Genomic DNA, 54,183 nt, shown 5'->3' with positions numbered 1-54,183 from the left:
CGAGGTCTGCATGCCGGCCCGGTGCTGGATGGCGCCGGAGATACCCGCCGCGATGTACAGCTGCGGCGAGACGGACTTGCCGGTCTGGCCGACCTGGTGGGTGTGCGGGTACCAGCCCGCGTCCACCGCGGCGCGCGAGGCGCCGACGGCCGCGCCGAGGGCGTCGGCGAGGTTCTCGACGACCGAGAAGTTCTCGGCACCGTTGACGCCGCGGCCGCCGGAGACCACGATCGCGGCCTCGGTCAGCTCCGGGCGGCCGGTCGACTCGCGCGGGGTGCGGGAGACGACCTTCGTGCCGGTGGCCTTCTCGCCGAAGGTCACCGGGAGCTGCTCGACCGTGCCCGCGGCCGGGGCGGCCTCGGGGGCGGCGGAGTTGGGCTTGACGGTGATGACCGGGGTGCCCTTGGTGACGCGGGACTTGGTGGTGAAGGCCGCGGCGAAGACCGACTGGGTCGCCACCGGGCCGGAGTCGCCGGCCTCCAGGTCGACGGCGTCGGTGATGAGGCCCGAGCCGATGCGCAGCGCCAGGCGGGCCGCGATCTCCTTGCCCTCCGCGGAGGAGGGGACCAGCACGGCGGCCGGGGAGACGGCCTCGTAGGCGGCCTGGAGCGCGTCCACCTTCGGCACGACGAGGTAGTCGGTGAACTCGGGGGCGTCGGCGGCGAGCACTTTCACCGCGCCGTACTCGGCCAGCGTGGCGGCGGCACCGTCGGCGCCGGCGCCCAGGTGCACGGCGACCGGGTCGCCGATGCGGCGGGCCAGGGTCAGCAGTTCGAGGGCGGGCTTGCGGACGGCGCCGTCCACGTGGTCGACGTAGACAAGGACTTCAGCCATGGGAGTTGCTCTCCTGCGAGGATTGCGGGGGCGGGAAGGAGTGAGGGGCGCGACGGGCCTTCGGGCTCAGATGAACTTCTGGCCCGCGAGGAACTCGGCGAGCTGCTTGGCGCCCTCGCCCTCGTCCTTGACGATCGTCCCCGCGGTGCGGGTCGGGCGCTCGGCGGCGTCGTCGACCTTCGTCCAGGAGCCCCCGAGGCCGACCTCGTCGGCCTCGATGTCCAGGTCGTCCAGGTCCAGGGACTGAACCGGCTTCTTCTTGGCGGCCATGATGCCCTTGAAGGAGGGGTAGCGCGCCTCGCCGGACTGGTCGGTCACGGAGACGACGGCCGGGAGCGCGGCCTGAAGCCGCTCGGTCGCGGCGTCGCCGTCGCGGCGGCCGGTGACCTCGCCGTCCTCAACGGAGACCTCGGAGAGCAGCGTGACCTGCGGCACGCCCAGGCGCTCGGACAGCAGCGCGGGCAGCACGCCCATCGTGCCGTCGGTGGAGGCCATGCCACAGACGACCAGGTCGTAGCCGGTCTTCTCGACGGCCTTGGCCAGCACCAGGGAGGTGCCGATCGCGTCGGTGCCGTGCAGGTCGTCGTCCTCCACGTGCACGGCCTTGTCGGCGCCCATGGACAGCGCCTTGCGCAGCGCGTCCTTGGCGTCCTCGGGACCGACGGTCAGCACGGTGACCTCGGCGTCGTCGGCGTTCCCGGCGATCTGCAGGGCCTGCTCGACGGCGTACTCGTCGAGCTCCGACAGCAGACCGTCCACGTCCTCGCGGTCAACGGTCAGGTCGTCGGCGAAGTGCCGGTCGCCGGTGGCGTCGGGCACGTACTTCACACAGACAACGATCCTCAAGCTCACGCCGGCTCTCCTACTTGCGTCGTCATTACTGGCTGCCTTGTCTCACAGGCAGCATAGGCGCCTGATCGGGCGGAATCCGGTCCGGTGGGGCCGGCTCTCCAGCCAGGATATTACTCGTCAGTACACTCAGGCCCTTACCCGGTGGCAAGGCCGGTGAACTGTGACCTTTCCAACGGCTCAGGAGGGCACCGTGCCCTCTCCCAGCGCGTTGTAACGCCCCGCGTGGTACAGCAGCGGGCGGCCCGTGCCGGAGGAGTCCCCGGCCACCGCCTCCGCCAGGACCACCCGGTGGTCGCCGGTCGGCACCCGGGCCACCACCGCGCACACCGTCCAGGCGAGCACGCCCTCCAGCACCGGCGCCCCGTACGGTCCGCGGCGCCAGCGGGTGGGCGGCGCGAAGCGGTCCGCACCGGGACGGGCGAAGGTGGCGGCCAGCTCGCGCTGGTGCTCGCCCAGGATGTGCACCCCCACGTGCTCCGCCTCGGCGACCACCGGCCACACCGAGGAGGCCGTGGCGATGTTGAAGGAGATCAGCGGTGGTTCGGCGGCGACGGAGGCCAGGGACGTCGCGGTGAAGCCGGCGGGGCGGCCGTGCCCGTGGGCGGTGATCACGGCGACCCCTGCCGCGTGCCGCCGGAAGACGGCGCGCAGCAGGTCGGGACCGGCCTCGGCCGCCTCCGCCGTCCGCCGGATGCCGTTCGGTGCGCTCATCCGAGATCCCCTGCCCACGGCAGGCCAGGCTGTCCACCGCGGGCGGCCCGCGTCAAGTTCGTCCCCCCGGATGGGACCAGGGTCACGCGGCCGGGGATCCTCACACCGCCTCCCCGAGCGCGGCGATGACGTCGGCCTTGCGAGGCTGCCCGCTCGCCCGCCGCGCGATCCGGCCCCGCGCGTCCAGCACCAGGACGGTGGGGGTGCGCATGATCCCCAGCCGCCGCACCAGATCCAGCCGGGACTCGGCGTCCACCTCCACATGGACGACGCCCTCCACCAGTTCCGTCACCTCCGCCAGCACCCGCCGGGTGGCCCGGCAGGGCTGGCAGAAGGCACTGGAGAACTGCACCAGCGTGGCCCGCTCCCCCAGCTCCGCGACGCCCACTTCCCGGGCGGTCAGCCTCTCCTCCGCGTCCCGTCCGCGCACCGTCATCCTTCCGTTCCGTCTGCTGTGCGCCATCCCGAAGGCGCCGGCCAGCGCCAGCACCGTCAGACACACGATCAGTCCTGTCATCCCCGCCGTCCCCGTCATACCTGTCATACCCGTCATACCCGCCGTCCCGCCCCCGCATCGTCTCCCACAGCACCGGTGACCATGCCGCCGATTCCCCGATCCGGCCGCCACCGCCCCTCGGGATGCGGAATGCTGTCGCCATGAGCGTCGACACACGGGGAACGAGGTTCGCCGCCGCCGTGACCACCGCGGTCCTGGCCGCCGTGCTGGCCGGCGGGAGTTTCCGGCTGCTGGCCGCGCAGACGCTGGTGTTCGCCGCCGGGGCGGTGCTCGGCGTGGCGCGCTCACCGTACGGGCTGCTCTTCCGTCACCTGGTCCGGCCCCGGCTGGGGCCGCCGACCGGAATGGAGCACGCGGCGCCGCCCCGTTTCGCGCAGGGCGTGGGGCTGGCCTTCGCCCTGGTGGGTCTGGTCGGGTACGGTGCCGGGCCCCTGTGGCTGGGCATGGCGGCGACCGCCTGCGCACTCGCCGCGGCCTTCCTCAACGCCGCCTTCGGCTACTGCCTGGGCTGCGAGGTGTACCTGGTGCTGCGCCGGGTCGCGGGGCGGGGGGCCGGGTGACTGCCGAACGTGACGAGGATCTCCCGTCCCCGGAACTGGCCAGGGAAGTTACGGCGGCGTAGGTTCGGGTAGATCCGCCGGGAGAACCCTCCCCAGGCAGCTTCCCAGAAGGGTCCTCCCAGATGGCAGAACTGGTGTATCCGCCCGTGATCGGCGCAGCCCGAACCCTGTTCAGGGCGCTCGACCTGCGTTTCGACATCGACGGCACCGAGCACGTCCCGCGGCGCGGCGGCGCCGTGCTGGTCAGCAACCACATCGGCTACCTCGACTTCGTCTTCGCCGGGCTGGCCGCCCGGCCCGCCAAGCGGCTGGTGCGCTTCATGGCGAAGGAGTCGGTCTTCCGGCACAGGGTCTCGGGGCCGCTGATGCGCGCGATGAAGCACATACCGGTGGACCGCTCGCAGGGCGAGCACGCCTACCACCACGCGCTGAAGGCACTGCGCTCGGGTGAGATCATCGGCGTCTTCCCCGAGGCCACGATCTCGCAGTCGTTCACCCTGAAGAACTTCAAGACCGGTGCGGCCCGGATGGCCCAGGAGGCGGGCGTTCCACTGCTGCCCGTCGCGCTGTGGGGCACGCAGCGGCTGTGGACCAAGGGCCGCAAGAGGGACTTCGGCCGCAACCACTTCCCCATCACCATCCGAGTGGGCGAACCGCTGCGACCCGCCGGGGGCGAGTCGGCGGCCGGGCTCACCGAGCGGCTGCGCGACCGCGTTCAGGAACTGCTGGAGGCTGCCCAGCGGGCGTATCCGGTGCGGCCCAAGGGCCCGGACGACACCTGGTGGATGCCCGCACACCTGGGCGGCACCGCCCCGACCCCGGCCGAGGCCGGTTCTCTGTAGGGCGGGCCTGGGACCGCGCGCGCCCCGAAGGCGGCCCGGCCCGGTCGCGCGCGGTCCCCGGTCCTCTCCCCGGCCGGCCCTCTCTTCCGTCGGCGGGCCGCCCGGCGCGGTCAGCGGGCCATCTCCTCCCGCAGCGCGGCGACGAAGCCGTCGACGTCCTCCTCGGTGGTGTCGAAGGAGCACATCCAGCGCACGTCGCCGGCGGCCTCGTCCCAGAAGTAGAAGCGGTGGCGCTTGCGCAGCCGCTCACTCACGTCGTGGGGCAGCCGGGCGAAGACGGCGTTGGCCTGGACGGGGTGGAGGATATCCACTCCCTCGACGGTGCGCGCGCCGGCGGCGAGCCGCCGGGCCATGGCGTTGGCGTGGGAGGCGCTGCGCAGCCACAGGTCACCGGCGAGCAGCGCCTCGAACTGCACGGAGACGAACCGCATCTTGGACGCCAGCTGCATCGACAGCTTCCGCAGGTGCTTCATCGCCCGCACCGCGCCGGGGTTCAGCACGACGACGGCCTCGCCGAAGAGCATGCCGTTCTTGGTGCCGCCGAAGGAGAGCACGTCCACGCCCGCGTCCGTGGTGAACGCCCGCAGCGGCACGTCCAGCGCGGCCGCCGCGTTGGCGATGCGGGCGCCGTCGAGGTGGACGGCCAGGCCGCGTTCGTGGGCCGTCTCGCAGATCGCCCGGATCTCCCCGGGCGTGTAGACGGTGCCCAGTTCGGTGTTCTGGGTGATCGAGACGGCCTGCGGCATCGCCCGGTGCTCGTCGTCGAAGCCGTACGCCTCGCGCTCGACGAGTTCGGGGGTGAGCTTGCCGTGCTCGGTGGATACGGTCAGCAGCTTCAGTCCGCCGACCCGTTCGGGTGCGCCGCACTCGTCGGTGTTGATGTGGGCACTCTCGGCGGCGACGACCGCGCCCCAGCGGTCGGTGAGGGCCTGGAGGGCCACGACGTTGGCGCCGGTGCCGTTGAACACCGGGAAGACCTCCGCCGCCGGCCCGAGATGGACGCGGAAGACCTCCTGGAGGTGGGCGGTGTAGTCGTCCTCGCCGTAGGCGGTCTGGTGACCGCCGTTGGCGAGGGCGAGCGCCGCCAGGATCTCCGGGTGCGCGCCCGCGTAGTTGTCGCTGGCGAAGCCGCGCACCCGCGGATCGTGGCGGCGCCGGGCATCCGTCGGTGGGGATGCCGGGGGCTCCTCGGTCGGGTGGGCCTCTACGGTTGCGGGGTCAGCCACAGGCGGTGTCCGTTCACTTCCTCGGCGGACTTGTCCCAGACACCGGCGATGGCCTCGGCCAGCTCCCCGACGTCGGTGAAGCCCGCGAACTTGGCGTTCGGGCGCTCGGCGCGCATCGCGTCGTTGACCAGCGCCTTGACCACCAGGATGGCAGCAGCGGCCGGAGGCCCCGCATCCGGCCCCTTGCCCGCCTTGCGGAAGGCGTCGGCCAGGGCCAGCGTCCAGGCCTCGGCCGCGGCCTTGGCCGCGGAGTAGGCGGCGTTGCCGGCGGTGGGGCGGGTGGCGCCGGCGGCGCTGATCAGGACGTAGCGGCCGTTTCCGCTGCGGCGCAGGGCTCCCTCGAAGGCCAGGGAGGTGTGCTGCACGGTGCGTACCAGCAGCTTCTCCAGCAGCTCCCAGTGGGACAGGTCCGTCTCGGCGAAGGCCGCCGAGCCGCGCCAGCCGCCGACCAGGTGCACCAGCCCGTCGAGGCGGCCGTACTCCTTCTCGGTGCGGGTGGCCCACTCGCGGGTGGCCTCCAGGTCGAGCAGGTCGACGGTGTCGCCGGTGACGGCGGCTCCGCCGTGCGCGAAGCGGGCCCTGTCGACGGCCTCGGCCAGCCGCCCGGCGTCCGCGTCGGCGGCGACGACGGTGGCGCCCCGTTCGGCCAGGCTCAGCAGCGCGGCCCGGCCGGCGGGCCCGGCCGCGCCGGCGACGGCGACGACGGCGCCGTCCAGGGGGCCGCCGTTGCCGTTGGGTGTGCTGGTCATGGTGGTGATCGCCTCTCTGTGACGTCCGGTGGTCACGCCGCGGCCGGGACGGAGGACTCGGCGGTGATGCCCTTGGTCGATGCGATCACGTTACGCAGCTTCTTGGCGAGAGCCTCGTAGAACATGCTCAGCGGGAACTCGTCGGGGAGCACGTCGTCCACCAGCTTGCGCGGCGGCAGGCTCAGGTCCAGGGCGTCGGGACCCTTGGCCCAGGTCGAGCCGGGGTGCGGGGCGAGGTAGGCGGAGACCAGTTCGTAGGCCTTGAACCAGTGGACCAGCTTCGGGCGGTCGATGCCCTCCCGGTAGAGGGTCTCGATCTCCTCGCGCAGATGCACGGTCACCTCCCGCGCCCGCTGCCAGTCGATGCCGAGCTTGTTGTCCGTCCAGCGCAGGGCGTCGTGCTTGTGGAGGTAGGCGAACAGCAGCTGGCCGCCCAGCCCGTCGTAGTTGCGGCTGCGCTCACCGGTGACGGGGAAGCGGAACAGGCGCTCCAGCAGCACGGCGTACTGCACGTCGCGGCCCTGCTCGAAACCGTCGGCCTCCAGCTTCACGGCCTCGTGGAAGGCGGTGAGGTCGCAGCGCAGCTCCTCCAGGCCGTACATCCAGAACGGCTGGCGCTGCTTGATCATGAAGGGGTCGAAGGGCAGGTCGCCGTGGCTGTGGGTGCGGTCGTGGACCATGTCCCACAGCACGAAGGTCTGCTGGGCGCGCTTCTGGTCGGCCAGCAGCCCCCGGGCGTCCTCGGGCAGCTCCAGCTTGGTGACCTCGCAGGCGGCATCGACGACGCGGCGGAAACGGGCGGCCTCCCGGTCGCAGAAGATCCCTCCCCAGGAGAACCGCTCGGGCGCCTCGCGCACGGCGACGGTCTCGGGGAAGAGGACCGCGGAGTGGGTGTCGTAGCCGCTGGTGAAGTCCTCGAAGGTGATGCCGAGGAAGAGCGGGTTGTCGTAGCGGGTGCGCTCCAGTTCGGCCAGCCAGTCCGGCCAGACCACGCGCAGGACGACGGCCTCCAGATTGCGGTCGGGATTGCCGTTCTGCGTGTACATGGGGAAGACGACCAGGTGCTGGAGGCCGTCGACGCGGTGGGAGGCGGGCCGGAAGGCCAGCAGGGAGTCCAGGAAGTCGGGGACGCCGAAGCCGCTCCCGGCCCAGCGGCGCAGGTCGGCCACCAGGGCCCGGTGGTACGCCTCGTTGTGCGGGAGCAGCGGCGCGAGTTCCTCCACGCAGGCCACGACCCGCTCGACGAGCCGCTCGACCTCGGCGCGCGCGGGGGCGCCCTCGGCCTCGAAGTCGATGGAGCCGTCCTTCGCCTGGGCGGGGCGGACGGCTTCGACGGCTTCCTTGAGCACTGCCCAGGCGGGGTGCTCCACCACACGGCCGGCGAACGGGCCGTCGGCGGTCGGAGCGCCACCCGTCATCACCGCGGGCGAAAGGATTTCCGTCATTACTACCCCTCCACAGAAGAAACTCTCGTACCAGCACCGTAGCCGCGCAGACTTCACCGATCAACCCGAGAGTGAGGAAATCCTTCTGTCGTCCACGCGCAATGCGGATGTTTTTCCTGTGAACAACCCCTGGAGCGGAAGGGATCGCCGTACGCGCGGCGATCCCACGCCCCCTGCCCGCTCCGCGCCCGGCCTCCCCCGCCACGGGCACCCCGCTCCGCGGGCGGTGATCGTCCGCGGCTACCCTTGCCGCGCGTACGCACCGCCTCCCCGGACACCGCAGGAAAGCGAGAACGCGCCGTGCCACTGCTGACCGTCGGACACCGCGGGGTGATGGGCGTCGAGCCCGAGAACACCCTGCGCTCCTTCGTCCGGGCCGACCGCGAGGGCTTCGACGTCATCGAACTGGATCTCCACCTGAGCCGGGACGGCGCACTGGTGGTGATGCACGACGCCGACGTGGACCGCACCACCGACGGCTCCGGTCCGGTGGCCGGGAAGACCCTGGCCGAGCTGCGCGAGCTGGACGCCGGCCGGGGCGAGCGCGTCCCCGTCTTCGAGGAGGTCGTGGAAGCGGTCTCCGCACCGCTCCAGGCCGAGATCAAGGACCGTGCCGCGGCCCGGGTGCTGGCGAGGACCGTCGAGCGGCTCGGTCTTCACCGGCGGATCACGGTGATCTCGTTCCACGACGAAGCCCTGCGCGAGACACGCGGGCTGCTGCCGGACATCCCCATCGCGCTGGTCACCGGCTCCTCCACGCCCACCGCTCCCGAGCGCGCCGTGGAACTGGGAGCCGCGATGGTCTCCTGCGAACTGCGCCGGCTGGACGCGGAGATCGTCGGACGCTGCCGCGCCGCGGGCCTGAAGGTGATCTCCTGGACGGTCAACACCGACCAGGACCTGGCCCGCGTGCGCGAGCTGGGCCTGGACGGCGTGGTCACCGACCTGCCCGCCGTCAGGAAGGCGGCCGGCGGAGCGGCTTGACCAGCAGCTCGAACCGCAGATCGTCGCGGAGCGGGACCCCGAAACGCTCGTCGCCGTACGGGAAGGGGCTGGTGCGTCCGGTGCGGACGTAACCGCGGCGCTCGTACCAGGCGATCAGGTCCGCCCTGGCGGTGATCACCGTCATGTGCATCTCGCGCGCCTCCCAGCGCTCGCGCGCCACCCGCTCGGCCTCCGCCAGGACCGCCCTGCCCAGCCCGCCGCCCTGGAGGACCGGCCGGACGGCGAACATCCCGAAGTACGCGACGGCCTCCCCCGCCCCGCCCACACGGCGCTCCAGCTGGCAGCAGGCGACCGGCTGCCCGTCCTGCTCGGCGACCAGCACCAGGCTGCCGGGGGCGCGGATGATGCCGGCGACTTCCCCCGGGTCGGTGCGCTGCCCCTCCAGCAGGTCCGCCTCGGTGGTCCAGCCCGCCCGGCTGGCCTCACCCCGGTACGCCGACTCCACCAGGGCGACCAGCGCGGGGACGTCGTCCTCGCCCGCGGTCCTGAAGCCCGGACCGGGAGCGGTCCCGGGAGCGGTCCCGGGGGCGAGGTCGGGGGCCGGGGAGGCGGGGCCGCTCACGGTGTTCAGGGCGTTCGGGGCGTTCATGGGGCCGAGCCTAACCCTCCGTCCGCGCGCCCCGGCCGACCGGCCCGTATGCCGGACAGCGCTCCGGCCACGGCCTAGGCTCGACGGCATGGTTCACGTACTGAGCAGCCGGATCCTGCTGCGCCCCACCGACCCGGACCGTTCGCGGGCCTTCTACGGCGAAGCCCTGGGGCTGGCGGTGCACCGGGAGTTCGGCACCGGGCCCGAGCGCGGGACCGTCTACTTCCTGGGCGGCGGCTTCCTGGAGGTCTCCGGCCGGTCCGAGGACCCGCCCGCGCCCGGCCTGCGGCTGTGGCTCCAGGTCGCCGACGCGGCCGGGGCCCACCGGGAGCTCACCGCCCGCGGCGTGGAGGTGCCGCGCGGGCCCAGGCGCGAGCCGTGGGGACTGGTGGAGATGTGGATCAGTGATCCGGACGGGGTGCCGATCGTCCTCGTCGAGGTTCCCGAGGACCATCCGCTGCGCTACCGCCCCGGAATCTGAAGCCCCCGCACGGGTTCCGGCAACGCTGCCCGCGGCACCGGGGGCATGCGCTCCGGCCGCGCTCCCCCCACTGCCTCCGCGCGCTCCCGTGCGCGCGCCCGGTGCCGGGCATCCTCCCCGCGGAACAGGCCGGAGGAGCCGGCCGGGGGTGTGGCGGGGAGGCGGGGTGCACGGACCGGAGCCGGTCGGCTGGATGCTGGTGGCCCTGTGCGGAACCGTGGGCGTGTACTGCCTGCGGCAGACGCGCGGCGGTGCGCCCGGGCGGCGGCGGGAGGCCGCCGGCGAGGCGGTCATGGGGCTGGGCATGGCCGTGATGGCGCTGCCCGCCTCGGCGGTGGAGCCGATGCCGCCGACGGTCTTCGCGGCGCTCTTCGGCGCCGCCGCGGTGTACGGACTGGCGCTGGCCCTGTTCGACGGGGGGCACCGGCTCCACCATCTGCACCACACCGTCGGCGCCCTGGCCATGCTCCACATGGCGCTGGCCATGGCCGCCGCCCCCGCTCACGGGCACCATGCGGCACCGTCCGCGCGGCCGGCCTCCATGGCGGCGCTGACCGGAGCGCTGCTGGTCTACTTCGCGCTGTACACGCTGCTCGCCGGGGTCAGGCTGGTTCCCGCGCAGGCCTCCCCCCGCCTCCCGTCCGGGGCCGGCACGGGCGGCGGCGCGGACGGCGTCCAAAGCACCGGGACGCCGTGGGGCCCGGAGGTGGCGTCGGCCTGCCGACTGGGGATGGGGATGGGGATGTTCGCGATGCTGCTCAGCTCCTGAGGCCTCCGCCGGGACCGGTGGGACGCCGCGCCGGTGAGGCGTGCGTCACTTCCCGTTTTCCGCCGGCCGCGGGGCGGTCGGCGGCTCATAGGCTGTCCCCATGATGGTCGCGCTCGCACTGATCGTCCTGGGCGCGCTGATCGCGGCGACGGCGCCGCGCGTGCTGGCCCGCGGCTCCTGGCCGGACCGCGAGCCGGTGCTGGCGCTGCTGGTGTGGCAGTGCGTGGTGGTCGCCGTGCTGCTGTGCTGCGTGCTCGCCATGGCCCTGTCCGGCGCGGCGGCCTGGCAGGCCGTGCGCGGCCACGTCTTCGCCCCGGCCCCGAGCCGGGTCGTCGAGGCGTACGGGCTCAGCGCGTTCGGCGGTTCCTGGCCCGCGGTGGTGGCGGTGGTGCTCGCCTGCGGCGGCCTGTGGACCGCCGCGATGCTCACCCGGGAGATCCGCCACGCCCGCGCCCGTCGGCGTGCCCGGCGCGCCGAACTCCTCGCCCGCGCCCCGCTGCTGCCCGGCGAGGAACCGGCCTCCGGGGAGCGGCTGGTGGTGCTGGAGAGCGAGCGCCCGGACGCCTGGTGGCTGCCGGGGAGCACGCCCCGGCTCGTGGTCACCACCGCGGCCCTGCGCCGGCTCGAGGGACGCAGGCTCGACGCCGTCCTCGCCCATGAGCGGGGCCATCTGCGGGCCCGTCACGACTGGCTGCTGAACTGCTCGTCCGCGCTCGCCGCCGGCTTCCCTCAGGTGCCGGTCTTCCGCGCGTTCCGGGACCAGGTGCACCGGCTGGTGGAGCTGGCGGCCGACGACGTGGCCTCGCGGCGCTGCGGGCGGCTGGCGGTGGCCCTGGCTCTGGTCGAACTCAACGAGGAGCGCGGGGTCTTCGACCCGAACGCCTCGCACCCCGGCGCACAGGTGCCGCAGCGGGTCGACCGGCTGCTGAGGGCCGCTCCCCGGCTGACGGTGGTCCGGCGGCTGCGGATGACCGCGCTGGCGGCCCTGGTGCCGCTGGTGCCGCTGCTGGTGGCCTTCGCCCCCGGGCTCAGGGCGCTGAGCTGACGTTCGCGCGCCGCTGCGCGCGCCCCCTCGACCGGCCGACTCGCCGACCGGACGGTTGGAGCGCCTCCCAGCGGCGATTCTCTCCTGCATGACCCCCTCTCCACGGCCCTCCTCCCGGTGTTCCTCCCCCCGGCCTTCCTTCCCGCACCTCGCCGCCCCGCTGTGCACCGCTGCCGCCGCCGTGCTCACCGTGCTCGTCCTGACGGGGTGGGACCCGCTGCTGGACCTCGACGCACGCGTCACGGGCGAGCTGCACCGCACAGCGGTCACCGAGCCCGGCTGGACACGGCTCAACCGGGTGCTGACCGACTGGGTCTGGGATCCGTGGACGATGCGGGCCGTGCTGCTGGTGACGGTGGTGTGGCTGGTGCTGCGCGGCGCACGCCGGCCGGCGCTCTGGCTCTCGGCCGCCGCGATCGCCGGCACCCTCCTCCAGCAGGCCCTGAAGGCCCTGTTCGACCGCGACCGCCCGCGCTGGAGCGATCCGGTGGACTCCGCGGACTTCGCGGCGCTGCCCTCCGGCCACGCCATGACGGCGGCGCTCACCTGCGGCCTGCTGCTGTGGCTGGCGCGTCTGCGCGGAGTGGGCCGCCCCGTGCGCCTGGCCGTCCTGTGGGTGGGCGCGGCGAGTGTCGCCGGGGTGGGGTTCACCCGGGTCTACCTGGGTGTGCACTGGCCCACCGACGTGGTCGTCGGCTGGCTGCTGGGCTTCGCCGTGGCCGCCGTCACGGCGGCGCTGTGGGGCGGACGCGGCGTCCGGCGCCCTCGACCGCGACGGCTCGGACCGGGAGGATCGTCCCCATGGTGATCAGGGGCGTTCTCTTCGACTTCTCAGGGACACTGCTGCGCGTCGAGCCGGCGGCCGACTGGCTGCGCGCCGTGCTCGACGAGGCGGGCATCGATCTGCCCGGTGGCGAGTCCGCCCGGCTGGCGGCGGAGCTGGAGGAGGCCGGTGCGCTGCCCGGCGGCGCCTCCCCGCGCACCGTGCCCGCCGGGCTGCGGGACCTGTGGAAGGAGCGCGACCGCGGCGCCGGGTGTCACCGTGCCGCCTACACCGCGCTGGCCCGCCGGGTCCCGCTGCCCCGGCCGGAGCTGTACGACGCCCTGTACGAGCGGCACATGCGGCCGGATGCCTGGCGCCCCTACCCCGACACCGCCGACGTCCTGGACGCGCTGCGGGACCGGGGGGTGCCGGTGGCGGTGGTGAGCAACATCGGCTGGGACCTGCGGCCGGTGTTCAGGGCTCACGGCCTGGACCACCGGGTGGACGCCTACGTGCTCTCCTTCGAGCACGGTCTCCAGAAGCCGGAACCCGGCATCTTCGAACTGGCCTGCCGTGCTCTGGATGTGGCGCCCGGGGAGGCGCTGATGGTCGGCGACGACCGGCACGCGGACGGCGGGGCCGCCGCGCTGGGCTGCGCCGTGCAGCTGGTGGACCACCTGCCCTGCGACCGGCGCCCCGACGGACTGCGTCCGGTTCTGGACCTGGTGGACCGCGCCGGCTGAGCGGGCCGGGCGGGCAGCCGTACGGATGGGACGGAGAGGGGCCGGTCTCGGGCGATCCCCCGCGTCGCCCGAGACCGGCTTCCGACCGGACACCGCCGTGACTCGCCGGTCGGCGTCCGGAGACCGCTGAGTATATTGGCCCCGAGCCAGTCAACGCAGGAGTTAACAGGATGTCCCCTCGCAGCGCATCGGTCAATGAGGAGTTGCGCAGGCGATCCCGTGAGCGGTTGCTGCAGGCGACGGTGGAACTCGTCGACGAGCGCGGATACGAGGCGACGACTCTGGGGGACATCGCGGACCGGGCCGGTTCCGCACGGGGTCTGGTGTCGTACTACTTCCCGGGCAAGCGGCAACTGCTCCAGTCGGCCGTCCACCGGCTGATGCACCTCACCCTGGCCGAGGCGCTGGACCGGGAACCGCGGCCCGCGGGCCCGGACGCCGGGCGGGAGGGGCTGGCCCGCGCGATCGACGCGATCCTGGGCCTCGCCCGCGACCGGCCGACGCTGATGCGCACGCACATGGCCGGGATCCTGCAGCACGAGGGCTTCGTCCAGTGCAACGAGCAGCAGCGGCTGGCCCGGCTGCTGCGCGACACCGTCGTCGGCTACGGCTCGCACGACCCGGACACCGACTACCCGCTGCTGCGCGCACTGCTCATGGGGGCGGTGGTGGCCGTGCTGCTGCCCGGGGCGCCGATGCCGTCGGCGAGGCTGCGTGCCGAGCTGTTCGCGCGGTACGGGCTGGACTGGGAGCTGGGCTTCCCTCCCGACACCTCCGGAGGGGAGCCGACAGGGGCAGGACTCGCTGCTGCCCCTGTCGGGCCCGCTGTGACGAACCCACACGCCGGTCCGGCCGCGGGGTGAACGGCCGGACCCCGGCGGCACGGCCGCCGGGGTCCGGTGTCCGGGGGCGGTGTCGAGCGGCTCAGGCGGTCACGGGCCGGCTCAGCGGTAGTCGGGCTGGGTCTGGGCGTTGAACTCGTCCAGCCGGACGCGCTCGGCGCCGGCGGTGCGCCGGTCGCGGATCCGCAGGACGTCGAAGCCCATCTGGATGTCGTTGGAGTAGACGTGGCCGTTGTAGTAGTACGCCGACCACGAGCCGCCGATGGAGTCGGGGTCGGAGTACGGGCCGCGCTCGAAGTACCCGATCTCCCGGGGCCTGGTGGAGTCGGTGAATTCCCAGAAGGAGACACCGCCCTGGTACCAGGCCTGCACCATGACGTCCCGGCCCTTGACCGGGATCAGCGAGCCGTTGTGGGCCACGCAGTTCTCGGTCCCGGCCTGGTGCCGGGGGATCTTGAAGTAGCTCTTGAACACCAGCTCGCGCCGATCGCCCTTGCCGGTGATGTGGTAGATGCCGTTGGCGCCCCGCTTGTCCCCGACCTCCGCGTTGCAGGTGGCGCCGACGCCGCCGCCGAGTTCGTCGGTGAAGACGACCTTCCGGCCGTTCTCGTTGAAGGTCGCCGAGTGCCAGAACGCGAAGTTCTCGTTGTCCTGGACCCGGTCGATGACGCGGGGCGCGGCCGGCTCGGAGATGTCCATCAGGATGCCGTCGCCCATGCACGCGCCCGCGGCGATCCTCATCTCGGGGAACGCGGTGATGTCGTGGCAGCCGGTGGTCGGCACCATGGCGACCGGGTTCTCCGGCGGGCCGGGGTTGCCGCCGTCCGGGAAGAGGACGGGGAAGTCGATCACCGATGATTTCTCGGGAGCCTTGCGCGGCACCTTCACGATGGAGATCCCGTCGTGCGGCGGCCGGCAGTCGGGGAAGGTCTCGTCCGGGAAGTAGGAAGAGACGTAGACGTAGACGTCCCCGCGGTCGGGCACCAGCGTGTGGGTGTGCGAGCCGCAGGCGGTCTCGACGGCCGCGACGTACCGCGGGTTCCGCTTGTCGCTGATGTCGAAGACCTTGATGCCCTCCCAGGAGCTCTTCTCCGTCGGCGACTGGGCGGTGCTGTTGCAGGAGTCGTCGCTGCGCGAGGAGTCGGTGGACAGGAAGAGCAGGTCCCCGGAGACGGAGATGTCGTTCTGGCCTCCCGGGCACAGGACCTGGCTGACGACCTTCGGGGACTTCGGGCGGCTGATGTCGTAGACGGTGAAGCCGTCGTAGTTGCCGGCGAAGGCGTAGCGGCCCTGGAAGGCCAGGTCCGTGTTGAGGCTCTTGAGCGCCCCCTTGGGCAGATTGGTCAGGTGGGAGACGTTCCTGCTGTGGACGATCTCGTCCACGCCGGGTATCCCGCCGCCGTCGACGGCGGCTTCGGTCTCCGCGCGGTCCTGCTTCGACACCTTCCCGGGCGTGGCCGGCGAGTCACCGGGGCCGGGAATTGCCGCCGCCGGTCCGGCGGCCAGGAGCGTGGACAGCAGGCCGAGTACGGCCGCCGCCGCGCCGAGGTGTCTGCGCCGCGCACGGGGTCTGGGCAACGACGTCACTGATTCCTCCCTGTCGGTCCGCCTGGCACCGACCCGAGTTGGGCGGCTCACGGACTCGGGCAGTATGACTTCTCGCACCCTTCTTCCGACAGGGGAATACGGACGTGCGACCGGTTCCTCCGTGCCGGGATTCGAACATGCCGGAGCGTTCCGTGCCAGGATCGGGGAACCGGCGCACCCCGTGCCACAGGAGGAATGGTGACAGACCTTCACAGATCCCGGTTCTCCGTCCGCGCGCTTGCCTCCGCCCTGGCGGCACTGGCCGCACTGACGGCGCTGACCGGCTGCGAGGACGGCTCGGACGAGGCGGCCCCCAGCGGCCCTTCCGTGATCGCGCCCGGCAGACCGGGCGAAGCCGCCGAGACGCTCTCCCCGGAGGAGGCGCGGAAGGCGGGCGAGACGCTCAGGGACAAGCCCAACGCAGCGGACTTCTCCTACGTCACGGGGATGATCGAGCACCATCGGCAGGCGCTGGTGATGACCGACCTGGCCGAGAAGCACGCCGGATCGGGCAAGGTACGCCGGCTCGCCGACCGGATCGCGGCGGCTCAGGGCCCGGAGATCTCGGCGATGCGGTCCTGGCTCAAGCGCAACGGCCGTGACGAGGGCGGGGAGGGCGGCCACCAGGACCACGGAGAGCACGGCGGCCACGGCGGCGCGCCGATGCCCGGCATGGCGACCGAGGAGCAGCTCGATGAGTTGCGGCAGGCCCGCGGCGAGGACTTCGACCGGCTCTTCCTGAAGCTGATGATCGCCCACCACCGGGGCGCGGTGACGATGGCCAAGGACGTGGCGGCCGACGGCCGCGACGTCCAGGTCCAGGAGATGGCCGGGGACGTGGCCGTCCAGCAGACGGCCGAGATCAACCGGATGCGCGCGATGTCCTGACGGGCCGTCGCGGACGGAGGTCGCCACGGGGCGCGCGGGCCGGAGCCCGTGCGCCCTGCCCTTCGCCGAGGGCCGTCCGGTACCGCTGGAGATGACGCGGAAGCAGATCGACGACACGGTCGACCGGTTCGCCGAAGCGGCGCGACGGGCGCTGGCGGCCGGGTTCGAGGTCGCCGGGATCCACGGCGCGCACGGCTATCTGCTCCACGAGTTCCTCCCCCCGCTCTCCAACCGGCGCACGGACGCCTACGGCGGGAGCCTCGAGAACCGCACACGCCTGGCCCTGAGGATCGTGGACGCGGTGCGGGAGGTGTGGCCAGGAGAGCTGCCGCTGTTCCTCCGGGTCTCGGCGACCGACTGGGCGGCGGGCGGCTGGAGTCCCGAGGAGACCGTGCGGCTGGCCGCACTGCTGCGCGAGCACGGCGTGGATCTGCTCGACGTCTCCAGCGGAGGCGCCGTGCCGGGGGCGCGCGTCCCCGTCGGCCCCGGTTACCAGGTCCCCTTCGCCGCCCGCGTCAGGGCCGAGACGGGGCTGCCGGTGGCGGCGGTGGGTCTGATCACCGAACCGGAGCAGGCCGGGAAGACGGTCGCGAACGGCGAGGCGGACGCGGTGTTCCGCGGCCGGGAGCCGCTGCGCGACCCGCACTGGGCGCTCCGCGCCGCACGGGCGCTCGGCTCGGAGCGTCCGGTGCGCCTGCCCGACCAGTACGCCTGGGCTGTCTGACGCCGGGGCGCCGCACCGGCCCGCGCGGGCGGCGGCCGGTTGCGTGCGATCGGCTGAGAGGCACCGGACCGACCCAGTAGAGTGACCGCCCGTGGCAGCACGACCGTTGAACGAGATCGTCGAACCGGGCTGGGCCAAGGCGCTGGAGCCGGTGGCCGGACGCATCGCCGCGATGGGCGACTTCCTGCGCGCGGAGATCGCCGCGGGGCGCACCTACCTTCCCGCCGGGCCGAACGTGCTGCGCGCCTTCCAGCAGCCCTTCGACGACGTACGGGTCCTCATCGTGGGCCAGGACCCCTACCCCACACCGGGCCACGCCGTCGGACTGAGCTTCTCCGTCGCACCCGAGGTGCGCCCGCTGCCCGGCAGCCTGGAGAACATCTTCCGCGAACTGCACGGCGACCTCGGGACGCCCCACCCGTCCAGCGGTGACCTCACCCCGTGGACGCGGCAGGGCGTCCTGCTGCTCAACAGGGCGCTGACCACCGCGCCGCGCCGGCCCGCGGCGCACCGGGGCAAGGGCTGGGAGGAGGTCACCGAGCAGGCGATCCGGGCGCTGGCGGCCCGCGGCAAGCCGCTGGTGGCCGTCCTGTGGGGCCGGGACGCCCGGAACCTGCGGCCACTGCTGGAGGCGTACCCGGCGGTGGAGTCGGCCCACCCCTCCCCCATGTCGGCGGACCGCGGGTTCTTCGGGTCGCGCCCGTTCAGCCGGGCCAACGAGCTGCTGGTGCGGCAGGGCGGGGAGCCGGTCGACTGGCGCCTGCCGTGACGGACCGCCCGGCGCCCTGGGTCCTGGGGATCGACTCGGGCGGGTCGGGCCTGCGCCTCGCCCTGGCCCGGGCCGGCGGTGACACCCGCACGGCGCCGCCGGGCCCGGTGGGCACCGCCGCCGCGGACTCCCCGGTGCGCACCGGCCCCGCGGGCATCGACGCGGCCCATCTGCTGGAGCTGGTACTGCCCCGGGCCCGCTCCCTGCTGGCCGCCGCCGATCCGGACACCGCCGGGGCGGGCCCGGCCGGACTCCGGATCGACACCGTGTGCGTGGGGGCGGCGGGCATGGCGACGCTCGGCGGCGAACTGCGCGCCGTGCTGCCGGAGGCGTTCGCCCGGGAGCTGGGCGCCCGGTGCACGGCGCTGGCCGCCGACGCCGTGACCGCGTACGCCGGAGCCCTGGGCGAGCGGCCCGGCGCCGTGGTCGCCGCCGGGACCGGGATGATCGCGACGGGTACGGATCTGCGCTCCTGGCGGCGCGCCGACGGCTGGGGTCATCTGCTGGGCGACTGCGGCGGCGGCGCCTGGATCGGCCGGGCCGGGCTGGAGGCGGCGATGCGCGCCCACGACGGCCGGACGGACAGCTCGGCCGCGCTGCTCACCCGCGCCGAGGCCTTGTTCGGCCCCGCGGCCTCCCTGCCGGGGAAGCTGTATCCGCGCACCGACCGTCCGGCGGTGCTTGCGTCGTTCGCCCCGGAGGTGGCCGGATGCGCCGACCGGGACCCGGTGGCGGCGCGCATCGTCGAGGAGGCGGCCGTTCACATCGCCGACAGCGCCGCCGCCGTCTGCCCGGGGGCCCGGGACAGCCTCGTCGCCCTGACCGGCGGGCTCTTCCGGATCGGCGAGCCGCTGCTCGCCCCCCTGCGGCGGGAGCTGGCCGTACGGCTGCCGCACACCCGGACCGTCCCGGCGGCGGGGGACCCCCTGGCCGGAGCCCTGCTCCTGGCCGCCCGGCTGGCCCGGGGCACACTGCGGCTGCCGCGGGATCCGGTCCTTCTCCACATCAGGTGAGGGGTGGGAGGAGGCGGAAGCGGACACACCGGGCAACACGCTCCGGTAACGCGGTGGAACGGGTCCGTCACCGCGACGCGCGGGACAAAAAGGGGCAGACCAGTACTCCTCCGCCCCGCCCGAACAGCCAAACCCGCCAAGGCATTAGCATGCGGCGCCATGAGCACCCCCACTGGGCCCGCGAACGGCCTGCCCGTACGAATGCCGCGTCCCCGCCAGTCCGGACGGCACCGCCGTCCTCGGCCCGCCATAGCGCCTGACGGTGCGCCCGCTCTGGTGCTGGCCGTCCCCGGGGTGCCCTCCGGCGCCTCCCGGAGCCTTGCCGAGGAGATCCTGAGCATCGCCCGTTCCGAGCTGCCCGGGCTCGACGCCCGGGTCGGTTTCGTGGACGGTGACGACGGCGAGTTCCCCGCCCTCCGGAGTGCGCTGACGCAGGCCGCGGCCGATCGCGCCTCCCGGGCCGCCGCGGCGACGGCCGCCATCGAGTCCGCCGCCGCCGAGGCGGTGGAGGCCGGTGCGGAGGCCGCCGAGGTGGAGGCCGAGGCCGAGGCCGCCCGCCGCCGGATCGAGGAGGCCCCGCTCGCGGTGGTCGTCCCTCTGCTGGCCGGGCCCGACGGCGCGCAGCTGCGCCGGATACGCCAGGCCGTGCTCGAGAGCGGCTCCGGCGCCGAGTTGACCGACGTGCTCGGCCCGCACCCGCTGCTGGCCGAGGCCGTCCACGTCAAGCTCTCGGAGGCGGGGCTGGCCCGGGCCGACCGCGCCCGGCTGTTCACCGTGGCGACCGCCGCCGACGGCATCATCCTGGCCGCCATGGGCGGTGAGGAGGCCGTGCAGGCCGCCGGGATCACCGGGATGCTGCTGGCCGCACGCCTGGCGGTGCCGGTGCTGTCCGCGGGGCTGGACGAGGAGGGCGCCGTCACCCGCGCCGCCGAGCAGTTGCGCGAGGCCGGTTCCCGGCAGCTCGCCCTGGCTCCCTGCCTGATCGGCCCCGAGGTCCCCGAGGGCCTGCTGGAGTCCGCCGCGCGGGAGGCCGACTGCCAGGCCGCCGAACCGCTGGGCTCCTACACGGCGGTGGGCAGGCTGGTGGCCTCCACCTACGCCGCGAAGCTCGGCATCGCCCAGCGGTCGCCGCAGGGGGCGCAGGCCCACTGACCCGGGCCCCTCCCCCGCGGCCCGCCGGGCCGCGGGGCGACCGGGCGGCGGGCCGAGTCCCCGGCCGGTCCCTCAGCAGAGGACGACGCAGGTGGCGGCCGGCGCCTGGATCGAGCCCGCCCGGTGCGGCACCCCGGTTTCCGGCTCGATGTCGAACCAGGTCACGTCACCCGACCGCTCGTTGGCGGCGTAGAGCCTGCGGCCGGCAGGGTCCAGGGCCAGGTCGCGCGGCCAGTGCCCGCCGCAGGGGACGGTGGTGACCAGCTCCATGCCTTCGCCGTTCGGCTCCAGGGCCAGTACGGCGATGCTGTCGTGTCCGCGATTGGCCGCCCAGGCCCAGCGGCCGTCGGCGGAGACCACCAGTTCCGAGGGATGGTTCTTCCCCTCCGCCCCGGAACCCGTCGGCAGCGTGCCGACCTCCCCCGCGGGCTCCAGAACGCCGCTCGTCCGGTCCCAGCGGCAGCAGACCACGGTGGAGACCAGCTCGTTGACGATGTACGCCCGGTCGCCGCGCGGATGGAAGGCCAGGTGCCGGGGCCCACTGCCGGGCCGCAGCGGCGTCCGCCCGTGCGGGCGGAGCGCGGCCGCGGCGTGGTCGAGCCGGTAGACCCACACCGAGTCGGCGCCGAGATCGACCGCCAGCAGCCAGCGCCACGAGGCGTCGGCGACCACGGCGTGGGCGTGCGGTCCCTCCTGCCGCCCGCGTACCGGCCCGCGGCCGCTGTGGGGCAGTACGGCGGCCTGTGCGCCGAGGGTGCCGTCAAGCCGCAGCGGCAGCGAGCTGACGCTTCCCGACGTGTAGTTGGCGGTGATCAACTGCCCGGCCGCGCAGGTCAGATGAGCGGGGCCGGCGCCTTCGACGGCCACCGGCGCGCCGGCGGGGCTCGGCCGGTCGGGGTCGGCCAGGGACAGCGCGGCGGCGCGGCCGTCCTCGGTCTCGCTCACCGCGTAGAGCATCCCTCCGCCCGGCCCCGGCACGAGGTAGGAGGGGTCGGGTACCGCATCCGTGTGGTGCAGCACCGTCAGCGCCCCGGTGTCCGGGTCGACGGCGGCCGTGGTGATGCCGTGTCCGCCCGCCGAGGTGTAGGACCCGATGTACGCCCGCCGTCCGCCGTCCGCACCGTCCACTGTGCCGCCCTCTCCCGTTCGATCCTGTCCGGCTCTGCCCGAATCGCTGCCCCGCTTCCGGGGCCGGGGCGACCGTAGCATTGGCCTGGACCAGACTGGGATGGCTCCCACCCCTCCCCTGGTCCGCCCCTGCCCCGATACGGCGGTGCGGCTAGCCGAGGAAGGACAGCCGCACCCGCCGGTCGGGGTTGTCGCCGTTGGTGTCCACCAGGCAGACCGACTGCCAGGTGCCCAGCTCCAGCCGTCCGCCGATCACCGGCAGGGTGGCGTGCGGCGGGACGAGGGCCGGCAGGACGTGGTCACGGCCGTGGCCGGGACTGCCGTGCCGGTGGCGCCACCTGCCGTCGGCCGGAAGCAGGTAGCGCAGCGCGGCGAGCAGGTCGTCGTCGCTGCCCGCGCCGGTCTCGATGACCGCGATGCCGGCCGTCGCGTGCGGGACGAAGACGTTGAGCAGCCCGTCGCGGCCGTCGGCGACCTCCGCGAGGAAACCCTCGCATTCGCGGGTGAGGTCGGCGACGGTCTCGTCCGAGCCGGTGGTGATGTGAAGGGTACGGGTGCTGAAGCGATCGCTCATGACTCCATCCTGGGGCCTGCCCCCGCTCCGGGAAGCATCCGGCCGCGCCCGTGGTTGGCCGGGACGTGGAGTTCTCGGAGGCGGAGGTCGTGATCGTGGGCGCCGGGCAGGCCGGCCTGTCGAGCGCCTACCACCTGCGGCGCGCCGGATACGAGCCGGGCCGGGAGTTCGTCGTGCTGGACCACTCCCCGCGCCCCGGCGGGGCCTGGCAGTTCCGCTGGCCCACCCTGACGTACGAGCGGGTGCACGGGATGCACTCCCTGCCCGGCATGGAGCTGACCGGCGCCGATCCCCACCGCCCCTCCTCCGAGGTGATCGGCGGGTACTTCGCCGACTACGAGCACTTCTTCGGCCTGCGGGTGCGGCGCCCGGTGCATGTGCGCGCGGTGCGCGAGGCCGGGGACGGACGGCTGCTGGTGGAGACCGACGCCGGCGTGTGGGCCGCCCGGGCGCTGATCAACGCCACCGGGACCTGGGACCGTCCCTTCCGGCCCCGGGTGCGCGGCCAGGAGTCCTTCGCCGGCCGCCAGTTCCACACCTCCCGCTACCCCGGACCGGACGCCTTCGCGGGCGAGCGCGTGGTGGTCGTGGGCGGCGGCACCTCCGCCGTGCAGCATCTGCTGGAGATCTCACCGGTCGCCGCCGCCACGGCCTGGGTGACCCGCCGCGAGCCGGCCTTCACCGAGGGACCGTTCGACGCCGAGCGCGGACGCGCGGCGGTCGCGCTGGTGGAGGAGCGCGTGCGCGACGGGCTGCCGCCGCGCAGCGTGGTCTCCGTGACGGGGCTGCCCATGACCGAGGAGACGCGCCGCGCCCGGGAGAGCGGGGTGCTGCGGCGCCTGCCGATGTTCGACCGGATCAGCCCCGGCGGCGTGGAGTGGGACGACGGGCGCTCCGTCGCGGCGGACAGCATCGTGTGGGCCACCGGTTTCCGTCCCGCGGTCGGCCATCTGGCACCGCTGCGGCTGCGCGAGCCGGGCGGCGGCATCCGCATGGACGGCACCCGCGTGGTGCGCGATCCGCGGATCCATCTGGTCGGCTACGGCCCCTCGGCGAGCACCGTCGGCGCGGGCCGGGCGGGCCGGGCCGCGGTACGCGCGGTGCGGGACCTCCTCGGCCGCCCCTCGGGCGGCGGACAGGTGGCCGGCGGGCCGCCCTCCGCGCACACGGCGGCGCGGGAGGCGTCCGCGCGGTGACCGCCGGACGTGTGAGGCACGCGTCGTGCCGGTGACGCGCGCGGAGCGCCGCCCCCGCGGCCCGGCTTCCGGGACCTGAGGAGCGGGATCAGCGGCCCCGGCTCAGCGGCGCGGAGCGGAGATGCTGGAGTCGCGGACGACCAGTTCGGGCTGGAGCACGATCCGCTGGTGCCGGTGCCCGGCGGCCGCCTCCCCGGTCTCCTCGATGAGCAGATCGGCGGCCGTGCGCCCCATCCGGAAGGCGGGCTGCCGCACCGAGGTCAGGGGCACGGCCGCCGCCGCGGCGAACTCGATGTCGTCGTAACCGACCAGGGCGATGTCACCGGGCACCGGGACCCCGGCGGCGAACAGCGCCTGGAGCACTCCCAGTGCGAGCAGGTCGTTGGCGCAGAACACCGCCGTCGGCCTGGACGTCATCCCCAGCAGTCTGGCGCCGGCGTCCCGGCCCGCCGCGACGTCGAGCCGCTCGCCCTCGATCCGCCGCAGCGCGCTGTGGGGCAACCCCGCCTCGCTCAGGGCCGCCAGCGCGCCGGTGTGCCGGTCGCGGCACTGTGACAGGTGCATCGGACCGCTCACGTAGACCATTTCCCGGTGGCCCTGGGAGAGCAGGTGCCGGGCGGCCAGCGATCCGCCCGTGATGTCGTCGACGGAGACCGAGCAGCCCTCGTCGGCGCTGTCCAGTACCCGGTCCACCACGACGTAGGGGATGTCGTGGCGGCGGAAGTCGGCCAGGTTCCGGCCGGAGGTGTCGGCCGGGGTGACCAGGACGCCGCGCACTCTCTGCTCGGCGAACAGGGAGAGGTAGTCCGCCTCCTCGGCGGGACTCTGCGCGCTGTTGCACAGCATCACGCCGAGTCCCTCCTCCCGTGCCGCCCGCTCGGCCCCGGAGGCGACGTCGGCGAAGAAGGGGTTGGCCATGTCCAGGACGAGCAGGGCGATGATCCGGCTGCGGCCCGCGCGCAGATGCCGCGCGGACTCGCTGCGCACATAGCCGAGTTGGGCTATCACCGTCTGTACCCGGTTCCTGGTCTCCTCGGCGACCATCTCCGGCCGGTTGATGACGTTGGAGACGGTGCCCACCGACACCCCCGCCTGACGTGCCACGTCCTTGATGCCCACCATGCGCGCCACGAGCCCGACCGTCTCCCGTTTCCTGCTGTCCGCGGCGCCCGGCCCGGGACCGCGCGCCCATGCTACGCACCCGCCCCGGGGCCCGGGACACACCGGAGCCCGCGGGTCAGTCGAGGTGGAAGACCTCGGTGAGAGGACGCATGGCCTCGTCCGGCCGCGCGCCGTCCGGGGACTCGAAGAAGCCGGACATCTCCGCCTGCCAGCGGGCGTTGGCGTCCGCGGCCTCCATCGCGGCCCTGGCCGCGGCGAAGTCCTCGGTCTCCAGATAGCCGACGAGGAGCCCGTCCTCGCGAAGGAAGAGCGAGTAGTTGCGCCAGCCGCTCTCCCTCAGGGCGCGGAGCATCTCCGGCCAGACGGCGGCGTGCCGCTCGCGGTACTCCGTCAGCCGGTCGGCGCGGACCTTCAGCAGAAAGCAGACTCGCTGCACGCACTCCTCCTCGTCGGAAACCGTGGGCGACCGTGAACACCGTCATGAAAGGTTTCACGGAGGTCGCACGGACGGTAGGGGCATCCTCCGCTCCGCGTCAACGGGCCGCGGACGGAAAAGTCCTAATGTCCGTGAAGTGCCGGAGCTTCGGCCCGCACCCGCCCTCCACCCCTTGACACCCTGGTCGACCCCCCATAGTTTTCCGGGCGATGAAACGATTCATGAAGCCGTCCGGACCTCGGGAGCTCTGACGCATGACCGCCGTGTCCGCCGTGAAGGCGGCCCTCAGGAAACAGGCCATCGAGACTCCCTCGTGGGCCTACGGCAACTCCGGAACCCGTTTCAAGGTCTTCGCGCAGCCCGGCGTCCCGCGTACCCCGCGGGAGAAGCTCGACGACGCGGCCCGGGTGCACGCGCACACCGGCGTCGCTCCGACCGTGGCCCTGCACATCCCCTGGGACCGGGTCGACGACTACGCCGCGCTGGCCCGGTACGCGAAGGAGCGCGGCCTGTCCCTCGGCACGATCAACTCCAACGTCTTCCAGGACGACGACTACCGGCTCGGCAGCGTCTGCCACCCCGACGCGGCCGTGCGGCGCAAGGCGCTGGACCACCTGCTGGAGTGCGTCGACATCATGGACGCCACCGGCTCGCGCGATCTGAAGCTGTGGTTCGCCGACGGCACCAACTACCCGGGCCAGGACGACATCCGCGCCCGTCAGGACCGGCTGGCCGAGGCGCTCGCAGCGGTGTACGAGCGCCTCGGCGCGGGGCAGCGGATGCTGCTGGAGTACAAGTTCTTCGAGCCCGCCTTCTACACCACCGACGTCCCCGACTGGGGCACCGCCTACGCCCACTGCCTGCGGCTGGGCGAGAAGGCGCAGGTGGTGGTGGACACCGGCCACCACGCACCGGGCACCAACATCGAGTTCATCGTGGCCGTGCTGCTGCGCGAGGGGAAGCTGGGCGGTTTCGACTTCAACTCCCGCTTCTACGCCGACGACGACCTGATGGTCGGTTCGGCCGATCCCTTCCAGCTCTTCCGGATCATGTACGAGGTGGTGCGCGGCGGCGGGTACGGGCCGCGGACCGCCTTCATGCTCGACCAGTGCCACAACATCGAGGCGAAGATCCCCGCCATCATCCGCTCGGTGATGAACGTCCAGGAGGCCACCGCCAAGGCCCTGCTGGTCGACCGCGAGGCGCTGTCGGCCGCCCAGGCGGCCGGCGACGTGCTGGCCGCCAACGCCGTGCTGATGGACGCCTACGCCACCGACGTACGGCCGCTGCTGGCCGAGGTCCGCGAGGAGACGGGCCTGGACCCGGACCCGGTCGCGGCCTACCACCGCTCGGGATGGGCCGAGCGGATCGCCGAGGACCGCAAGGGCGGCCGCCAGGCCGGCTGGGGAGCGTGAGCGACATGGAAGGCAACCGTACGGCGGAGCGGGAGACGGTCGAGGCGCTGCTGGCGCGCTCGCACCGGCTGGGCTCCGATCCGCGCAACACCAACTACGCGGGCGGCAACACCTCCGCCAAGGGCACCGGCACCGACCCCGTGACCGGCGGCGGGACCGAACTGCTGTGGGTCAAGGGCTCCGGCGGGGACCTAGGCACGCTGACCGCGGACGGACTGGCGGCCCTGCGTCTGGACCGGCTGCGCGCGCTGAGGGACGTGTATCCGGGGGTGGAGCGCGAGGACGAGATGGTCGCCGCGTTCGACCACTGCCTGCACGGCCGGGGCGGCGCGGCCCCCTCCATCGACACCGCGATGCACGGCCTGGTGGACGCCGCCCACGTCGACCACCTCCACCCCGACTCCGGCATCGCGCTCGCCTGCGCCGCCGACGGCGAGAAGCTGACGGCCGAGTGCTTCGGCGACACCGTCGCCTGGATCCCGTGGCGGCGCCCCGGTTTCCAGCTCGGGCTGGACATCGCCGCGGTCAAGGAGGCCAGCCCGCAGGCGATCGGCTGCGTCCTGGGCGGGCACGGCGTCACCGCGTGGGGCGACACCTCGGAGGAGTGCGAGGCCAACTCGCTGCACATCATCCGCACCGCCGAGGCGTTCCTCGCCGAGCGCGGCCGGCCCGAGCCGTTCGGCCCGGTCCTGGAGGGTTACGAGCCGCTGGAGGAGGACGAGCGCCGGGCGCGCGCCGCCGCGCTGGCGCCGTACGTGCGCGCCGTCGCCTCCGCCGACCGGCCGCAGGTCGGGCACTTCACCGACACCGGCGTTGTGCTGGACTTCCTCTCCCGCGCCGAGCACCCGCGCCTGGCCGCCCTGGGCACCTCCTGCCCGGACCACTTCCTGCGCACCAAGGTCCGCCCCCTGGTCCTGGACCTGCCGGCGACCGCACCGCTGGAGGAGGCCGTCGCCCGGCTGAAGGAGCTGCACGCCGCCTACCGCGCGGAGTACCGGGCGTACTACGAGCGGCACGCGGTCCCCGGCTCCCCCGCGATGCGCGGGGCGGACCCGGCGATCGTCCTGGTACCGGGGGTGGGGATGTTCTCCTTCGGCAAGGACAAGCAGACCGCGCGGGTGGCGGGCGAGTTCTACGTCAACGCGGTCAACGTGATGCGCGGGGCCGAGGCCGTCTCCTCCTACTCCCCCATCGAGGAGAGGGAGAAGTTCCGCATCGAGTACTGGGAACTGGAGGAGGCCAAGCTGCGGCGGATGCCGAGGCCGAAGCCCCTGGCCACCCGGATCGCGCTGGTCACCGGTGCGGGCTCCGGCATCGGGCGGGCCATCGCGCGCCGGCTGGCCGCCGAGGGCGCGTGCGTGGCCGTCGCGGACGTGGACGGGCGCGCGGCCGAGGCCGTCGCCGGGGAGCTGGGAGGCTCCGACCGGGCCGTGGCCGTCACCGTCGACGTCACCGACGAGGCGGGGGTCAGGGCGGCCCTGGCCGAGACCGCCCTGGCCTTCGGCGGCGTGGACCTGGTGGTCAACAACGCCGGGATCTCCGTCTCCAGGCCGCTGCTGGAGACCACCGCCGAGGACTGGGACCGCCAGCACGCCATCATGGCCCGCGGCTCCTTCCTGGTCTCACGCGAGGCGGCCCGGGTGATGACCGCGCAAGGTCTGGGCGGCGACATCGTCTACATCGCCTCCAAGAACGCCGTGTTCGCGGGTCCCAACAACGTCGCCTACGGCGCGGCCAAGGCCGACCAGGCGCACCAGGTGCGGCTGCTGGCGGCCGAGCTGGGCGAGGCCGGCATCCGTGTCAACGGCGTCAACCCCGACGGGGTGGTACGCGGCTCCGGTATCTTCGCGGGCGGCTGGGGCGCGCGGCGCGCGGCGGTGTACGGGGTGCCGGAGGAGAAGCTCGGCGAGTTCTACGCCCAGCGCACCCTTCTCAAGCGCGAGGTGCTGCCCGAGCACGTGGCGAACGCGGTGTTCGCGCTGACGGGCGGCGAGCTGAGCCACACCACCGGGCTGCTCGTGCCCGTCGACGCGGGAGTCGCCGCGGCCTTCCTGCGCTGACGCCCCCAACCCCTGCCCGGCCGCCGTGTGAACCCCGTCGTGCCACCGTGGCCGCCGGGCAGGCCCCACTCCCCTTCCCGTGAGGTCCCGCCGTGTCCCCTGCCCCACCACCGCCCTCCCCCCTGTCCTACGCCGCCGTCGACCTGGGCGCCTCCAGCGGGCGCGTCATGGTGGGCACGGCCGGACCGGGTGTTCTGGAGCTGCGCGAGGCGCACCGCTTCCCCAACCGCCCCGTCCGCGCCGGCGGCACCCTGTACTGGGACGTCCTCGGCCTGTACCGGGGCGTACTGGACGGACTGCGGAAGGCGGGCCGCGCCGCGCCGCAAGGGCGCCTGGCCTCCGTCGGCATCGACTCCTGGGCGGTGGACTACGGGCTGCTGGACGCCTCGGGCGTGCTGCTGGGCAATCCGGCGCACTACCGCGACGGCCGTACGGCGGGGGCCGCCGAGCGGGCCGCGGACGTGCTGCCGCCCGAAGAGCTGTACACCGCCACGGGCCTGCAGTACCAGCCGTTCAACACCCTCCACCAGCTGGTGGCGGCCCGCGGTACGCCCGCGCTGGAGGCCGCCCGGCGCCTGCTGCTGATCCCGGACCTGATCGCGTACTGGCTGACGGGCGAGGCGGGCACCGAGCTGACCAACGCCTCCACCACCCAGCTGGTCGACCCGCGCACCGGCGACTGGGCGCGGCCGGTGGCGGAGGCGTTCGGCATCGATCTGTCGCTGTTCCCGCCGCTGCGGCGGCCGGGGGATCCGGCGGGCGAGCTGCTGGGCGAGGTGCTGGAGGAGTGCGGGCTGACCGGGCCGGTACCGGTGACGGCCGTCGGCTCGCACGACACCGCCTCGGCGGTGGCCGGGGTGCCCGCGGAGAGCGGGCGGGCGTTCGCGTACATCGCCACGGGCACCTGGTCGCTGGCCGGTGTGGAGCTGGAGGCGCCGGTGCTCACCGAGGACTCGCGCGCCGCGAACTTCACCAACGAGCTGGGTGTGGACGGCACGGTCCGCTACCTGCGCAACATCATGGGGCTGTGGCTTCTCCAGGAGTGTCTGCGCTCCTGGGAGGCCGAGGGGCTCGCGCCGGACCTGGGGACGCTGCTGCGCGAGGCGGCGGAGGCGCCGGGGCTGCGGTCGGTGGTGGACGCCGGCGATCCGGCCTTCCTGGCACCGGGGCGGATGCCGGCGCGGATCGCCGAGGCGTGCCGCCGCACCGGTCAGCCGGCCCCCCGCGATCCGGCCGAGACGGTCCGCTGCGTTCTGGACTCCCTGGCACTGGCCCACCGCCGGGCGGTCGCCGACGCCCAGCGGCTGTCGGGACGGGAGGTGGAGGTGGTGCACATCGTCGGCGGCGGGGCGCGCAACGAACTGCTGTGCCGGCTGACGGCCGACGCCTGCGGGCTGCCGGTGGTGGCGGGCCCGGCCGAGGCGGCGGCCTTCGGCAACGTGCTGGTCCAGGCGCGCGCGGCCGGCGCCGTGCGCGGCGACCTGGCGGCGCTGCGCTCCCTGCTGCGCGCCACCCGGCCGCTGCGGCACCATGAGCCCATGGGTGACCAGGCAGCCTGGCGTCGGGCGGAGGCCGCGGTATGCGGGTAGCGCTGTTCGTGACGTGCGTGACCGACACCCTCTACCCGGGCACCGGCCGGGCCGCTCTCGCCGTGCTGGAGCGGCTGGGGGTGGAGGTGGACTTCCCCCTGGCCCAGAGCTGCTGCGGGCAGCCGCAGCTCAACACCGGCTACCGGCGCGAGACCGAGCCGCTGGTGCGCCGTTTCGCCGAGGTCTTCCACGGCTACGACCACATCGTCACCCCGTCCGGTTCGTGCGCGGCGATGGTGCGTGAGAACCATCCGCGGATCGCCGCCCGGGCCTTCGGCGGCGGGACCGCGCAGGCCGTGGCGGAGGTTGCTTCCAGGACGTACGAGCTGAGCGAGTTCCTGGTGGACGTGCTGGGGGTGACGGACGTGGGCGCGTACTACCCGCACACCGTGACCTACCACCCGACCTGCCACGGCCTGCGGACGCTGGGACTGGGCGACCGGCCCCGGCGGCTGCTGGAGAACGTGCGCGGCCTGGAGCTGGTGGAACTGCCGGGCGCACGGGAGTGCTGCGGTTTCGGCGGGACGTTCGCGGTGAAGAACGCGGCGGTGTCGGCGGCGATGGGTGCGGACAAGGCGCGCGGCATCGAGCGCACGGGGGCGGAGGCGGTGTGCGCGGTGGACAACTCCTGTCTGATGCACATCGGCGGCACCCTGGCCCGGCGGGGCTCGGCCGTCCGGCCCGTCCACCTCGCCGAGATCCTGGCCTCGACGGACGGCGGCACGGCTGTGGTCGGCGCCGCGCCCGACGGCCCCGAGGAGGCGGCACGATGAGTGGTGGAACGTTCCTGGGCATGCCCGCCTTCCCCGAGGCCGCCGCCGCGGCCGTCCGTGACAGGCGGCTGCGCCGCAATCTGGGCCACGCCACCGGCACCATCCGCGCCAAACGCGCGCGGGCCGTCGCCGAACTGCCGGACTGGGCCGAGCTGCGGGCCGCCGGCGCGGCGATCAAGGACCGCACCCTGCGCCACCTCGACCACTACCTGGAGCGGCTGGAGGAGGCAGTGACCGCCGCGGGCGGCACCGTGCACTGGGCGGCCGACGCAGACGAGGCCAACCGGATCGTCACCGGCCTGGTCCGCGCCACCGGTGAGAGCGAGGTGGTCAAGGTCAAGTCGATGGCCACTCAGGAGATCGGCCTGAACCGGGCCCTGGAGGCCGCCGGGATCCGCGCCTACGAGACCGACCTGGCCGAGCTGATCGTCCAGCTCGGCGACGACCTGCCCTCGCACATCCTCGTCCCCGCCATCCACCGCGACCGCGGCGAGATCCGCGACATCTTCCGCTCCGAGATGGCGGACTGGGGCCGTCCCGCGCCCGAGGACCTGAGCGACGACCCGGCCGAGCTGGCCGAGGCCGCCCGGCTGCACCTGAGGGAGAAGTTCCTGCGCGCGAAGGTCGGGGTCTCGGGCGCCAACTTCATGGTGGCCGAGACCGGCACGCTGGTGGTGGTGGAGTCCGAGGGCAACGGGCGGATGTGCCTGACCCTGCCCGAGACGCTGATCTCGGTGGTCGGCATCGAGAAGGTGGTGCCCACCTGGCGCGATCTGGAGGTCTTCCTCCAGCTTCTGCCCCGCTCCTCCACCGCCGAGCGGATGAACCCCTACACCTCGATGTGGACGGGCGCCGCGGATGCCGAAGGGGCCGACGGCCCGCGCGACTTCCATCTGGTGCTGCTGGACAACGGCCGCACCGACGCGCTGGCCGACACCGTGGGCCGCCAGGCGCTGCGCTGCATCCGCTGCTCGGCCTGCCTGAACGTCTGCCCGGTCTACGAGCGGGCGGGCGGGCACGCCTACGGCTCGGCCTATCCGGGCCCGATCGGCGCGATCCTCACTCCCCAGCTGCGCGGCACGGCGACGGAGCTGGACGCCTCGCTGCCGTACGCGTCCTCGCTGTGCGGGGCCTGCTACGAGGTCTGCCCGGTGGCCATCGACATCCCCCAGGTCCTGGTCCACCTGCGCGAGCGTGTCGTGGAGGGCGGCGAGGCGACGGTGCGCGGACGGCGCACCACCATCCGTCCCGCCCGCGGGCACGCCGCCGAGCGGGCGGCGATGCGGGCGGCCCGCTGGGTCTTCGAGCATCCGGCGGCGCTGCGGGCCGGCCAGCGGCTGGCCTCCCGCACCAGGCGGCTGCACCCGCGCCGCCTGCCGGGACCGGGCCGGGCCTGGACGGCGAGCCGCGAGCTGCCCCGGGTGCCCGCCGAGTCCTTCCGCGACTGGTGGCTGCGCGAACGGGCGGACGACGGCGGGGGACGGGGAGACCGGGAAGGACGGGGAGGCGACCGATGAGCGGCCGCGAGGTGGTGCTGGGCCGGATCCGCCGCGCCCTGCGGGACGTACCGCGCTCCGAGGCGCCGGACGACGTCCCCGTGCCCCGGGAGTACGCGCGGGCCCACCTCCCCTCCGGCGCCGGAGCGGCCGGGGCTTCCGGGACGCTCGCCGAACTGCTGGCGGAGAACCTGGCGGACTACCGCGCCGTGGTGCACCGCACCGGCGCCGGAGGTCTGCCCCCGCTGCTGTGCCGTCTGCTGGCGGCACGCGGCAGCGCCGCGGTGCTGGTGCCGCCCGGCCTGCCTCCCCACTGGCTGGAGGCCGCCGGCCCCGTCCGCGTCCACGACCTCGCCGCCGCGACCGCGCGCGAACTGGACCCGGTGGACAGCGTGGTGACCGGGTGCGCGGTGGCGGTCGCGGAGACCGGCACGATCGTGCTGGACGGCGGCCCCGGGCAGGGGCGCCGCCGCATCACCCTGATCCCCGACCACCACATCTGCGTGGTACGCGTCCCCGGGCAGGTGGTGGCGTCGGTGCCCGAGGCGTTGGAGAGGCTCGATCCGGTCCGCCCGCTGACCTGGATCTCCGGCCCGTCGGCCACCAGCGACATCGAGCTGGACCGGGTGGAGGGCGTCCACGGGCCGCGCACCCTGGAGGTGGTACTCGTCGAGGAGTGAGCCGGGGCGTGGACCACCGGGCGCGCGCAACCGGGGCTGCTCCGTCGGGACGCCGCCATTGCTCTGTACCTCTGTCACCGTGCGTGGCCCCTTGTCGCTCACCGCACGCACGGTTAGCTTCCCGGCATGCCCTCCCGCCGTTCACTCCTCGCCGGCGGCGCGGCCGCCGCGCTGGCCGCCCCGCTCCTGCCCGCCCCTTCCGCCACCGCCGCCGCTCCGGGGCGGCCGGGCGGCCGGGACGTCGTCCCCGGCGCCGATGTCGCGGCCGCCCGCGGCTGGTCCATGCTGCGCGGCCGCAAGGTCGGCGTCATCAGCAATCCCACCGGTGTCCTGCGCGACACCGGGCACATCGTGGACTCCATGGCCGCGCACAGCGAGCTGGAGATCGTCGGGGTGTTCGGTCCCGAGCACGGCTTCCGGGGCAGCGCCCAGGCGGGCGGGTCCGAACCGGAGTTCACCGACCCGCGCACCGGTCTGACGGTGTACGACGCGTACGGCGCGGGCGCGGCGAAGCTGGCCGAGCTGTTCACCAGGGCCGGGGCGGACACGATCGTCTTCGACATCCAGGACGTCGGCGTCCGCTTCTACACCTACATCTGGACCATGTACAGCGCGATGGTCGCCGCCCGCTCCACCGGCGCCCGCTTCGTGGTGCTGGACCGCCCCAACCCGATCGGCCGGCGGGCCGACGGCCCGCTGATGACCGAGGAGTTCACCTCGGGCGTCGGCGCCGAGGTGATCATCCAGCAGCACGGGATGACGGTGGGCGAGCTGGCCCGCTACTTCAACGGCGAGCTGCTGCCCGGGGAGGGCGGTGGCGGGAAGCGGGCGGAGCTGGAGGTCGTGCCGGTGCGCGGCTGGGACCCGTACTCCACCGCGCACGGCAACGGCCTGCCCTGGGTGCCGCCCTCCCCGAACATGCCGACCGCGGACACCGCCGTGGTCTACGCCGGGACCGGCTACTTCGAGGGGACCAACCTCTCGGAGGGGCGCGGCACCACCCGCCCGTTCGAGTTCGTCGGAGCACCGTACCTGGACCACCGCTACAGCGACCGGCTGAACGCCCGGGAACTGCCGGGCGTGCGGTTCCGCGAGGGGTACTTCGCACCGACCTTCGGCAAGCACACCGGTACCGCCTGCGCGGGCGTCCAGATCCACCTCACCGACCCGCGCCGCTACGAGCCGATCCCCACGGCGGTGGCGATGCTGGTGGAGGCGCGCCGCTACCCCGGTTTCGCCTGGCGCCAGGACTCCTGGGACACCGGGCGCCCGTTCTGGATCGACAAGCTCTCCGGGTCCCCGCGGCTGCGGGAGATGATCGACGCGGGCAAGGACGCGGACGAGGTCGTGGCCGCCTGGCGTGAGGAGGTTCGCGCCTTCGAGCGGACGCGGCGCGCGTATCTGCTCTACCGCTGAGGGTTCTCGCGGAGCGAGCGGCGGCCGGAACGGGCGAGGCGCCGGCGTGCGTCACCCCCGCCCGGGCCGGGGCCACATCCTCGTCACCAACGGCTGCGCCGGGACGCACACCGTCCGGGTGGTCCACACCGACGGCACGCACAGCCCCTGCCGGGCGGTCGAGCCGAAGACCACCGCCGCCTTCGCGGGCTACGGCCCGGACGCCGGCCGCCCGGTGCGGATCGACCTGTGCGAGCCTTGAGCACCGGAGGCGGGCGCGATCCCGGGCGCCGCCCCGGGCACTGCCGTCACAGGGCCTCGGTGAACGCGTCGTAGGCCCGCCGGTCGAACAGGACGAAGCGGATCTCCTCGAACGCCCCGGCCGCCTCCTCCCGCCCGGTCTCCTCACGCACCGCGCGCAGTGCGGTGCGTGCCCCGTCCTCCAGCGGCCAGCCGTAGACGCCCGTGGAGACCGCGGGGAAGGCGACGGTGCGGGCGCCCAGCTCACGCGCCACGCGCAGCGACTCCCGGTAGCAGGAGGCCAGCAGCTCCGAGCGGTCCTCGGCCGCGGACCAGACCGGCCCCACCGTGTGGATCACCCAGCGCGCGGGCAGCCGGCCGGCCGTGGTGGCGACCGCCCGGCCGGTGGGCAGACCCCCGCCGTAACGGGAGGCGCGCAGGGCCCGGCACTCCGCGAGGACCTCCGGACCTCCCCCGCGATGGATCGCCCCGTCGACGCCTCCGCCGCCCAGCAGGGAGGAGTTGGCGGCGTTGACCACCGCGTCGACGGACTGCTCGGTGATGTCGCCCTGGACCAGCCGGATCGTGACCATGACCCCATCCTGCCCGGTGCCTTCCCGGTCCGAGGGCGGTACCGGGCGGCGTCAGGGCAGGGGAAGTCCGGCCGCCCAGGCCAGACCGCCGAGCAGATGACGCCGGAAGGCGGGGTCGGCGTAGGCCTCGGGGCCGTGTCCCAGGGCGGTGTAGAAGGAGCGGCCCCCGGTGTTCTCGTGGCACCAGGCCAGCGGGTGGTCCCTCCCCATCCCGCCGCCCTCGTAGGTGGACTCGTCGGCGGAGACCAGCACCCGCACCCGGCCGCGCGGGCTGGCCCCGAAGTCGTACCACTCGTCGGTGAACGGCCAGGCGGCGCCCAGGTGTGCGGTGGCCGGGTGGTCCCGGTCCTCCACCACCGCCACCCCCGGCTGGAGTTCGGGGTGCCTCTCGAAGCGGGCGCCGAGCAGTTCGCCGTACCAGGGCCAGTCGTACTCGGTGGTGGCCGCGGCGTGCACACCGACGAAGGCGCCGCCCTCGGCGGCGTACTCCCGCAGCGCCTCGCGGCTTTCGGGGGTCAGCGCCTCACCACTGGTGGAGAGGAAGACCACCGCGCGGCAGCCGTCCAGGGCGGCGGCGAGGACTCCGGGGTCCTCGGTGGCCTCGACGGTGAGGCCCAGGCCGGCTCCGAGATCGCGGAAGGCCTCGACCCCGTGCGGGATGGAGTCGTGCCGGTAGCCGGTGGTCCGGGTGAAGACGAGGATCCGTTCAGCGCTCATGGTTCCATGGTCCCCCGGCCCGGCGCCGCGCCGGACTACGCTCGTCGGCATGCCAGCACGTATCAAGGACCTGGTCGTGGACGCCGCCGACCACCAGGCGCTCGCCGACTGGTGGTGCGCCGCGCTGGGGTACGAGCGCCGCGGGCCGATGGGCCAGCCTCCTCCGCCGCCGGAGTGGGCGGTGGCCATCCACCATCCGCAGGACGCCGGGCCGGTGATCTGGTTCACCCCGGCGCCCGCCCCCGGAGCCGGGGTGAACCGGGTGCGCTTCGACGTGTGGGGCGACACCGGCGAGTTCCTCGCGCTGGGCGCCACCATGGTGCGGCGGCAGGACGAGGAGACCGGGTGGGACGTCCTGGCCGATCCGGAGGGCAACGAGTTCGGCGTGTTCGCCCCGCGCTCCTCGGGACTCCACCTCTCGGGCGGGAGGACCACCCTGTGACGGGCGCCGCCGATCCCATACCTGGCGCGCCCGGCCCCGCGCACGGACTCATCGACACGGTGGCGTGGGTACATCTGCGCGACGGCATGATCCTGGGCGCCCGCACCCGCGGCAAGGACCTCTTCTACATTCCGGGCGGCAAACGACACGCCGGGGAGAGCGACGAGCAGACCCTGCTGCGGGAGGTCGAGGAGGAACTGACCGTGGCGATCGTGCCGGGCACGGTCGCCCACGTGGGCACGTACGAGGCGCCGGTGGACCCCGGCACTCCTCAGGTGGTGGTGCGGATGGCCTGCTACACCGGCGACCACCGCGGCACGCTCGCCGCCGCCGGTGAGATCGAGGAGATCCGCTGGCTGGCGTACGCCGACCGCGCCCTGGTGCCGCCGGTGGACCAGCTGGTCCTCGACGAGCTGCGCGCCGCGGGGAGGCTGTCCTGATCGCTCCCGCCGCCGAACCGCGCCGGACCGTGCCCGGTGTCCCTCCGTCCCTCCTCCGTTTCCGGCTCGATACGGTGCGGGAGCACGTACTGGTGCCGCGCCGACGGTGGTTCAGGCGGGGGCGGTCTCGACCGCTCCCGGACCGGATCCGGCCGGCCCGGCGGACTCGGGGTCCGCCGCCTCGGGGAGGACGGCGTCGCGCCGCAGCAGGGCCGCGTAACGCCCGTCGAGCGCGATGAGCTCCTCATGGGTGCCGCGCTCGGAGATCCGGCCGCCGTCGAGGACGACGATCTGGTCGGCGTCGCGGATGGTCGACAGGCGGTGGGCGATCGTCAGCGTGGTGCGGCCCGCGGCCAGTGCGTCGACGGCCCGCTGGACCGCCTGCTCGGTTCGGGTGTCCAGGGCACTGGTGGCCTCGTCGAGGATGAGGACGGGCGGGTCGCGCAGAATGGTCCGGGCCAGGGCCAGGCGCTGCTTCTCGCCCCCGGAGAAGCGGTATCCGCGCTCGCCGACGAGAGTGTCGTAGCCCTCGGGCAGCGAGACGATGTGGGCGTGGATCTGGGCGGCGCGGGCCGCGGCCTCGATCTCGGCGTCGGTGGCGCCGGGGCGGGCGAAGCGGAGGTTGTCGGCGACGGAGGCGTGGAAGAGGTAGGTCTCCTGCGACACCACGCCCACGGTCCGGGCCAGGGAGTCGAAGTCCAGCTCCCGTACGTCGACGCCGTCGATGGTGACCCTGCCGCCGGTCACGTCGTACAGCCTCGGCACCAGATAGCTCAGTGTGCTCTTGCCGGAACCGGTGGCGCCGACGACGGCGAGGCTGCCGCCCGCCGGGACGGTCAGGTCGATGCCGCTGAGCGTGGGGGTGGCCGAGTCCGGGTCGTAGGAGAAGCCGACGTTCTCGAAGCGGACCTCCCCGCGCGCCCGCTCCAGCCTCACGGGCCGGGCGGGCTCGGTGATGTCCACCGGCAGGTCCAGGTACTCGAAGATGCGCTGGAAGAGGGCGAGCGAGGTCTGCACCTGCACACCGGTGCTCAGCAGCGAGACGGTCGGGCGCAGCAGACCCTGCTGGAGGGTGACGAAGGCGACCAGGGTGCCGATGGAGAAGGCCGGGCCGCCGAGGTGGAGGAGCAGGCCGGCCGCCCAGTACAGCAGCGCCGGGATGGCCGCCATGATGATGCCGATGACCGACATCCGCCAGCGTCCGGCCATGCTGGAGCGGATCTCCAGGTCCGCCAGCCGCTCCGACTCCTCGGAGAAGGACCGGGTCAGGGAGTCGGCCCGGCCCATGGTGCGGCCCAGCAGGATGCCGCTGACCGACAGCGACTCGGTCACCATCGCCGACATCGCCGCCATCTGCTTCTGCCGCCGGGTGGCGATCTTCTTGCGTTCCCGGCCCACCCTGCGGCTTATCCAGACGAACAGCGGCATCAGCAGCAGGGAGACCAGCGTCAGCCGCCAGTCCAGCACCAGCATGGCCACGATCGTCGCCACCACGCTGGTGAGGTTGGAGACCAGGGAGGTCGCGGTGGAGGTGACCGTGGCCTGCATTCCGCCGATGTCGTTGGCGATGCGGGACTGGACCTCACCGGTGCGGGTGCGGGTGAAGAACGCCAGGGGCATCCGCTGGAGCTTGGCATAGACCCCGGTGCGCAGGTCGTGCATGACGTGCTGGCCGACGGTGGTGCTGATCAGTGTCTGGAGGACGTTGAAGGCACTGGTCAGCACCGCTGTGGCGATCATGCCCAGGGCGAGCAGGGACAGCAGGCCGGTGCGCTGCTCGGGGATGGCCACGTCGAGGATCTCACGCAGCAGGAACGGTGAGGCGACCGACACCAGCGAGGAGGCGCCCACCAGCGTCCCCACCACGGCCAGCCGCCCGCGGTAGGGGCGGAAGAGACGCAGGATACGGCGGATCTGGGCGGGCGGCTGCGGCTCGTCCTTCCTCCTGCGCGGTGGGGCCCAGTCGGGTTCGTCGCGGTGCAATGCGCTCCCTCGGCAGACGGCGGGGACCTGCGGACCCACCCGCGGTCGGGCCGGCCCGGGTTCACCAGCCTACGGTCGCCCTCCCTCCGGCCGCCCTTCCGCACCACCCGCCCGGGTACCGGCGGGCGCAGAGCCGGACCGCGCACCGTCGCGTCCTCCGTACGGAAAAACCCTTTGCCCTTCCACCGGGGATGACGGAAGGTTTGCACGGTCGGTTCCGCTTTTCCGCCATCGAGACCGTTTCCGGGACGCCATGCGCATTCGCGATCTTCCATATCCCGATCCCGGCGACCCCGACGTACGGTCCGGGTTCCGCCTGATGCTCTGGCTGTGGCGTTCGCAGCTGGGCGGCCAGCTGAAGGCGCTGGCCTGGGGGACGCTCCACATGGCGGCGATCGCCTCCTTCCCCCTGGCCGTGGGCATGGCCGTACAGGCCGCCACCGAGCGCTCCGGGGACCGGCTGGTCCTCGCGGGAGCCCTGACGGTGGCGCTGGGTCTGGCGGTCACCGTCGGCGACACCATGCTGCACCGCGCCGCCGTCACCAACTGGATCACCGCCGCGGCCCGGGTGCAGCAGCTGCTGGCCCGGCGGACCGCCGGGCTGGGGGCCGCGCTGACCCGGCGGGTGGCGGCCGGCGAGGTGGTGGCGGTCTCCACCGGGGACATCGAGAAGATCGGCTGGTTCGTCGAGGCGGTCTCCCGCTTCGGCGCCGCTTCACTGACCACGGCCGGTGTGTGCGCGGCCCTGGTGGTGTACCAGCCGCTGCTGGGCGTCGTGGTGACACTGGGCGTGCTGGCGCTGGTGTCGGCCGTACTGCCGCTGCTGCCGCCGGCGACCCGCCGGGCCGACGCGCAGCGCGCGAAGGCGGGGCGGGCCACCGAGCTGGCCGCCGACACCGTGGCCGGACTGCGGGTGCTGCGCGGCATCGGGGGCGAGGAGCTGTTCCTCGACCGGTACCGCAGGGCCTCGCAGGAGGTGCGGCGGGCGGCGGTGCGGACCGCGCGGATGTGGTCGCTGATCGACGCCGTGCAGGTGGTGCTGCCGGGGATGCTGCTGATCGCGGTGGTCTGGCTGGGCACGCGGCTGGCGCTGGACGGCAGGGTCTCCGTGGGGGAACTGGTGACGGTGTACGGCGCGGTGACCTTCCTGTTCTTCCCCCTGCGGCTCTTCCAGGAGATCGCGATGGCCTACTCCTTCTCCCGCCCTTCGGCCGAGCGGGCCGCCCGGGTCCTGGCGCTGCGCCGCGGGACGCGGACGGAGGCCGCGGGTGCGCGCGGCCGCGCGGAGATGCCGGACGGTGACCTGTACGACCCGGTGAGCAGGCTGCTCGCCCCGGCCGGGAGCCTGACGGCGGTGGTGTGCGGCGACCCCGACGCGGCCGGGCGGCTCGCCGAGCGGCTGGGCGGGCACGGCGCCGGGTCCGAAGCGGACGGCCCGCCGGTGCTGCTGGGCGGGGTCCCCCTGGACGAGGTGCCGCTGGAGACTGCCCGTGCCGCCGTGCTGGTCCAGGACAAGGACCCGGTACTGCTGTCGGGCACCCTGGGCGAACTGCTCGACGTGCCGTCGTCCGGCGAGGTCACGCCCGGACGTGCGCTGGAGGTGGCCCAGTGCGGCGATGTGCTCGCCGCACTGGTGCGTGCCGGAGGCGCACCGGAGGGCGATCCGATGCGGGCCCGGATCACCGAGCGCGGCAGATCGCTGTCGGGCGGCCAGCGCCAGCGGCTGGCACTGGCCCGGTCGCTGGTCGCCGACCCGCGGGTGCTGGTGCTGGACGAGCCGACCAGCGCCGTCGACTCGCACACCGAGGCGCGTGTCGCCGACGCGCTGCGCCGGCTGCGCGCCGGCCGCACCACGGTGGTGTTCTCCTCCAGCCCGCTGCTGCTGGACCGGGCCGACCGGGTGGTGTTCGTCCCCGGCCGCGAGGTGGCCGCCGTCGGCACGCACCGGGAGCTGCTGGCGGACGAGCCGGGGTACCGCGCGGTGGTCGCCCGCGAGGACGGCGTCGATGACGACGGTGCCGGCACGGCCGGCGATGCCGGGTCCGCGGCCGACGCGGCCGGGGGCCGAATGCCGCGGCGGCACGAGCAGATGGAGGAGAGCGCGTGATCGGCGTCGCACCGCCCGTCCACGATCCCGCCGCGCCGGAGTCGGCCGCGACGCTGCCGGTCGGTGCGCCGGGGACCGTACGCGCCTACGCCGGCGAACTGGTCCGGCGCCACCGCGGGGCCTTCGCCGTACTGGTGTCGGTGAACGCCGTCGCGGTGATCGCCTCCATGGCGGGCCCCTATCTGCTGGGGCGCGTGGTGGAGGATCTCGCGGCGGGGGCCCGTGATCTGCGCCTGGAACGCACCGTCGTCCTGTTCGCCGCCGCCCTGGTCGTCCAGACGGTCTTCGTCCAGCAGGTGCGGCTGCGCGGAGCGATGCTGGGCGAGCGGATGCTCGCGGATCTGCGCGAGGACTTCCTGGTCCGCTCGGTCCGGCTGCCGCCGGGTGTGCTGGAGCGGGCCGGTACGGGCGACCTGCTGTCCAGGATCACCACCGACATCGACCGGCTGGCGGGCGCCATGCGCGAGGCGGTGCCCCAGCTGTCGATCGGCGTCGTCTGGGCCGCGCTGCTGCTGGGCGCGCTCACGGCCACCGCGCCGCCGCTGGCACTGTCCGTCGTGATCGCCCTGCCGGTGCTGCTGGCGGGCTGCCGCTGGTACTACCGGCGGGCGCCCGGCGCCTACCGTTCCGAGGCGGCGGGCTACGCCGCCGTCGCGGCCGCCCTGGCCGAGACCGTGGACGCCGGGCGGACGGTGGAGGCCCACCGGCTGGGCTCGCGCCGGATCGCCCTGTCCGAGCACCGTATCGGCCAGTGGACGGCCTGGGAGAGGTACACGCTGTGGTTGCGCACCGTCCTCTTCCCCGTCGTCAACGGCACCCATGTGCTGGTCCTGGGTTCGGTGCTGATGCTCGGCGGGTTCTTCGTGCTGCGGGGGTGGATCTCGGTCGGCGAGCTGACCACGGGCGCGCTGCTGGCGCAGATGCTGGTCGAACCGATCGGCCTGATCCTGCGCTGGTACGACGAGCTCCAGACCGCCCAGGTGTCCCTGGCCCGGCTGGTCGGGGTGCGGGAGATCGAGCCGGAGTCCGGCGACGGGACTCTTCTCCCGCACGGCCGCGCGGTGCGGGCCGGTCGGGTGCGGTTCGGCTACGGCACGGGCGGCGACGTACTGCACGGGGTGTCGCTGGACATCACGCCCGGCACCCGGGTCGCTCTGGTGGGTCCCTCGGGTGCCGGCAAGTCCACGCTGGGCCGGTTGCTGGCGGGGATCTACGCGCCCCGGGCGGGCGAGGTCACGCTCGGCGGTGCCGAGCTGGCCCGGATGCCCGCGGAACGAGTGCGCGAGCACGTGGCGCTGGTCAACCAGGAGCACCACGTCTTCGTCGGCTCGCTGCGCGACAACCTGCTGCTGGCGAACGCGCACGCCGGCGACGCCGAGCTGTGGGCCGCACTCGCCGCGGTGGACGCCGACGGCTGGGCCCGGGAACTGGCCGACGGCCTGGACAGCGAGGTCGGCTCGGGCGGGGCGGCGGTCACCCCGGCCCGGGCCCAGCAGATCGCACTGGCCCGGCTGGTGCTGGCCGACCCGCACACCCTGGTCCTGGACGAGGCGACGTCCCTGCTGGACCCGCGTGCCGCCCGGCATCTGGAGCGTTCCCTGGCACGGGTGCTCGGGGGGCGCACCGTGGTGGCGATCGCGCACCGGCTGCACACCGCGCACGACGCGGATGTGATCGTGGTCGTGGAGGACGGCCGGATCAGCGAGCTGGGAAGCCACGGCGAACTGGTCTCCGCCGGCGGCGCCTACGCCGCGCTGTGGCGGTCCTGGCACGGCTGATCCGGTCCCTGCTCCTCTCCGGCCGGAGAGGAGCAGGGCGGGGCGTGCTGACGGGTGCGGCCCGACCGAGGAGGGCTCAGCCGAGGAAACCCACGGCCCACAGCCCGCTCAGCCCGCCGGCCAGCATGAAACCGGGCATCAGGACCTGCACCTCGACCCAGCTGCCCGCCTTGAACCGCATGGGCTTGGGTGTGCCCAGCGGGTACCAGCGCTTGCTCCCCACGGGTATCGGCCACAGGACCGGGCAGCCGGAGACGGTGATGGCGTCGCCGAGGTCGTGGACCAGGGCGCCCAGTACGATCGGCAGGCCCAGCCACAGATACTCCTGGCCGGGTGCGGTGAACAGCCAGTCCGCCCCGTTTCCGGGCTTGTTCAGGATGTCCGCCAGGATCCAGGCGCTGGTCGCCCCCAGCAGCCACACCAGGACGTCGCTGGAGACCCGCGCCGCCCGCCACAGCAGGCCCTCGACGGCCAGCACCATGTGGACGAAGAGGATGCCCAGCACCGCCCAGCGCCCGCCGAACAGCGCGAAGGCCGAGAAGCCCGCGCCCATCGCCACCGCCCACAGCCAGGTGTGGGTGAGGGTGCGGTGGCCTCCCGCGCGGCGTGGGTCGCCGGACTTGCGGGTGGCCTTGTAGACCGCGCACGAGAGTTTCTCGATCACCATGCACAGCCATCTGGAGAACGGGCCGAAGGCACGGGAGATCGTCGCCGACTTGTGGTCCAGGTCGGGCGCGAGGGCCGCGCCCGCGCAGATCAGGGCACCGACGACCAGGACCGGCCACGGCATCGGCCGGTCCAGTGCGTCCGCCACCGCTCCCACCCCCAGCCACGCCGCCGCCCCCGACAGTGAATGCGCCGGTCCCATCATGTGCGTCCCCACCCCATCGCTCGCTGTGCCCTCGTGCCGTTGCGCCGGTGGCACAGCGTAGTGCCGATGATCTTCGTGCGGGCGGCCGGTTCCCACCGGAAGCGCCCCGGCAGGCAGTATGGAGGGCGTGACCCTTATCGATCAGATGCCGAGCACCGCAGATCCCGACACTCTCTACGAAGCCTTCTCCGGCTGGGCCGAGGGACGGGGCATCACGCTCTATCCCGCCCAGGAGGAGGCGCTGATCGAAGTGGTCTCCGGGGCGAACGTCATCCTCTCCACACCGACCGGGTCCGGCAAGAGCCTGGTCGCGGCCGGAGCGCACTTCGCCGCGCTCGCCCAGGACAAGGTCACCTTCTACACCGCCCCCATCAAGGCTCTGGTGTCGGAGAAGTTCTTCGACCTGTGCAAGATCTTCGGCACCGAGAACGTCGGCATGCTCACCGGCGACGCCTCGGTCAACGCCGACGCGCCCGTCATCTGCTGCACCGCCGAGGTCCTCGCCTCCATCGCACTGCGCGACGGTGCGGACGCCGACATCGGCCAGGTCGTGATGGACGAGTTCCACTTCTACGCCGAGCCGGATCGCGGCTGGGCCTGGCAGATCCCGCTGCTGGAGCTGCCCCAGGCGCAGTTCGTCCTGATGTCGGCGACACTCGGCGACGTGAGCAGGTTCGAGGGGGACCTGACGCGGCGCACCGGGCGTCCGACCGCGGTGGTGCGCTCCGCCACCCGGCCGGTGCCGCTGAGCTACGAGTACCGCACAACCGGTCTGACCGAGACGCTGACCGAACTGCTCGAGACCCATCAGGCGCCGGTCTACATCGTGCACTTCACCCAGGCCCAGGCGGTGGAACGCGCCCAGGCGCTGATGAGTATCAACATGTGCTCGCGCGCCGAGAAGGACGAGATCGCCAAGCTGATCGGCAACTTCCGTTTCACCACCAAGTTCGGCCGGAACCTCTCGCGCTATGTCCGGCACGGCATCGGGGTGCACCACGCCGGGATGCTGCCGAAGTACCGACGGCTGGTGGAGCGGCTGGCCCAGGCGGGCCTGCTGAAGGTGATCTGCGGTACCGACACCCTCGGGGTGGGTGTCAACGTGCCCATCCGCACGGTGCTGTTCACCGCGCTGACCAAGTACGACGGCAACCGGGTGCGGGTGCTGCGGGCACGGGAGTTCCACCAGATCGCGGGGCGCGCAGGCCGGGCCGGCTTCGACACGGCGGGTCTGGTCGTGGCGCAGGCCCCCGAGCACGTCATCGAGAACGAGAAGGCCCTCGCCAAGGCGGGCGACGACCCGAAGAAGCGCCGCAAGGTGGTGCGGAAGAAGGCCCCGGAGGGCTTCGTCAACTGGAGCGAGCAGACCTTCGAGAAGCTGATCGCCTCCGATCCGGAACCGCTCACCTCCCGTTTCAGGGTGACCCACGCGATGCTGCTGTCCGTCATCGCCCGGCCCGGTGACGCCTTCGCCGCGATGCGCAAGCTGCTGGAGGACAACCACGAGGACCGGCGCAGCCAGCTGCGCCACATCCGGCGGGCGATCGCCATCTACCGCTCCCTGCTGGACGGCGGGGTCGTGGAGCGGCTGGAGGCACCCGACGCCGAGGGACGCCGCATCCGGCTGACCGTGGACCTCCAGCAGGACTTCGCGCTCAACCAGCCGCTGTCCACCTTCGCGCTCGCCGCGTTCGAGCTGCTGGACCCCGAGTCCCCCTCGTACGCCCTGGACATGGTCTCCGTGGTGGAGTCCACGCTGGACGACCCTCGGCAGATCCTGGCCGCCCAGCAGAACAAGGCCAGGGGCGAGGCCGTCGCGCGGATGAAGGCGGACGGCGTCGAGTACGAGGAACGGATGGAGCGGCTGGCGGACATCGGCTATCCCAAGCCGCTGGAGGAGCTGCTCCTCCACGCCTACGGCGTCTACCGCAAGAGCCACCCGTGGGTCGGCGACCATCCTCTGTCCCCCAAATCCGTGATCCGTGACATGTACGAGCGGGCCATGACCTTCGGGGAGTTCGTCTCCCACTACGAGCTGGCCCGTACCGAGGGCATCGTGCTGCGCTACCTGGCCAGTGCCTACAAGGCGCTGGAGCACACCGTGCCGGACGACCGGAAGTCCGAGGACTTCCAGGACATCGTCGAGTGGCTGGGCGAGATGGTGCGCCAGGTCGACTCCAGCCTGCTGGACGAGTGGGAGCAGCTGGCCAATCCCGGGGACGAGACGGCCGAGGAGGCGCAGGACCGCGCCGACCAGGTCAAGCCCGTCACCGCCAACGCCCGCGCCTTCCGCGTGCTGGTGCGCAACGCGATGTTCCGGCGGGTGGAGCTGGCGGCCCTGGACAAGGTCGAGGAGCTGGGCGAGCTGGACGCCGAGGCCGGCTGGGACGCCGACGCCTGGGCCGAGGCCATGGACGCGTACTGGGAGGAGTACGACGACCTGGGCACCGGCCCGGACGCCCGCGGTCCGAAGCTGCTGCGGATCGAGGAGCGTCCCGAGGACGGTCTGTGGCGGGTACGGCAGACGTTCGCCGATCCCGGCGGCGACCACGACTGGGGGATCACCGCCGAGGTCGACCTCACGGCATCCGACGAGGAGGGTCGCGCGGTGATCAAGGTCATCGACGTGGGGCAGCTCTGACGGCCGCGGGCCCGGGCTCGTGTGAGGACGGGCCCGCGGCCGGCGGGGGCGGCGGCCGGGGCTCCCCCTCGGGCCGGCTCGGAGGGCGGGCCGACCGCGCCGTGCTCAGTGCCGACGCCAGGCCCAGCCGGTGCCAGAGGATCTCCTCCTCACCGTCGGCGGTGAGCAGTCCCCGCATGACCCTCCTGGCAGCGAGGGACTCCGGCCGGGCGGTGGTCAGCTCCGGCCGCAGTTCCTCCAGCCGGGCCCGCTCGACCGGATCCGGTACCGCCTCCTCCAGCACCTCTGAGGTCAGTACCGCGGCGTGGGCGGCGGCGACCCCCCACGGATCGTCCGTCCGTCCGGCCGCCTGGGCGATGCGCCGGTTTCGCCAGTGGCGCGGACGCCAGTCCTCACCCTCGGCCAGGATGCGCCTCAGCCCCTCGGGCAGTGCGCCGCGGAGCAGCGCCGACTGGTGTTCGGCGACCTCCCGCAGCTCACCGGCGAGATAGAGCCAGACCACTGCCCGGTACCGGTTGAGGGAGAAACGCACCGGGCCGAAGCAGCCGGCCCGGGCCAGCCGTGCGAAGCGCACCGGGGTGACGCCCAGCAGCCCGGCGCCCTCCCGTGCGCCGACCAGGCGCAACCGCTCACGCAGAGTGGCCGGAAATCCCTCCTCCGCACGCACCCGGGCCAGCTCGGCCATCGGCACCCGGCGGCGGTGGCTCTCCCGCCTCGGCGCGACCGTGGCCAGCGCGCCCAGTTCCACAGCCAGTTCCAGCTCCCTCGGCCTGATGCCCAGCGCCCGGTGCGCCTCGTCCATCGGCACGGCCTCCGCCGCGCCCGCCTCCCGTGCCCCGGTCTTCTCCGCGATCTTCTCCGCCCGTACCGGCCCGACCGGCATGATGATCCCCCTGCGCATCTCGACGACTACCGTGTGCGATGAAGGTAGTCCGTTGTCGAGCCGCGCCGGGGTGCCTGTGGAAAACCTGGAGAAAGCCCCGGTGGGGCTATGTCCGGTGACGGTCGGCGCCACCTCGCGGGGCGGTCGGCCTCCGGTCCCCCGCGCGCCGCCCCCCCCCCACCGCCGATCAGTGTCCGTTGCGCATGGCCACGCCCAGATGCTCGCCGACCCGGTTCACCAGCAGGGTCGTCTCGTAGGCGATCTGCCCCATGTCGGCATCCGCCTCGGCCAGCACGCACAGACAGCTGCCGTCCCCGGCGGCCGTCACGAACAGCATCCCCTCGTCGAACTCGATCATCGTCTGCCGTGCCCGGCCCACGTGGAAGCGCTCTCCCGTGCCCCTGGCCAGACTGTGCAGCCCGGACGCGACGGCGGCCAGGTGTTCCGCCTCGCTCCTCTCCAGGCTCTGGGCGGCTCCGGTGACCAGCCCGTCGTTCGAGAGCACCAGCGCATGCCGCACCGAAGGCATCCGCTGCGTCAGGTCGTCCAGCAGCCAGTCCAGCTCACTGCTCAGTGCCATACCGGTTCCCCCTTCTCATGGTCACGCGGTGCCAGCCTTACCCACGACGGGCCCCGGGGCAACCACCGATCTCGGCCGCCGGCCGCCCGGCCGGAACCGGAAGGAAACCGGAAGCAGGGGTACCGCGATCAGTCACCGGGAAAGGCATCGACAGTGGACGACGAAGACCGTATGACGGAGTACGACAGGACGCGTGTGCTGGAATTCTTCACCGGGCGGGCCGCCGGCTGGGACGCCCGCTTCCCCGACGACGGCCCCGCCTATGACGCCGCCGTGGCGGAGCTGGGTCTCTTCCTCGGTGACACGGTGCTGGACGCCGGCTGCGGCACCGGCCGTGCGCTGCCCGCGCTGCGCGCGGCGGTCGGCAGACAGGGCACGGTGCTGGGCGCCGATCTCACCCCGGCGATGCTGGAGGTCGCCGTCCTGGCCGGGCGGCACCGCGGCGCACTGCTGACCGTCGCCGACGCCGCCCGGCTGCCACTGCGCGAGGGAGTGCTGGACGCGGTGTTCGCGGCCGGCCTGGTGTCCCATCTGCCCGACCCGGCCGACGGCCTGCGGGAGCTGGCCCGGGTGGTCCGGCCCGGCGGCCGTCTCGCGCTGTTCCACCCGGTCGGACGCGCCGCTCTCGCGGCCCGCCACGGGCGCCCGCTCAGACCCGACGACCCGCGGGCCGAGCCGAACCTCCGCCCCCTGCTGGCGGCCGCGGGCTGGCGCCTGGCCTCCTGCGCCGACGAGGACCACCGCTACCTCGCGCTGGCCGTACGCGCCTGAGCGCCCCGTGCGCACCTGAGCGCCGCACCGCTCCCCGGCGACACGGGCCGCGTCGAGAGCCCCCGGTGTGTCCTCCGTCTCTCGACGCCGCGCCCTCCCGTGGCTAGGGTGCGCGGACGATGTCCGGAGGTTCCGGAGAGGAGGCCGGCGTGGCAGAGGCACAGGAGGCGCACGGCGGGAGCGACGACGCGCTGTACGTGCTGACCGCGGCGCTGCTCACCCCCGCGCAGTTCCCGAGTGTCCTCGGCGACGACTACCCCGAGGCGTGCGCCGCCCTGGGGCTGGAGCCGTACGCGGAGGGCCATGGCCTCGTCCTCGGTCAGGACGGGCAGGGCGCGCGCTGGACCGTCGTCACGGAGGACGTGTCCCTGGTGGCGTGCGCGATCGCCGCCTGGGACTGCGGCATGGAGTACGACCTGTCCCCGGACGAGCGGACGATCGCCGCCGTACTGCCGGGCTGGCCGCTGGCACTGGCGGTGGCCGCGCCCGGCGTCCCCGCCCCCCACGACCCGGAGCCCGGTCCGGAACCGGACGGCGGGCCGGCACCGCTGTCCCCGCCGGACACCTCGCGCTGGGGCCCGGCGCAGCGGCGGCTGGGCGCGGACGAGATCGCGCTGCGGTGGGCGGACTGGCGCGCCCGGGTCGATGCGGACGTGACGTTCGTCCCGCCGGGCGAGAACCCAGACGGCAGGGTCCGCCGCGTTCTGGAAGAGGCCCGCGGCTACGTGCACTCCCCGCCGCCGCCCGGCCGGATCCGTTCCGCCTTCGCCACCGAGGAGGCCCGGACCCTGCGGGCGGACGGGCCCGGCTGGAGCCTGGTGGCGCGGACCGACGACATCGCGTTCGTCCTGCTGGACGACGAGCCCGGCGAGGTGCTTCCGGTGGGCCGCGGTCCGGAGCTGCCGGGGCTGCTCGGGGCTCTGGACGAACTGGCGGTACGACCGGACGCGACGGCCTGAATCCGGGCCGTCCCGCCCGGCATGCGCGGGGTCAGCGTCCGAGCTCCTTGCGGCCCGCCCGCCGCACCCTGCGCCGCTGCGAGGGGTCGAGCGCCAGGTAGGCGATCGCCGGCACGCCGACCACGACCGCCAGCGCCAGCAGGAAGCTGCCGGTCACCGCCCACAGCAGCAACCCCACCGCCACGCCGCCGACTGCGATCTTCCCACGGTTGGTCATCTTCCACGCCTCCTCGGGCGGCGGTGCGATCGCCGCTCACTTCGGAGAACGTACGTACGGGCAGCCTGGTTCCGCCCCGCCCCGCCCCGTGCCGGGCCGGATAAGGGGAGGGGCCGGGTGGGGCCCCCCGGATACGGTGGGCCCCCACCGGCCATCGCTCCGGCCGGGCCTCGGCCGGCCGCGTCAGGCCAGGCTCTCCATCACGGGGTAGTAGCCCCCGGACTGGCCGGCGGCCGTGGGGTGGTACGAGTTGGTGATGTTGAACCAGTCGACGCTGTGCAGCCACGGGTCGCCGGAGCAGATCTCATGGCCGGTGAACCTGCCGCGGACGTCGCCGAAGGTGAAACCGTGGTCGGCGACGCGCTTGGCGATGGTGTCGCTCAGGTGGTCGGCCGCGTCGTTGATGGCCGCGCGCGAGGTCTCGCTGAGTCCCACCCAGCAGCTGCCGTTGAGCTTGTAGAAGCGGGGATAGTTGAGGACGACGACCCGGGCGTTGGGCGCCTTGCCGCGGATGGCGCCGTAGACCGCGTCGAGCTTCCCGGGGAGTGTGCCGGAGATGTAGTTGCGCGCCTCGTTGACCCGCGCCACGCACGCGTTGGTGCCCTGCAGCACGCAGGTGGTCATGGCGGCGGCGAAGCCCGCGTCGTTGCCGCCGATGGAGATGCTCACCAGGGTCGTGCCCGACGTCAGGGGGCCGAGCTGGTTGTTGATGACGTCGGTGGTCTTGGCGCCGGAGCAGGCGGTGAAGTGGAAGGAGGCGGGTGCGTTCGCGTTCTTCCACAGCACCGGGTACGCCTTGGTGCTGCGCTTGCAGGAGCCGCTGGAACTGTCGTAGCTGCCGGCGCCGACTCCGGAGGAGTAGGAGTCGCCGAGCGCGACGTAGGAGGTGGCCGCGGCTTCCTGGGCGGAGGCCACGCCCGCGCCGCCGAGTCCGAGTCCGACGAGGGCGGCGAGGGTGGCCGCCGCGGACACGAGACGGGACAACTTCATGGAGTCTCCTGGGTGTGGAGGGAGGGGTGAGGTGCGCCTACTACGTGGTAGCAGCGCAGAGCGTTTTCAGGAAGTGCTCATGCCAAAACTGTTCCTGCGCCCGGTTGAACAACCGTCCCGCGCCGCCGCAGGTAACAGTCCTTTTCCTGACAAACGATCAGGTGCGCTCCCCAGGGCCCTCAGGATCCCGGCCCGCCGGCTCCTTCGCCCCTCCCGCCCCGGCCCAACCGGGCGCCGGCCGGCTCCCGCCCCTCGCCGGGTGCGGGCCGTCAGGTCCGCACCTCCGGCTCGTACACGTCGGGGCGCGGGCCGAACGTCCAGGTGACGCCCTCGCGGGCGGTCCGTGTGAACGGCGGCACCCTCAGCCAGTACGTGCGGTACGTACCGTCCGGCCCGGGAGTGGAGTTGACGACCTCGACCGTCAGCACGGGCTCGCCGCCCTCGAGGTCGATCCGCCACAGCACGCCGGTGGAGTCCCGGTGGACCGGCCGGGCGCCGGCCGGCCGGTTCAGCGCTTGACGCCGACCCCGCCGTAGAGCGCGACGCGGCGCAGCTCGCCGGACTCGGGCACCGGCCCGTCCGGCCGCCACAGCGGGAGCTGCACCAGCCCGGGGTCGATGAGGTCCCAGCCGTCGAAGAACGACAGGATCTCGGCGTGGCCGCGCAGGCTGACCTGGGCCGTGGCGTTCCGGTAGACATCGGTGCCCTCCTCCACGCGCTTCCTCTCGTGGAAATCGGAGGTGCCGTGGGTGAGGACGAGGCAGCTCCCGGACGGCAGCGCCTCGCCGAGCGCGGCCACCAGCGCGGCGGGGTCCTCCCCGTCACCGACGAAGTGCAGGACGGCGACGAGGAGCAGGGCCACCGGCCGGTCGAAGTCGATCAGTTCCCGGACGGCCGGGTGCTCGATGACGGCCTCGGGCCTGCGGGCGTCGGCCAGGACGAACTCCGCGTTGCCCGCGCCGGTGAGCTTGGCGCCGGCGTGGACGGAGACGATGGGGTCGTTGTCGACGTACACCACGCGGGTGTCAGGGGCCTCGGCCCGGGCGAGCTCGTGGGTGTTGGGCGAGGTGGGGATGCCGGTGCCGATGTCGATGATCTGGCGGATGCCCAGTTCTCCCACCGCCGTCCGCACCGCGCGGCCGAGGAAGTCCCGGTTGGCGCGGGCGCTCACCCGTACGTCCGGGGCCATGTTCATCAGACGTTCGGCGGCCTCGCGGTCCACCTCGTAGTTGTCGCTTCCGCCCAGGTAGTAGTCGTACATACGAGCCGGGTGCGGCCTGCTGGTGTCGATCTGTTCGGGCGTGAAGCCCTCGTCCGCCCGGTGGATCAGGTGGGTCTGGTCGGTCATGCCGTCGCCGTCCTCGTCATGGTTTCGTCGATCCTCAACACGTGCTCTGCGCGGTATGCGCGGGTTTCGGTGCCGGGTGTGCGAGATGTGCGGGACGCGGCGACTCCGGGGCGAGCAGGAAGTCGGCCTCCCCCGCCTTGACGCCCTGGATGAACCGCGCCATCTCGTGGTGGGCGTATATCAGAGCGGGCCCGTCGGGATCGGTGGACTGGCGCAGCGCCACCCTTCCGTCCGCGAGCCGCATGGCCTCCACACAACTCCCCCCGTTGCCGCCGCTCCACGGCTTGTGCCAGCCCTCGCTCCCCAGCTGCCGGGAGGGCATGCCGTTGTAGACGCGTTCGCTCATGGGGTGGCTCACAGCTCCTTGCGCAGGCCGTCCAGGACGGCCTCGGTCCGTCGTACCGGCACCGCCTGTGCGCACATCCGGTCCAGCGCCTCCTGGAACGCCGAGACGTCGTCGCGCTGGTCGAAGTAGACGGCGCCCACCAGGCTCTCGCTGTAGGCGACGTCGGGCAGTTCCGGGATGGGGAACCGGAAGATGTGGAAGGGACCGTACATGGCCGGATGCGGCCCTGCGGAGAAGGGCATGACCTGCAGGCGCACCGTCGGCATCGAACACGCCTCGATCAGACAGGAGATCTGCCCGCGCATGACCTCGGTCCCGCCGATGGGCCTGCGCAGCACGGTCTCGTCCATCACCACCCACAGCAGTGGCGGTTCGTCGCGAGTGAGCAGCCGCTGGCGTTCCAGTCGCAGTGCGGTGCCGCGCTCGATCTCCTCCTCGGCGGCGTGCGGCATCCCCGCGCGCAGCACGGCGCGGGCGTACTCCTCGGTCTGGAGGAGCCCGGGCACGTAGTGCGGCTCGTAGGCGCGGATGACGTGGGACTCGCTCTCCAGGCTGACGAAGGCACTGAACCAGTCGGGCAGTACGTCGCGGTAGCGGTGCCACCAGCCGGGCCGGTTGGCCTCACGGGCGAGGGACAGGAAGCTGTCGATCTCCGACTGCTCGGTGACGCCGTAGGTGCGCAGCAGCTTCTCGACGTAGGGGATCTTCAGGCCGACCTCGGCCCGTTCCATCCGGCGGATCGTGGCGTGTGTGACGTCGAGCGCTTCGGCGGCCCGCTCGTAGGTCAGCCCCGCCCGCCTGCGCAGGTCACCCAGCCGTCTGCCGAGCACCACCCGCAGAACCGTGGGGGCGCCGCCCGCCCTGGTGTCAGCCACCGCACCCCTCCCGCACTCCAACTCTCTTGTCAGTAGCGGCAGTTTGTCATGCCGCCGGATCCTCCCGACAGGGTGGCATGCACGCTTCTGCAAACAACAGATTGATCCTTGCCAGATGTTGTCCACACCCGCCACACTGAGGGCGTGGCTTACTTTTCCGATGTTCGCCCGTTGGAGCGCACCGGAGGGTCCGTGGAGCGGGCCCTGTGCGACGCGTTCCACCTCCCGGCCATCGGCGCCTCCGTGGCCGAGGCCCGCAGGCGGGTCCTCGCCCGGCTGACGGGCTGGGGCATCGGGACGGTGATCCGTGACGACGCGCAACTGGTCGTCTCCGAGCTCTTCACCAACGCCGTGCGTCACACCGACAGCGAGAGGGTCGACTGCGAACTGCGCGTCACGGGCGCACGGCTCCGGCTGGCGGTCACCGACCAGGGGTGCGGCCCCGCCGGGCGCGCGGCGGGGGTCTGCCCGGAGACCGGTGGCGCGGAGGGGGAGAACGGGCGCGGACTGCTGCTGGTCAGCGCTCTGGCCGAGGCCTGGGGGGTACGGCCGTGCGCCGACGGCGGCGGGGGCCACACGGTCTGGGCGGAACTGGGCTTCGGCCCCTCCGCCCCGTGACGCGGGACCGCCCGGCCCCGGCGGGGGAGGCCGGGCGGTCCCGTCTCGAACACGGTGCCACCGTGCGGGCCCGTCATGTTCGCGACCATGCCGCGCTGTTCGACCGCGTACGGCTGGAGGTGCCGCGGATCGGGGAGCCGGGGCAGCTCCAGGAGTGGCGCGAGGGCTGGGACGCGATCGCGCCCGGGCGCGGCCACCGGCACGTCTCGCATCTGTACGCGTCGCACCCGGGCGGCCGGATCACCCGGCGCGGCACCCCCGAGCTGCTCTCCCGCGCCGGGCGCCGGGCGCGGGTGCGCACGGCCGGTGAGGTCGCGGTGTCCTGCGAGGGGCGGCCGGCGGAGACCGTACGGCCGGAGGCCGGAGTCGTGGAGTTCGAGACGGCGCCCGGGCACGTCCACCGGCTCTCCCCGGTCTGAGAAGCGCCCGTGCGGCGGGAACTCGACGGGGGCCGCCGTTCGTTCTCCGTGACCAGGAGGTGCGCTGTGGGCACTGGACACGCACGACGGGGAGAGGGCGACGGCGAGGACGCCGGAAGAGGCGTCTGGGACGACGTCGTGCTCGACGAGGACTTCATACGCGGTGCCGAGGTGAGCGAGCCGGCCGCGCGTACACGCATGCTGCGGGCCCGCTGGCGGGACAATCCGCCCGAGCCGCAGCCGTGGCGGGCGGACGAGCCCCCGGCGGGGTGGTTCTGGAGCAGGGGCCGCCGCAAGGGGCGCCGGTGGCGCCGCCGCCGCAAGGACGACTGACGCCGTCGGCCGCGCCCCTGACGGCAGCGGTCCGTGCGGGGGCGCGGACCGCCACCCGCGCC

The 54,183-nt window shown here is 73.6% G+C and carries 56 protein-coding genes and 2 pseudogenes (1 of these 58 only partly in view); 33 read left to right on the top strand and 25 right to left on the bottom strand.

The window, feature by feature from the left end; all coding sequences use genetic code 11:
- The 4 genes from AC2CJA_RS01570 to AC2CJA_RS01555 form a co-directional block, all read right to left on the bottom strand.
- On the bottom strand, positions 1 to 834 hold the 5' portion of the coding sequence (locus tag AC2CJA_RS01570) for an electron transfer flavoprotein subunit alpha/FixB family protein (protein WP_484600808.1). The gene continues 129 nt to the left of window position 1, outside the view; the window shows 834 of its 963 coding nt (coding positions 1-834); the start codon lies at positions 832 to 834; the stop codon falls past the left edge of the window.
- 66 nt (positions 835 to 900) lie between these two features.
- The gene (locus AC2CJA_RS01565) at positions 901 to 1,686 is read right to left on the bottom strand and encodes an electron transfer flavoprotein subunit beta/FixA family protein (protein WP_484600807.1); all 786 of its coding nucleotides are present in this window, start codon (positions 1,684 to 1,686) and stop codon (positions 901 to 903) included.
- 177 nt (positions 1,687 to 1,863) lie between these two features.
- On the bottom strand, positions 1,864 to 2,397 hold the full coding sequence (locus tag AC2CJA_RS01560; RefSeq protein ID WP_484600806.1) for a flavin reductase family protein: 534 nt from the start codon (positions 2,395 to 2,397) through the stop codon (positions 1,864 to 1,866).
- A 100-nt stretch (positions 2,398 to 2,497) separates the two neighbouring features.
- Positions 2,498 to 2,914 carry a TlpA family protein disulfide reductase gene (locus AC2CJA_RS01555; protein ID WP_484600805.1) on the bottom strand — a complete coding sequence of 139 codons (417 nt, stop codon included), beginning with the start codon at positions 2,912 to 2,914 and terminating at the stop codon, positions 2,498 to 2,500.
- Positions 2,915 to 3,054: 140 nt separating this feature from the next.
- On the opposite strand from AC2CJA_RS01555, the gene AC2CJA_RS01550 reads away from it, so the two are divergent.
- The gene (locus AC2CJA_RS01550) at positions 3,055 to 3,474 is read left to right on the top strand and encodes a DUF4395 domain-containing protein (RefSeq protein WP_484600804.1); all 420 of its coding nucleotides are present in this window, start codon (positions 3,055 to 3,057) and stop codon (positions 3,472 to 3,474) included.
- 122 nt (positions 3,475 to 3,596) lie between these two features.
- Positions 3,597 to 4,316 (top strand): lysophospholipid acyltransferase family protein, encoded by a 720-nt coding sequence (locus AC2CJA_RS01545; RefSeq protein ID WP_484600803.1) that lies wholly within the window; start codon positions 3,597 to 3,599, stop codon positions 4,314 to 4,316.
- 110 nt (positions 4,317 to 4,426) lie between these two features.
- On the opposite strand, the gene AC2CJA_RS01540 is transcribed toward AC2CJA_RS01545, so the two are convergent.
- The 3 genes from AC2CJA_RS01540 to AC2CJA_RS01530 are packed head-to-tail and all read right to left on the bottom strand — an operon-like array spanning position 4,427 to position 7,736.
- A complete protein-coding gene (locus AC2CJA_RS01540) occupies positions 4,427 to 5,542 on the bottom strand; it encodes a threonine aldolase family protein (protein ID WP_484600802.1) in 1,116 nt (371 codons plus the stop codon).
- The gene (locus AC2CJA_RS01535) at positions 5,521 to 6,291 is read right to left on the bottom strand and encodes an SDR family NAD(P)-dependent oxidoreductase (RefSeq protein ID WP_484600801.1); all 771 of its coding nucleotides are present in this window, start codon (positions 6,289 to 6,291) and stop codon (positions 5,521 to 5,523) included. The genes AC2CJA_RS01540 and AC2CJA_RS01535 overlap by 22 nt, the downstream gene beginning before the upstream one ends.
- Positions 6,292 to 6,323: 32 nt before the next feature.
- The gene (locus tag AC2CJA_RS01530; protein WP_484600800.1) at positions 6,324 to 7,736 is read right to left on the bottom strand and encodes a DUF6421 family protein; all 1,413 of its coding nucleotides are present in this window, start codon (positions 7,734 to 7,736) and stop codon (positions 6,324 to 6,326) included.
- A gap of 300 nt (positions 7,737 to 8,036) precedes the next feature.
- Here AC2CJA_RS01530 and AC2CJA_RS01525 point away from each other — a divergent pair, with 300 nt between their 5' ends.
- On the top strand, positions 8,037 to 8,720 hold the full coding sequence (locus AC2CJA_RS01525; protein ID WP_484600799.1) for a glycerophosphodiester phosphodiesterase: 684 nt from the start codon (positions 8,037 to 8,039) through the stop codon (positions 8,718 to 8,720).
- Here AC2CJA_RS01525 and AC2CJA_RS01520 read toward each other — a convergent pair.
- Positions 8,692 to 9,330 carry a GNAT family N-acetyltransferase gene (locus tag AC2CJA_RS01520; protein ID WP_484600798.1) on the bottom strand — a complete coding sequence of 213 codons (639 nt, stop codon included), beginning with the start codon at positions 9,328 to 9,330 and terminating at the stop codon, positions 8,692 to 8,694. The genes AC2CJA_RS01525 and AC2CJA_RS01520 overlap by 29 nt on opposite strands.
- Before the next feature lie 88 nt (positions 9,331 to 9,418).
- Here AC2CJA_RS01520 and AC2CJA_RS01515 point away from each other — a divergent pair, with 88 nt between their 5' ends.
- From AC2CJA_RS01515 to AC2CJA_RS01490, 6 genes are all read left to right on the top strand, one after another.
- A complete protein-coding gene (locus AC2CJA_RS01515; RefSeq protein ID WP_484600797.1) occupies positions 9,419 to 9,811 on the top strand; it encodes a VOC family protein in 393 nt (130 codons plus the stop codon).
- A gap of 166 nt (positions 9,812 to 9,977) precedes the next feature.
- Positions 9,978 to 10,580: a DUF5134 domain-containing protein gene (locus AC2CJA_RS01510; RefSeq protein ID WP_484600796.1), complete on the top strand. Its 603-nt coding sequence runs from the start codon at positions 9,978 to 9,980 to the stop codon at positions 10,578 to 10,580.
- Between the two features lie 100 nt (positions 10,581 to 10,680).
- Complete coding sequence (locus tag AC2CJA_RS01505; RefSeq protein ID WP_484600795.1) at positions 10,681 to 11,625, top strand: M56 family metallopeptidase; 945 nt, start codon at positions 10,681 to 10,683, stop codon at positions 11,623 to 11,625.
- A gap of 88 nt (positions 11,626 to 11,713) precedes the next feature.
- Positions 11,714 to 12,433, top strand: a complete 720-nt coding sequence (locus AC2CJA_RS01500; protein ID WP_484600794.1) for a phosphatase PAP2 family protein — start codon at positions 11,714 to 11,716, stop codon at positions 12,431 to 12,433.
- Positions 12,427 to 13,131, top strand: a complete 705-nt coding sequence (locus AC2CJA_RS01495; protein WP_484600793.1) for an HAD family hydrolase — start codon at positions 12,427 to 12,429, stop codon at positions 13,129 to 13,131. The genes AC2CJA_RS01500 and AC2CJA_RS01495 overlap by 7 nt, the downstream gene beginning before the upstream one ends.
- Positions 13,132 to 13,301: 170 nt before the next feature.
- Entirely contained in the window at positions 13,302 to 13,994 is a 693-nt protein-coding gene (locus tag AC2CJA_RS01490; protein WP_484600792.1) for a TetR/AcrR family transcriptional regulator, read from the top strand.
- 81 nt (positions 13,995 to 14,075) lie between these two features.
- Here AC2CJA_RS01490 and AC2CJA_RS01485 read toward each other — a convergent pair whose 3' ends face one another.
- Positions 14,076 to 15,560 carry an LVIVD repeat-containing protein gene (locus tag AC2CJA_RS01485; RefSeq protein WP_484600791.1) on the bottom strand — a complete coding sequence of 495 codons (1,485 nt, stop codon included), beginning with the start codon at positions 15,558 to 15,560 and terminating at the stop codon, positions 14,076 to 14,078.
- A gap of 195 nt (positions 15,561 to 15,755) precedes the next feature.
- On the opposite strand from AC2CJA_RS01485, the gene AC2CJA_RS01480 reads away from it, so the two are divergent.
- The 5 genes and pseudogenes from AC2CJA_RS01480 to AC2CJA_RS01460 all read left to right on the top strand — a co-directional run bounded on the left by AC2CJA_RS01480 (position 15,756) and on the right by AC2CJA_RS01460 (position 20,106).
- On the top strand, positions 15,756 to 16,448 hold the full coding sequence (locus AC2CJA_RS01480; RefSeq protein ID WP_484600790.1) for a DUF305 domain-containing protein: 693 nt from the start codon (positions 15,756 to 15,758) through the stop codon (positions 16,446 to 16,448).
- Positions 16,393 to 17,172 (top strand): annotated as a pseudogene (locus tag AC2CJA_RS01475) (oxidoreductase); the annotation flags it as partial. The gene AC2CJA_RS01480 and the pseudogene AC2CJA_RS01475, both read left to right, overlap by 56 nt.
- Before the next feature lie 91 nt (positions 17,173 to 17,263).
- Positions 17,264 to 17,941 (top strand): uracil-DNA glycosylase, encoded by a 678-nt coding sequence (locus tag AC2CJA_RS01470; RefSeq protein WP_484600789.1) that lies wholly within the window; start codon positions 17,264 to 17,266, stop codon positions 17,939 to 17,941.
- Positions 17,938 to 18,954: an N-acetylglucosamine kinase gene (locus AC2CJA_RS01465; protein ID WP_484600788.1), complete on the top strand. Its 1,017-nt coding sequence runs from the start codon at positions 17,938 to 17,940 to the stop codon at positions 18,952 to 18,954. Before AC2CJA_RS01470 ends, AC2CJA_RS01465 begins: the two co-directional genes overlap by 4 nt.
- 159 nt (positions 18,955 to 19,113) lie before the next feature.
- Positions 19,114 to 20,106: a sirohydrochlorin chelatase family protein gene (locus AC2CJA_RS01460; RefSeq protein ID WP_484600787.1), complete on the top strand. Its 993-nt coding sequence runs from the start codon at positions 19,114 to 19,116 to the stop codon at positions 20,104 to 20,106.
- A 72-nt stretch (positions 20,107 to 20,178) separates the two neighbouring features.
- Here the strand turns inward: AC2CJA_RS01460 and AC2CJA_RS01455 are convergent, their stop codons facing one another.
- Both AC2CJA_RS01455 and AC2CJA_RS01450 read right to left on the bottom strand, forming a co-directional pair.
- Positions 20,179 to 21,234: a lactonase family protein gene (locus tag AC2CJA_RS01455; protein ID WP_484600786.1), complete on the bottom strand. Its 1,056-nt coding sequence runs from the start codon at positions 21,232 to 21,234 to the stop codon at positions 20,179 to 20,181.
- A gap of 151 nt (positions 21,235 to 21,385) precedes the next feature.
- Positions 21,386 to 21,808: a secondary thiamine-phosphate synthase enzyme YjbQ gene (locus AC2CJA_RS01450; protein WP_484600785.1), complete on the bottom strand. Its 423-nt coding sequence runs from the start codon at positions 21,806 to 21,808 to the stop codon at positions 21,386 to 21,388.
- 65 nt (positions 21,809 to 21,873) lie between these two features.
- Between AC2CJA_RS01450 and AC2CJA_RS01445 the strand changes: the two genes are divergently transcribed.
- Positions 21,874 to 23,004 (top strand): NAD(P)-binding domain-containing protein, encoded by a 1,131-nt coding sequence (locus AC2CJA_RS01445; protein WP_484600784.1) that lies wholly within the window; start codon positions 21,874 to 21,876, stop codon positions 23,002 to 23,004.
- Positions 23,005 to 23,106: 102 nt separating this feature from the next.
- Here AC2CJA_RS01445 and AC2CJA_RS01440 read toward each other — a convergent pair whose 3' ends face one another.
- Complete coding sequence (locus AC2CJA_RS01440) at positions 23,107 to 24,126, bottom strand: LacI family DNA-binding transcriptional regulator (protein WP_484600812.1); 1,020 nt, start codon at positions 24,124 to 24,126, stop codon at positions 23,107 to 23,109.
- A gap of 115 nt (positions 24,127 to 24,241) precedes the next feature.
- Entirely contained in the window at positions 24,242 to 24,562 is a 321-nt protein-coding gene (locus AC2CJA_RS01435; protein WP_484600783.1) for an L-rhamnose mutarotase, read from the bottom strand.
- 254 nt (positions 24,563 to 24,816) lie between these two features.
- On the opposite strand from AC2CJA_RS01435, the gene rhaI reads away from it, so the two are divergent.
- From rhaI to AC2CJA_RS01395, 8 genes are all read left to right on the top strand, one after another.
- Positions 24,817 to 25,977 carry an L-rhamnose isomerase gene (gene rhaI / locus AC2CJA_RS01430; RefSeq protein ID WP_484600782.1) on the top strand — a complete coding sequence of 387 codons (1,161 nt, stop codon included), beginning with the start codon at positions 24,817 to 24,819 and terminating at the stop codon, positions 25,975 to 25,977.
- A gap of 5 nt (positions 25,978 to 25,982) precedes the next feature.
- Positions 25,983 to 28,037 (top strand): bifunctional aldolase/short-chain dehydrogenase, encoded by a 2,055-nt coding sequence (locus tag AC2CJA_RS01425; RefSeq protein ID WP_484600811.1) that lies wholly within the window; start codon positions 25,983 to 25,985, stop codon positions 28,035 to 28,037.
- A 92-nt stretch (positions 28,038 to 28,129) separates the two neighbouring features.
- Positions 28,130 to 29,626, top strand: coding sequence for a rhamnulokinase (locus AC2CJA_RS01420; protein ID WP_484600781.1), 1,497 nt, complete (start codon positions 28,130 to 28,132; stop codon positions 29,624 to 29,626).
- Positions 29,617 to 30,399, top strand: a complete 783-nt coding sequence (locus AC2CJA_RS01415) for a (Fe-S)-binding protein (RefSeq protein WP_484600780.1) — start codon at positions 29,617 to 29,619, stop codon at positions 30,397 to 30,399. Before AC2CJA_RS01420 ends, AC2CJA_RS01415 begins: the two co-directional genes overlap by 10 nt.
- A complete protein-coding gene (locus AC2CJA_RS01410) occupies positions 30,396 to 31,916 on the top strand; it encodes a lactate utilization protein B (protein WP_484600779.1) in 1,521 nt (506 codons plus the stop codon). The genes AC2CJA_RS01415 and AC2CJA_RS01410 overlap by 4 nt, the downstream gene beginning before the upstream one ends.
- The gene (locus tag AC2CJA_RS01405; protein WP_484600778.1) at positions 31,913 to 32,575 is read left to right on the top strand and encodes a LutC/YkgG family protein; all 663 of its coding nucleotides are present in this window, start codon (positions 31,913 to 31,915) and stop codon (positions 32,573 to 32,575) included. The genes AC2CJA_RS01410 and AC2CJA_RS01405 overlap by 4 nt, the downstream gene beginning before the upstream one ends.
- A 126-nt stretch (positions 32,576 to 32,701) precedes the next feature.
- Positions 32,702 to 33,991, top strand: coding sequence for an exo-beta-N-acetylmuramidase NamZ family protein (locus AC2CJA_RS01400; RefSeq protein ID WP_484600777.1), 1,290 nt, complete (start codon positions 32,702 to 32,704; stop codon positions 33,989 to 33,991).
- 46 nt (positions 33,992 to 34,037) lie between these two features.
- The gene (locus AC2CJA_RS01395; RefSeq protein WP_484600776.1) at positions 34,038 to 34,232 is read left to right on the top strand and encodes a hypothetical protein; all 195 of its coding nucleotides are present in this window, start codon (positions 34,038 to 34,040) and stop codon (positions 34,230 to 34,232) included.
- Between the two features lie 46 nt (positions 34,233 to 34,278).
- Here AC2CJA_RS01395 and AC2CJA_RS01390 read toward each other — a convergent pair whose 3' ends face one another.
- Together AC2CJA_RS01390 and AC2CJA_RS01385 are read right to left on the bottom strand one after the other, a co-directional pair.
- Positions 34,279 to 34,803, bottom strand: coding sequence for an O-acetyl-ADP-ribose deacetylase (locus AC2CJA_RS01390; RefSeq protein WP_484600775.1), 525 nt, complete (start codon positions 34,801 to 34,803; stop codon positions 34,279 to 34,281).
- Between the two features lie 51 nt (positions 34,804 to 34,854).
- Complete coding sequence (locus tag AC2CJA_RS01385; RefSeq protein WP_484600774.1) at positions 34,855 to 35,520, bottom strand: ThuA domain-containing protein; 666 nt, start codon at positions 35,518 to 35,520, stop codon at positions 34,855 to 34,857.
- A gap of 49 nt (positions 35,521 to 35,569) precedes the next feature.
- On the opposite strand from AC2CJA_RS01385, the gene AC2CJA_RS01380 reads away from it, so the two are divergent.
- Both AC2CJA_RS01380 and AC2CJA_RS01375 read left to right on the top strand, forming a co-directional pair.
- A complete protein-coding gene (locus tag AC2CJA_RS01380; RefSeq protein ID WP_484600773.1) occupies positions 35,570 to 35,962 on the top strand; it encodes a VOC family protein in 393 nt (130 codons plus the stop codon).
- 86 nt (positions 35,963 to 36,048) lie between these two features.
- Positions 36,049 to 36,402: an NUDIX hydrolase gene (locus AC2CJA_RS01375; RefSeq protein ID WP_484600810.1), complete on the top strand. Its 354-nt coding sequence runs from the start codon at positions 36,049 to 36,051 to the stop codon at positions 36,400 to 36,402.
- A gap of 111 nt (positions 36,403 to 36,513) precedes the next feature.
- On the opposite strand, the gene AC2CJA_RS01370 is transcribed toward AC2CJA_RS01375, so the two are convergent.
- Positions 36,514 to 38,385 (bottom strand): ABC transporter ATP-binding protein, encoded by a 1,872-nt coding sequence (locus AC2CJA_RS01370; RefSeq protein WP_484600772.1) that lies wholly within the window; start codon positions 38,383 to 38,385, stop codon positions 36,514 to 36,516.
- 253 nt (positions 38,386 to 38,638) lie between these two features.
- Between AC2CJA_RS01370 and AC2CJA_RS01365 the strand changes: the two genes are divergently transcribed.
- Positions 38,639 to 40,492, top strand: a complete 1,854-nt coding sequence (locus AC2CJA_RS01365) for an ABC transporter transmembrane domain-containing protein (protein WP_484600771.1) — start codon at positions 38,639 to 38,641, stop codon at positions 40,490 to 40,492.
- Positions 40,489 to 42,270, top strand: a complete 1,782-nt coding sequence (locus AC2CJA_RS01360) for an ABC transporter ATP-binding protein (protein ID WP_484600770.1) — start codon at positions 40,489 to 40,491, stop codon at positions 42,268 to 42,270. Before AC2CJA_RS01365 ends, AC2CJA_RS01360 begins: the two co-directional genes overlap by 4 nt.
- 76 nt (positions 42,271 to 42,346) lie before the next feature.
- Here AC2CJA_RS01360 and AC2CJA_RS01355 read toward each other — a convergent pair whose 3' ends face one another.
- Positions 42,347 to 43,141: a metal-dependent hydrolase gene (locus tag AC2CJA_RS01355; RefSeq protein ID WP_484600769.1), complete on the bottom strand. Its 795-nt coding sequence runs from the start codon at positions 43,139 to 43,141 to the stop codon at positions 42,347 to 42,349.
- Between the two features lie 127 nt (positions 43,142 to 43,268).
- Here AC2CJA_RS01355 and AC2CJA_RS01350 point away from each other — a divergent pair, with 127 nt between their 5' ends.
- On the top strand, positions 43,269 to 45,782 hold the full coding sequence (locus tag AC2CJA_RS01350) for a DEAD/DEAH box helicase (RefSeq protein WP_484600768.1): 2,514 nt from the start codon (positions 43,269 to 43,271) through the stop codon (positions 45,780 to 45,782).
- Here AC2CJA_RS01350 and AC2CJA_RS01345 read toward each other — a convergent pair.
- Positions 45,760 to 46,683 carry a DUF6397 family protein gene (locus tag AC2CJA_RS01345; RefSeq protein WP_484600767.1) on the bottom strand — a complete coding sequence of 308 codons (924 nt, stop codon included), beginning with the start codon at positions 46,681 to 46,683 and terminating at the stop codon, positions 45,760 to 45,762. The two genes, AC2CJA_RS01350 and AC2CJA_RS01345, sit on opposite strands and share 23 nt — an antisense overlap.
- 169 nt (positions 46,684 to 46,852) lie before the next feature.
- On the bottom strand, positions 46,853 to 47,245 hold the full coding sequence (locus tag AC2CJA_RS01340) for a roadblock/LC7 domain-containing protein (protein ID WP_241714783.1): 393 nt from the start codon (positions 47,243 to 47,245) through the stop codon (positions 46,853 to 46,855).
- Positions 47,246 to 47,416: 171 nt separating this feature from the next.
- On the opposite strand from AC2CJA_RS01340, the gene AC2CJA_RS01335 reads away from it, so the two are divergent.
- Positions 47,417 to 48,016: a class I SAM-dependent methyltransferase gene (locus AC2CJA_RS01335; protein WP_484600809.1), complete on the top strand. Its 600-nt coding sequence runs from the start codon at positions 47,417 to 47,419 to the stop codon at positions 48,014 to 48,016.
- A gap of 119 nt (positions 48,017 to 48,135) precedes the next feature.
- Positions 48,136 to 48,975: a hypothetical protein gene (locus AC2CJA_RS01330; protein WP_484600766.1), complete on the top strand. Its 840-nt coding sequence runs from the start codon at positions 48,136 to 48,138 to the stop codon at positions 48,973 to 48,975.
- Between the two features lie 31 nt (positions 48,976 to 49,006).
- Here AC2CJA_RS01330 and AC2CJA_RS01325 read toward each other — a convergent pair whose 3' ends face one another.
- The 6 genes and pseudogenes from AC2CJA_RS01325 to AC2CJA_RS01300 form a co-directional block, all read right to left on the bottom strand.
- A complete protein-coding gene (locus AC2CJA_RS01325; RefSeq protein WP_484600765.1) occupies positions 49,007 to 49,192 on the bottom strand; it encodes a hypothetical protein in 186 nt (61 codons plus the stop codon).
- Between the two features lie 183 nt (positions 49,193 to 49,375).
- Entirely contained in the window at positions 49,376 to 50,182 is an 807-nt protein-coding gene (locus AC2CJA_RS01320; protein ID WP_484600764.1) for an SGNH/GDSL hydrolase family protein, read from the bottom strand.
- Positions 50,183 to 50,451: 269 nt separating this feature from the next.
- Positions 50,452 to 50,682: pseudogene (locus AC2CJA_RS01315) on the bottom strand (DUF6745 domain-containing protein); the annotation flags it as partial.
- Positions 50,683 to 50,690: 8 nt separating this feature from the next.
- Entirely contained in the window at positions 50,691 to 51,530 is an 840-nt protein-coding gene (locus AC2CJA_RS01310) for an SAM-dependent methyltransferase (protein ID WP_484600763.1), read from the bottom strand.
- Positions 51,531 to 51,564: 34 nt separating this feature from the next.
- On the bottom strand, positions 51,565 to 51,876 hold the full coding sequence (locus AC2CJA_RS01305) for a DUF397 domain-containing protein (protein ID WP_484600762.1): 312 nt from the start codon (positions 51,874 to 51,876) through the stop codon (positions 51,565 to 51,567).
- Positions 51,877 to 51,884: 8 nt separating this feature from the next.
- Complete coding sequence (locus AC2CJA_RS01300) at positions 51,885 to 52,751, bottom strand: helix-turn-helix domain-containing protein (RefSeq protein ID WP_484600761.1); 867 nt, start codon at positions 52,749 to 52,751, stop codon at positions 51,885 to 51,887.
- 171 nt (positions 52,752 to 52,922) lie between these two features.
- On the opposite strand from AC2CJA_RS01300, the gene AC2CJA_RS01295 reads away from it, so the two are divergent.
- The 3 genes from AC2CJA_RS01295 to AC2CJA_RS01285 all read left to right on the top strand — a co-directional run bounded on the left by AC2CJA_RS01295 (position 52,923) and on the right by AC2CJA_RS01285 (position 54,121).
- Positions 52,923 to 53,369 carry an ATP-binding protein gene (locus AC2CJA_RS01295; protein WP_484600760.1) on the top strand — a complete coding sequence of 149 codons (447 nt, stop codon included), beginning with the start codon at positions 52,923 to 52,925 and terminating at the stop codon, positions 53,367 to 53,369.
- A 62-nt stretch (positions 53,370 to 53,431) separates the two neighbouring features.
- Positions 53,432 to 53,788, top strand: a complete 357-nt coding sequence (locus tag AC2CJA_RS01290; RefSeq protein ID WP_484600759.1) for a glycosyl hydrolase family 95 catalytic domain-containing protein — start codon at positions 53,432 to 53,434, stop codon at positions 53,786 to 53,788.
- A gap of 66 nt (positions 53,789 to 53,854) precedes the next feature.
- On the top strand, positions 53,855 to 54,121 hold the full coding sequence (locus AC2CJA_RS01285) for an SGM_3592 family protein (protein ID WP_241714769.1): 267 nt from the start codon (positions 53,855 to 53,857) through the stop codon (positions 54,119 to 54,121).
- The last annotated feature ends 62 nt before the right edge of the window (positions 54,122 to 54,183 follow it).

The organism is Streptomyces sp. ATLC9 (assembly GCF_057196705.1).
The sequence above is the reverse complement of the archived record's forward strand: the minus strand, read 5'-3'. Positions and strand labels throughout refer to the sequence as shown.

What these genes read in the sequence shown, in the direction of transcription:
- AC2CJA_RS01530 (WP_484600800.1), bottom strand. Translation starts at nt 7,736, where the DNA reads ATGACGGAAATCCTTTCGCCCGCGGTGATGACGGGTGGCGCTCCGACC.
- AC2CJA_RS01480 (WP_484600790.1), top strand. Translation starts at nt 15,756, where the DNA reads ATGGTGACAGACCTTCACAGATCCCGGTTCTCCGTCCGCGCGCTTGCC.
- AC2CJA_RS01550 (WP_484600804.1), top strand. Translation starts at nt 3,055, where the DNA reads ATGAGCGTCGACACACGGGGAACGAGGTTCGCCGCCGCCGTGACCACC.
- AC2CJA_RS01560 (WP_484600806.1), bottom strand. Translation starts at nt 2,397, where the DNA reads ATGAGCGCACCGAACGGCATCCGGCGGACGGCGGAGGCGGCCGAGGCC.
- AC2CJA_RS01545 (WP_484600803.1), top strand. Translation starts at nt 3,597, where the DNA reads ATGGCAGAACTGGTGTATCCGCCCGTGATCGGCGCAGCCCGAACCCTG.
- AC2CJA_RS01495 (WP_484600793.1), top strand. Translation starts at nt 12,427, where the DNA reads ATGGTGATCAGGGGCGTTCTCTTCGACTTCTCAGGGACACTGCTGCGC.
- AC2CJA_RS01325 (WP_484600765.1), bottom strand. Translation starts at nt 49,192, where the DNA reads ATGACCAACCGTGGGAAGATCGCAGTCGGCGGCGTGGCGGTGGGGTTG.
- AC2CJA_RS01310 (WP_484600763.1), bottom strand. Translation starts at nt 51,530, where the DNA reads ATGACCGACCAGACCCACCTGATCCACCGGGCGGACGAGGGCTTCACG.
- AC2CJA_RS01535 (WP_484600801.1), bottom strand. Translation starts at nt 6,291, where the DNA reads ATGACCAGCACACCCAACGGCAACGGCGGCCCCCTGGACGGCGCCGTC.
- AC2CJA_RS01375 (WP_484600810.1), top strand. Translation starts at nt 36,049, where the DNA reads ATGATCCTGGGCGCCCGCACCCGCGGCAAGGACCTCTTCTACATTCCG.
- AC2CJA_RS01505 (WP_484600795.1), top strand. Translation starts at nt 10,681, where the DNA reads ATGATGGTCGCGCTCGCACTGATCGTCCTGGGCGCGCTGATCGCGGCG.
- AC2CJA_RS01405 (WP_484600778.1), top strand. Translation starts at nt 31,913, where the DNA reads ATGAGCGGCCGCGAGGTGGTGCTGGGCCGGATCCGCCGCGCCCTGCGG.
- AC2CJA_RS01520 (WP_484600798.1), bottom strand. Translation starts at nt 9,330, where the DNA reads ATGAACGCCCCGAACGCCCTGAACACCGTGAGCGGCCCCGCCTCCCCG.
- rhaI (WP_484600782.1), top strand. Translation starts at nt 24,817, where the DNA reads ATGACCGCCGTGTCCGCCGTGAAGGCGGCCCTCAGGAAACAGGCCATC.
- AC2CJA_RS01400 (WP_484600777.1), top strand. Translation starts at nt 32,702, where the DNA reads ATGCCCTCCCGCCGTTCACTCCTCGCCGGCGGCGCGGCCGCCGCGCTG.
- AC2CJA_RS01410 (WP_484600779.1), top strand. Translation starts at nt 30,396, where the DNA reads ATGAGTGGTGGAACGTTCCTGGGCATGCCCGCCTTCCCCGAGGCCGCC.
- AC2CJA_RS01320 (WP_484600764.1), bottom strand. Translation starts at nt 50,182, where the DNA reads ATGAAGTTGTCCCGTCTCGTGTCCGCGGCGGCCACCCTCGCCGCCCTC.
- AC2CJA_RS01365 (WP_484600771.1), top strand. Translation starts at nt 38,639, where the DNA reads ATGCGCATTCGCGATCTTCCATATCCCGATCCCGGCGACCCCGACGTA.
- AC2CJA_RS01355 (WP_484600769.1), bottom strand. Translation starts at nt 43,141, where the DNA reads ATGATGGGACCGGCGCATTCACTGTCGGGGGCGGCGGCGTGGCTGGGG.
- AC2CJA_RS01415 (WP_484600780.1), top strand. Translation starts at nt 29,617, where the DNA reads ATGCGGGTAGCGCTGTTCGTGACGTGCGTGACCGACACCCTCTACCCG.
- AC2CJA_RS01340 (WP_241714783.1), bottom strand. Translation starts at nt 47,245, where the DNA reads ATGGCACTGAGCAGTGAGCTGGACTGGCTGCTGGACGACCTGACGCAG.
- AC2CJA_RS01500 (WP_484600794.1), top strand. Translation starts at nt 11,714, where the DNA reads ATGACCCCCTCTCCACGGCCCTCCTCCCGGTGTTCCTCCCCCCGGCCT.
- AC2CJA_RS01390 (WP_484600775.1), bottom strand. Translation starts at nt 34,803, where the DNA reads ATGGTCACGATCCGGCTGGTCCAGGGCGACATCACCGAGCAGTCCGTC.
- AC2CJA_RS01460 (WP_484600787.1), top strand. Translation starts at nt 19,114, where the DNA reads ATGAGCACCCCCACTGGGCCCGCGAACGGCCTGCCCGTACGAATGCCG.
- AC2CJA_RS01385 (WP_484600774.1), bottom strand. Translation starts at nt 35,520, where the DNA reads ATGAGCGCTGAACGGATCCTCGTCTTCACCCGGACCACCGGCTACCGG.
- AC2CJA_RS01380 (WP_484600773.1), top strand. Translation starts at nt 35,570, where the DNA reads ATGCCAGCACGTATCAAGGACCTGGTCGTGGACGCCGCCGACCACCAG.
- AC2CJA_RS01440 (WP_484600812.1), bottom strand. Translation starts at nt 24,126, where the DNA reads ATGGTGGGCATCAAGGACGTGGCACGTCAGGCGGGGGTGTCGGTGGGC.
- AC2CJA_RS01305 (WP_484600762.1), bottom strand. Translation starts at nt 51,876, where the DNA reads ATGAGCGAACGCGTCTACAACGGCATGCCCTCCCGGCAGCTGGGGAGC.
- AC2CJA_RS01555 (WP_484600805.1), bottom strand. Translation starts at nt 2,914, where the DNA reads ATGACAGGACTGATCGTGTGTCTGACGGTGCTGGCGCTGGCCGGCGCC.
- AC2CJA_RS01345 (WP_484600767.1), bottom strand. Translation starts at nt 46,683, where the DNA reads ATGCGCAGGGGGATCATCATGCCGGTCGGGCCGGTACGGGCGGAGAAG.
- AC2CJA_RS01330 (WP_484600766.1), top strand. Translation starts at nt 48,136, where the DNA reads ATGTCCGGAGGTTCCGGAGAGGAGGCCGGCGTGGCAGAGGCACAGGAG.
- AC2CJA_RS01515 (WP_484600797.1), top strand. Translation starts at nt 9,419, where the DNA reads ATGGTTCACGTACTGAGCAGCCGGATCCTGCTGCGCCCCACCGACCCG.
- AC2CJA_RS01450 (WP_484600785.1), bottom strand. Translation starts at nt 21,808, where the DNA reads ATGAGCGATCGCTTCAGCACCCGTACCCTTCACATCACCACCGGCTCG.
- AC2CJA_RS01425 (WP_484600811.1), top strand. Translation starts at nt 25,983, where the DNA reads ATGGAAGGCAACCGTACGGCGGAGCGGGAGACGGTCGAGGCGCTGCTG.
- AC2CJA_RS01335 (WP_484600809.1), top strand. Translation starts at nt 47,417, where the DNA reads ATGACGGAGTACGACAGGACGCGTGTGCTGGAATTCTTCACCGGGCGG.
- AC2CJA_RS01490 (WP_484600792.1), top strand. Translation starts at nt 13,302, where the DNA reads ATGTCCCCTCGCAGCGCATCGGTCAATGAGGAGTTGCGCAGGCGATCC.